Annotated in this window: 56 protein-coding genes and 3 pseudogenes (2 of these 59 cut by a window edge); 34 read left to right on the top strand and 25 right to left on the bottom strand. The window is 40.6% G+C overall.

Features of this window, described 5'->3' with window-relative positions:
* The 22 genes from JOC77_RS03280 to JOC77_RS03385 all read left to right on the top strand — a co-directional run.
* A protein-coding gene (locus tag JOC77_RS03280; RefSeq protein ID WP_204538532.1) for a M3 family metallopeptidase crosses the window boundary here: on the top strand, positions 1–65 show its final stretch. The gene continues 796 nt to the left of window position 1, outside the view; only the last 65 of its 861 coding nucleotides appear in the window; its start codon lies beyond the left edge, outside the window; it ends in the stop codon at positions 63–65.
* A gap of 127 nt (positions 66–192) precedes the next feature.
* A complete protein-coding gene (locus tag JOC77_RS03285; RefSeq protein WP_204538535.1) occupies positions 193–1,083 on the top strand; it encodes a nitrilase-related carbon-nitrogen hydrolase in 891 nt (296 codons plus the stop codon).
* Positions 1,084–1,189: 106 nt separating this feature from the next.
* On the top strand, positions 1,190–2,533 hold the full coding sequence (locus tag JOC77_RS03290) for an NAD(P)-dependent oxidoreductase (RefSeq protein ID WP_377337118.1): 1,344 nt from the start codon (positions 1,190–1,192) through the stop codon (positions 2,531–2,533).
* Between the two features lie 75 nt (positions 2,534–2,608).
* Complete coding sequence (gene preA, locus JOC77_RS03295) at positions 2,609–3,871, top strand: NAD-dependent dihydropyrimidine dehydrogenase subunit PreA (RefSeq protein WP_204538540.1); 1,263 nt, start codon at positions 2,609–2,611, stop codon at positions 3,869–3,871.
* A 34-nt stretch (positions 3,872–3,905) separates the two neighbouring features.
* Positions 3,906–5,324, top strand: coding sequence for a dihydropyrimidinase (gene hydA, locus JOC77_RS03300; protein WP_204538543.1), 1,419 nt, complete (start codon positions 3,906–3,908; stop codon positions 5,322–5,324).
* Between the two features lie 167 nt (positions 5,325–5,491).
* Positions 5,492–6,934, top strand: coding sequence for an NCS1 family transporter (locus JOC77_RS03305; RefSeq protein ID WP_204538546.1), 1,443 nt, complete (start codon positions 5,492–5,494; stop codon positions 6,932–6,934).
* Positions 6,935–6,978: 44 nt separating this feature from the next.
* Positions 6,979–7,191, top strand: a complete 213-nt coding sequence (locus JOC77_RS03310; RefSeq protein WP_204538549.1) for a hypothetical protein — start codon at positions 6,979–6,981, stop codon at positions 7,189–7,191.
* Positions 7,192–7,304: 113 nt separating this feature from the next.
* A complete protein-coding gene (locus JOC77_RS03315; protein ID WP_204538552.1) occupies positions 7,305–8,771 on the top strand; it encodes a CoA-acylating methylmalonate-semialdehyde dehydrogenase in 1,467 nt (488 codons plus the stop codon).
* A gap of 23 nt (positions 8,772–8,794) precedes the next feature.
* Positions 8,795–10,150 (top strand): aspartate aminotransferase family protein, encoded by a 1,356-nt coding sequence (locus JOC77_RS03320; protein WP_204538555.1) that lies wholly within the window; start codon positions 8,795–8,797, stop codon positions 10,148–10,150.
* A 212-nt stretch (positions 10,151–10,362) separates the two neighbouring features.
* Positions 10,363–10,632 (top strand): DUF1292 domain-containing protein, encoded by a 270-nt coding sequence (locus JOC77_RS03325; RefSeq protein WP_204538558.1) that lies wholly within the window; start codon positions 10,363–10,365, stop codon positions 10,630–10,632.
* 189 nt (positions 10,633–10,821) lie between these two features.
* Positions 10,822–11,400 carry a GNAT family N-acetyltransferase gene (locus tag JOC77_RS03330; RefSeq protein ID WP_204538561.1) on the top strand — a complete coding sequence of 193 codons (579 nt, stop codon included), beginning with the start codon at positions 10,822–10,824 and terminating at the stop codon, positions 11,398–11,400.
* Between the two features lie 215 nt (positions 11,401–11,615).
* Positions 11,616–12,425, top strand: a complete 810-nt coding sequence (locus JOC77_RS03335; protein WP_204538563.1) for a uroporphyrinogen-III synthase — start codon at positions 11,616–11,618, stop codon at positions 12,423–12,425.
* 49 nt (positions 12,426–12,474) lie between these two features.
* A complete protein-coding gene (panE, locus tag JOC77_RS03340) occupies positions 12,475–13,395 on the top strand; it encodes a 2-dehydropantoate 2-reductase (protein WP_204539179.1) in 921 nt (306 codons plus the stop codon).
* 138 nt (positions 13,396–13,533) lie between these two features.
* Positions 13,534–14,274, top strand: a complete 741-nt coding sequence (locus JOC77_RS03345) for an oxidoreductase (protein ID WP_338047166.1) — start codon at positions 13,534–13,536, stop codon at positions 14,272–14,274.
* 437 nt (positions 14,275–14,711) lie between these two features.
* Positions 14,712–15,920 (top strand): MFS transporter, encoded by a 1,209-nt coding sequence (locus tag JOC77_RS03350; protein WP_239558567.1) that lies wholly within the window; start codon positions 14,712–14,714, stop codon positions 15,918–15,920.
* Positions 15,921–16,016: 96 nt separating this feature from the next.
* Positions 16,017–16,316 (top strand): hypothetical protein, encoded by a 300-nt coding sequence (locus JOC77_RS03355; protein ID WP_204538566.1) that lies wholly within the window; start codon positions 16,017–16,019, stop codon positions 16,314–16,316.
* 158 nt (positions 16,317–16,474) lie between these two features.
* Entirely contained in the window at positions 16,475–16,900 is a 426-nt protein-coding gene (locus JOC77_RS03360) for an EamA family transporter (protein WP_204538569.1), read from the top strand.
* Between the two features lie 348 nt (positions 16,901–17,248).
* The gene (locus tag JOC77_RS03365; RefSeq protein ID WP_204538572.1) at positions 17,249–18,991 is read left to right on the top strand and encodes an alkaline phosphatase D family protein; all 1,743 of its coding nucleotides are present in this window, start codon (positions 17,249–17,251) and stop codon (positions 18,989–18,991) included.
* 48 nt (positions 18,992–19,039) lie between these two features.
* On the top strand, positions 19,040–19,249 hold the full coding sequence (locus tag JOC77_RS03370; protein WP_204538575.1) for a twin-arginine translocase TatA/TatE family subunit: 210 nt from the start codon (positions 19,040–19,042) through the stop codon (positions 19,247–19,249).
* Positions 19,250–19,381: 132 nt separating this feature from the next.
* Positions 19,382–20,116: a twin-arginine translocase subunit TatC gene (gene tatC, locus JOC77_RS03375; protein ID WP_204538578.1), complete on the top strand. Its 735-nt coding sequence runs from the start codon at positions 19,382–19,384 to the stop codon at positions 20,114–20,116.
* Positions 20,117–20,447: 331 nt separating this feature from the next.
* Positions 20,448–21,464, top strand: coding sequence for a TIR domain-containing protein (locus JOC77_RS03380; protein ID WP_204538581.1), 1,017 nt, complete (start codon positions 20,448–20,450; stop codon positions 21,462–21,464).
* Positions 21,461–21,640 (top strand): hypothetical protein, encoded by a 180-nt coding sequence (locus JOC77_RS03385; RefSeq protein WP_204538584.1) that lies wholly within the window; start codon positions 21,461–21,463, stop codon positions 21,638–21,640. The genes JOC77_RS03380 and JOC77_RS03385 overlap by 4 nt, the downstream gene beginning before the upstream one ends.
* A 221-nt stretch (positions 21,641–21,861) precedes the next feature.
* Here the strand turns inward: JOC77_RS03385 and JOC77_RS03390 are convergent, their stop codons facing one another.
* Entirely contained in the window at positions 21,862–23,373 is a 1,512-nt protein-coding gene (locus JOC77_RS03390; protein WP_204538587.1) for a multicopper oxidase family protein, read from the bottom strand.
* A gap of 257 nt (positions 23,374–23,630) precedes the next feature.
* Here JOC77_RS03390 and JOC77_RS03395 point away from each other — a divergent pair, with 257 nt between their 5' ends.
* Positions 23,631–24,341 carry a DUF421 domain-containing protein gene (locus JOC77_RS03395; protein ID WP_204538590.1) on the top strand — a complete coding sequence of 237 codons (711 nt, stop codon included), beginning with the start codon at positions 23,631–23,633 and terminating at the stop codon, positions 24,339–24,341.
* A gap of 369 nt (positions 24,342–24,710) precedes the next feature.
* On the opposite strand, the gene JOC77_RS21700 is transcribed toward JOC77_RS03395, so the two are convergent.
* Both JOC77_RS21700 and JOC77_RS03400 read right to left on the bottom strand, forming a co-directional pair.
* Positions 24,711–25,001, bottom strand: coding sequence for a hypothetical protein (locus JOC77_RS21700; protein WP_338047167.1), 291 nt, complete (start codon positions 24,999–25,001; stop codon positions 24,711–24,713).
* A complete protein-coding gene (locus tag JOC77_RS03400) occupies positions 24,967–27,105 on the bottom strand; it encodes a TOTE conflict system archaeo-eukaryotic primase domain-containing protein (RefSeq protein ID WP_338047168.1) in 2,139 nt (712 codons plus the stop codon). Before JOC77_RS03400 ends, JOC77_RS21700 begins: the two co-directional genes overlap by 35 nt.
* 73 nt (positions 27,106–27,178) lie before the next feature.
* On the opposite strand from JOC77_RS03400, the gene JOC77_RS03405 reads away from it, so the two are divergent.
* The 5 genes from JOC77_RS03405 (at position 27,179) to JOC77_RS03425 (ending at position 29,883) form a co-directional block, all read left to right on the top strand.
* Positions 27,179–27,343, top strand: a complete 165-nt coding sequence (locus JOC77_RS03405; protein WP_204538593.1) for a hypothetical protein — start codon at positions 27,179–27,181, stop codon at positions 27,341–27,343.
* Positions 27,340–27,882 carry a DUF6155 family protein gene (locus JOC77_RS03410; RefSeq protein ID WP_204538596.1) on the top strand — a complete coding sequence of 181 codons (543 nt, stop codon included), beginning with the start codon at positions 27,340–27,342 and terminating at the stop codon, positions 27,880–27,882. The genes JOC77_RS03405 and JOC77_RS03410 overlap by 4 nt, the downstream gene beginning before the upstream one ends.
* A gap of 38 nt (positions 27,883–27,920) precedes the next feature.
* Entirely contained in the window at positions 27,921–28,538 is a 618-nt protein-coding gene (locus JOC77_RS03415; protein ID WP_204538599.1) for a UPF0175 family protein, read from the top strand.
* Between the two features lie 343 nt (positions 28,539–28,881).
* Positions 28,882–29,325 carry a hypothetical protein gene (locus JOC77_RS03420; protein WP_204538602.1) on the top strand — a complete coding sequence of 148 codons (444 nt, stop codon included), beginning with the start codon at positions 28,882–28,884 and terminating at the stop codon, positions 29,323–29,325.
* Positions 29,326–29,484: 159 nt separating this feature from the next.
* Complete coding sequence (locus JOC77_RS03425) at positions 29,485–29,883, top strand: VOC family protein (RefSeq protein WP_239558568.1); 399 nt, start codon at positions 29,485–29,487, stop codon at positions 29,881–29,883.
* Positions 29,884–30,445: 562 nt separating this feature from the next.
* Here JOC77_RS03425 and JOC77_RS21145 read toward each other — a convergent pair.
* A pseudogene (locus JOC77_RS21145) lies at positions 30,446–30,648 on the bottom strand (YitT family protein); the annotation flags it as partial.
* Between the two features lie 978 nt (positions 30,649–31,626).
* On the opposite strand from JOC77_RS21145, the gene JOC77_RS03430 reads away from it, so the two are divergent.
* The gene (locus tag JOC77_RS03430) at positions 31,627–32,091 is read left to right on the top strand and encodes a M48 family metalloprotease (RefSeq protein ID WP_204538605.1); all 465 of its coding nucleotides are present in this window, start codon (positions 31,627–31,629) and stop codon (positions 32,089–32,091) included.
* Between the two features lie 540 nt (positions 32,092–32,631).
* Here the strand turns inward: JOC77_RS03430 and JOC77_RS03435 are convergent.
* The gene (locus JOC77_RS03435; protein ID WP_204538608.1) at positions 32,632–33,921 is read right to left on the bottom strand and encodes an NCS2 family permease; all 1,290 of its coding nucleotides are present in this window, start codon (positions 33,919–33,921) and stop codon (positions 32,632–32,634) included.
* Positions 33,922–34,046: 125 nt separating this feature from the next.
* Here JOC77_RS03435 and JOC77_RS03440 point away from each other — a divergent pair, with 125 nt between their 5' ends.
* A complete protein-coding gene (locus JOC77_RS03440) occupies positions 34,047–34,916 on the top strand; it encodes a LysR family transcriptional regulator (protein WP_204538611.1) in 870 nt (289 codons plus the stop codon).
* Between the two features lie 73 nt (positions 34,917–34,989).
* On the opposite strand, the gene JOC77_RS03445 is transcribed toward JOC77_RS03440, so the two are convergent.
* A complete protein-coding gene (locus JOC77_RS03445; RefSeq protein WP_204538614.1) occupies positions 34,990–36,228 on the bottom strand; it encodes a threonine synthase in 1,239 nt (412 codons plus the stop codon).
* Between the two features lie 227 nt (positions 36,229–36,455).
* Between JOC77_RS03445 and JOC77_RS21510 the strand changes: the two genes are divergently transcribed.
* Both JOC77_RS21510 and JOC77_RS21150 read left to right on the top strand, forming a co-directional pair.
* Positions 36,456–36,587 (top strand): hypothetical protein, encoded by a 132-nt coding sequence (locus tag JOC77_RS21510; protein WP_275585041.1) that lies wholly within the window; start codon positions 36,456–36,458, stop codon positions 36,585–36,587.
* A pseudogene (locus JOC77_RS21150) lies at positions 36,566–36,643 on the top strand (hypothetical protein); the annotation flags it as partial. The gene JOC77_RS21510 and the pseudogene JOC77_RS21150, both read left to right, overlap by 22 nt.
* A gap of 362 nt (positions 36,644–37,005) precedes the next feature.
* On the opposite strand, the gene JOC77_RS03455 reads toward JOC77_RS21150, so the two are convergent.
* The gene (locus JOC77_RS03455) at positions 37,006–37,143 is read right to left on the bottom strand and encodes a hypothetical protein (RefSeq protein WP_204538618.1); all 138 of its coding nucleotides are present in this window, start codon (positions 37,141–37,143) and stop codon (positions 37,006–37,008) included.
* A gap of 148 nt (positions 37,144–37,291) precedes the next feature.
* Here JOC77_RS03455 and JOC77_RS03460 point away from each other — a divergent pair.
* Positions 37,292–37,441 (top strand): annotated as a pseudogene (locus tag JOC77_RS03460) (YozQ family protein); the annotation flags it as partial.
* A gap of 58 nt (positions 37,442–37,499) precedes the next feature.
* Here the strand turns inward: JOC77_RS03460 and JOC77_RS03465 are convergent.
* The gene (locus JOC77_RS03465) at positions 37,500–38,360 is read right to left on the bottom strand and encodes a manganese catalase (RefSeq protein ID WP_204538624.1); all 861 of its coding nucleotides are present in this window, start codon (positions 38,358–38,360) and stop codon (positions 37,500–37,502) included.
* Positions 38,361–39,065: 705 nt separating this feature from the next.
* Here JOC77_RS03465 and JOC77_RS03470 point away from each other — a divergent pair.
* A complete protein-coding gene (locus tag JOC77_RS03470) occupies positions 39,066–39,716 on the top strand; it encodes a C40 family peptidase (RefSeq protein ID WP_204538627.1) in 651 nt (216 codons plus the stop codon).
* A 45-nt stretch (positions 39,717–39,761) separates the two neighbouring features.
* Here JOC77_RS03470 and pbp4b read toward each other — a convergent pair whose 3' ends face one another.
* From pbp4b to kynU, 17 genes are all read right to left on the bottom strand, one after another.
* Positions 39,762–41,150, bottom strand: coding sequence for a penicillin binding protein PBP4B (gene pbp4b, locus JOC77_RS03475; RefSeq protein ID WP_204538630.1), 1,389 nt, complete (start codon positions 41,148–41,150; stop codon positions 39,762–39,764).
* 453 nt (positions 41,151–41,603) lie between these two features.
* Positions 41,604–42,227 (bottom strand): arylformamidase, encoded by a 624-nt coding sequence (gene kynB, locus JOC77_RS03480; RefSeq protein ID WP_204538633.1) that lies wholly within the window; start codon positions 42,225–42,227, stop codon positions 41,604–41,606.
* A 21-nt stretch (positions 42,228–42,248) separates the two neighbouring features.
* Positions 42,249–43,103: a tryptophan 2,3-dioxygenase gene (kynA, locus tag JOC77_RS03485; protein WP_204538636.1), complete on the bottom strand. Its 855-nt coding sequence runs from the start codon at positions 43,101–43,103 to the stop codon at positions 42,249–42,251.
* Between the two features lie 349 nt (positions 43,104–43,452).
* Complete coding sequence (locus JOC77_RS03490; protein WP_204538639.1) at positions 43,453–44,427, bottom strand: quinone oxidoreductase family protein; 975 nt, start codon at positions 44,425–44,427, stop codon at positions 43,453–43,455.
* A 15-nt stretch (positions 44,428–44,442) separates the two neighbouring features.
* Entirely contained in the window at positions 44,443–45,222 is a 780-nt protein-coding gene (locus JOC77_RS03495; protein ID WP_204538642.1) for an enoyl-CoA hydratase/isomerase family protein, read from the bottom strand.
* Between the two features lie 86 nt (positions 45,223–45,308).
* On the bottom strand, positions 45,309–46,088 hold the full coding sequence (locus tag JOC77_RS03500; protein ID WP_204538645.1) for an SDR family NAD(P)-dependent oxidoreductase: 780 nt from the start codon (positions 46,086–46,088) through the stop codon (positions 45,309–45,311).
* Positions 46,089–46,103: 15 nt separating this feature from the next.
* On the bottom strand, positions 46,104–47,882 hold the full coding sequence (locus tag JOC77_RS03505) for an acyl-CoA dehydrogenase family protein (RefSeq protein ID WP_452435373.1): 1,779 nt from the start codon (positions 47,880–47,882) through the stop codon (positions 46,104–46,106).
* Entirely contained in the window at positions 47,857–48,645 is a 789-nt protein-coding gene (locus JOC77_RS03510; protein WP_204538651.1) for a 2-phosphosulfolactate phosphatase, read from the bottom strand. The genes JOC77_RS03505 and JOC77_RS03510 overlap by 26 nt, the downstream gene beginning before the upstream one ends.
* A gap of 18 nt (positions 48,646–48,663) precedes the next feature.
* Positions 48,664–49,743, bottom strand: coding sequence for a phosphotransferase family protein (locus JOC77_RS03515; RefSeq protein WP_204538654.1), 1,080 nt, complete (start codon positions 49,741–49,743; stop codon positions 48,664–48,666).
* Positions 49,744–49,771: 28 nt separating this feature from the next.
* On the bottom strand, positions 49,772–50,173 hold the full coding sequence (locus JOC77_RS03520) for an acyl-CoA thioesterase (RefSeq protein WP_204538657.1): 402 nt from the start codon (positions 50,171–50,173) through the stop codon (positions 49,772–49,774).
* A 172-nt stretch (positions 50,174–50,345) separates the two neighbouring features.
* Positions 50,346–51,227, bottom strand: a complete 882-nt coding sequence (locus tag JOC77_RS03525) for a 3-hydroxyacyl-CoA dehydrogenase family protein (protein WP_204538660.1) — start codon at positions 51,225–51,227, stop codon at positions 50,346–50,348.
* Between the two features lie 92 nt (positions 51,228–51,319).
* Positions 51,320–51,886, bottom strand: coding sequence for a TetR/AcrR family transcriptional regulator (locus JOC77_RS03530; RefSeq protein WP_204538663.1), 567 nt, complete (start codon positions 51,884–51,886; stop codon positions 51,320–51,322).
* 78 nt (positions 51,887–51,964) lie between these two features.
* A complete protein-coding gene (locus tag JOC77_RS03535; RefSeq protein ID WP_204538666.1) occupies positions 51,965–53,578 on the bottom strand; it encodes a long-chain-fatty-acid--CoA ligase in 1,614 nt (537 codons plus the stop codon).
* A 46-nt stretch (positions 53,579–53,624) separates the two neighbouring features.
* Positions 53,625–54,377 (bottom strand): SDR family NAD(P)-dependent oxidoreductase, encoded by a 753-nt coding sequence (locus tag JOC77_RS03540; protein ID WP_204538669.1) that lies wholly within the window; start codon positions 54,375–54,377, stop codon positions 53,625–53,627.
* 25 nt (positions 54,378–54,402) lie between these two features.
* Positions 54,403–55,176 (bottom strand): glucose 1-dehydrogenase, encoded by a 774-nt coding sequence (locus JOC77_RS03545; protein WP_204538673.1) that lies wholly within the window; start codon positions 55,174–55,176, stop codon positions 54,403–54,405.
* 14 nt (positions 55,177–55,190) lie between these two features.
* Positions 55,191–56,423, bottom strand: coding sequence for an acyl-CoA dehydrogenase family protein (locus JOC77_RS03550; RefSeq protein ID WP_204538675.1), 1,233 nt, complete (start codon positions 56,421–56,423; stop codon positions 55,191–55,193).
* 150 nt (positions 56,424–56,573) lie between these two features.
* Positions 56,574–57,671 carry the 3' portion of a kynureninase gene (gene kynU, locus JOC77_RS03555; RefSeq protein ID WP_204538679.1) on the bottom strand. The gene runs 174 nt beyond the window's last position, so the window shows 1,098 of its 1,272 coding nt (coding positions 175–1,272); the start codon falls outside the window, past its right edge — the gene reads right to left on this strand; the stop codon is at positions 56,574–56,576.

Consider the following 57,671-nt stretch of genomic DNA (forward strand, 5'->3'; position numbering starts at 1 on the left):
AATATAGAAGAATATATCCAGCTTACGGGCGGTTAAGCAGAAAGTCAGAGCGTACTCAAACGTAGAGTACGCTTTTTTTTATGCTTTAAATCATAAACAAGCCTAATTTTGAAAATAAATAACGAAGTTCGTACATACAGTGTTAATAAGGCAGTTTTAAAAGTTTTATATTTTTGCAAGGGGGTTTTGCGAGTGTCAGATTCTGTAAAGATCGGTTTAATTCAAGCTTCACATGATGTGGATGGCAATCAGCCTGTGGAGGTACATAAGAAAAAAGCGATTGAGAAGCATATCGGGCTTGTAGAAGAGGCCGCCGGAAGAGGAGCTCAGATTATTTGTCTGCAGGAGATTTTTTATGGTCCTTATTTTTGTTCGGAACAAAATACGAAATGGTACGATTCCGCTGAAGAAATTCCGAATGGACCGACTACAGGGCTGTTTCAGGAACTGGCTCGTAAGTTGGGAGTCGTCATTGTACTGCCCATTTATGAGAGAGAAGGCATTGCAACTTACTATAACACGGCAGCTGTTATTGATGCGGATGGTTCCTATTTAGGGAAATATCGAAAACAGCATATCCCTCATGTAGCCGTAGGGAAAGACGGCTATGGATTCTGGGAGAAATATTACTTTAAGCCAGGCAATCTTGGATACCCGGTATTTGATACAGCCTTTGCAAAGGTTGGCGTTTATATCTGCTATGACCGTCATTTTCCTGAAGGTGCTAGATTACTAGGATTAAATGGTGCAGAAATCGTATTTAATCCTTCTGCCACGGTAGCTGGTTTATCTGAATATTTATGGAAGCTTGAGCAGCCTGCACACGCAGTGGCGAATGGCTATTACCTTGGAGCCATTAACCGGGTAGGCTACGAAGCTCCCTGGAAAATGGGAGAATTTTATGGACAGTCCTATCTGGTCGATCCAAAAGGAAATTTTGTGGCGTCTGCAAGCCGGGACAAAGATGAAGTGATCATTGGTGAAATGAATAAAAAATTGATCAGGGAAGTCAGGGATACGTGGCAATTTTATCGTGACCGCCGTCCAGAAACCTATGGTGAAATGACATCTTTATTGCCATAGGAAATAAAAGAAATATATGTGAGGGTCCGAAATGCGGCCCATCCATCTGTTTTCTTATTCATTGGCTAAGGAGGTATTCTCGGTGGTTACTATTAAAACACAGCGCATTTCGAGCACCCATCTAGAAAAAAACTTTGAAGAGACAGATCCAGGCTTTACCAATCAAGAAGCTCTCGAAGAATCAAACCGATGTTTATACTGTTATGATGCCCCATGTATAAAAGCATGTCCTACCGGAATAGACATTCCGGCTTTTATCAAGAAAATTTCTTCAGGTAATCTTCTTGGATCGGCAAAGACCATTATGTCTTCAAACCCAGTTGGAGCAAGCTGTGCCCGGGTTTGTCCAACAGAAGAGCTTTGTGAAGGATCCTGTGTATTAAACCACTCGACAAGCCCTATTCCAATAGGAAAGCTGCAGAGATTTGCTACAGATTGGGCAATCAACAATGAACAAATCCTATTTAAGCCGGGCAGCCCGAACGGAAAGACCGCAGCTGTCATAGGCAGCGGACCGGCTGGATTATCAGCGGCAAGAGAACTCGCCAGGTTCGGCTTTCAAGTCACGATATATGAAGCAGCAGAGAAAGCTGGAGGTTTAAATACGTATGGAATCGTTTCTTTTCGTCTCCCGCAGCCGATTTCGTTCTGGGAAGTAGAACAAGTCCAAAAACTCAATGTTCAAATCCTCACCAATACCAAGGTTGGAAAGGATGTATCAGCAGAAGATCTCCTGAATTCCTATGATTATATAGTGTTAGCAGCCGGCATGGCTCATGTACCTGATTTACACATTGAAGGTGAAGAGCTGGAAGGTGTCTTTGATGCCATTGAATTCGTTAAGTCTACAAAAAGCGGAGACTTAACGAGGGATTTTACAGGGAAACGTGTAGCTGTTATAGGTGCAGGTAATACAGCGATTGACGGGGCTACCTGTTCAGTCCGATTAGGTGCCGAAAATGTAAAAATCCTCTACAGAAGATCCGTCGATGAAATGACTGCTTATGATTTTGAATATGAATTTGCCAAGCAGGATGGTGTTGAATTCCGCTGGTTAACGGCTCCTAAGCGCATTATCGGAGATGAAAAGGGGAGGGTGACTGGCATTGAATGCCTGAAAATGGCCCTTGGAGAACCTGGCAGGGATGGCCGCAGAAGTCCGGCTGCTGTAACAGGATCAGAATTTATCCTTCCCGTCGATGCGGTGGTAAAAGCAATCGGACAAACAAGACATCTCTCCTTAATTCAGGCATTAGGACTGCAGCATGAAAATGGAGTAGTCAAAGCCGATAAAGAGACGTATCAAACCTCACATCCTAACATATTCGCCTGCGGAGATATCGTATTTGGAAAAGGTAAAGGAGATGCTATGGTCGTCACTGCTGCCCAACAGGGAAAGCTTGCAGCATATGCTATTCATAAGCAGGCATCAGCTGCCGGAACAGCTTGATCTATTGCAGTCTCACAAACTTAGACAGCAATCAATCCTAGCATGAACGATTTGTAGAAAGGGGACAAGAAAGAAATGGCTGATTTAAGCATTAACCTGGCAGGAATTAAATCTCCTAACCCATTCTGGCTTGCCTCAGCACCTCCGACTAATTCTGGCTATCAAGTGCAGCGTGCCTTTGATGCCGGCTGGGGAGGAGCAGTCTGGAAAACACTGGGCGATCCGATATTAAATGTGTCTTCCCGGTTTGCTGCTGTCAGTTTTAATGGTCAGAGGGTAGCTGGCTTTAATAACATTGAACTCATTACTGACAGGCCCCTTGAAGTGAATTTAAAAGAAATCTATGAAACGAAAAAACGTTTTCCTAATCATGCCATTATTGCCTCTTTAATGGTTGAGCCTAAACAGGAAAAGTGGCATGAAATCGTCAAGCGTGTAGAAGATGTGGGTGTAGACGGCCTTGAGCTTAATTTTGGCTGTCCGCACGGAATGGCGGAAAGAGGGATGGGTTCCGCTTCTGGTCAGGTTCCTTCACTGGTAGAAAAGCAGACATATTGGGTAAAAGAAGCGGCTAGAACCCCTGTGATTGTTAAACTGACACCGAATATCACGGATATTACCGTTACGGCCGAAGCGGCAGTGAACGGCGGGGCAGATGCAATCAGTATGATTAATACAATTAATAGCTTAATGGGGGTTGATCTTGACACCTGGAACACGATTCCGCATGTCGCTGGAAAAGGTGCTCATGGCGGCTACTGCGGTCCGGCTGTAAAGCCCATTGCATTAAATATGGTGGCCGAATGTGCTAGAAACCCGCGGATTTCTGTCCCAATCTCAGGCATTGGCGGAATTTCCAATTGGCAGGATGCGGTCGAATTTATATTGATGGGCGCAACAGGTGTCCAAATTTGTACGGCGGCCATGCACCATGGATTTCGGATCATAGAAGATATGATAGAAGGATTGGATCACTATCTAGAACAAAAAGGGGTTTCCTCTTTAACTGAAATCATTGGAAAATCGGTACCGAGGTATTCGGACTGGGGGAACCTTGATCTGAATTATAATATTGCGGCACAAATTAATACCGACGTATGCATTAACTGCAATAAATGCCATATTGCCTGTGAAGACACGTCTCATCAGTGTATAGATATGCTAACAGGAGAGGATGGCAGAAGCTATCTCAAAGTGAGGGAAGAAGATTGTGTAGGCTGCAACTTATGCGCCATTGTTTGTCCGGTAGATGGCGCCATAACCATGGTCGAAACAGCAGCTAGCCAGCCTCCTATGACATGGAATGACCGCCAGGCTGCTCTTAACACAGCCAAGTAATGGATGTGATGGCAAAAAACAAAGGGGGAGAATGATGAAAAAGCTGATTAAGAACGGAACCATTGTCACAGCAGCAGATACATTTTCAGCAGATTTATTAATAGAAAACGGCATTATTTCAGCAATCGGTACAAATCTGCCTGCTGCTGGTGCAGAGATTATAAACGCGGAAGGCCGCTATGTTTTCCCTGGTGGAATTGATCCGCATACCCACCTCGATATGCCTTTTTGCGGAACTGTAACGAAAGACGATTTTGAAACTGGAACCATTGCCGCCGCATTTGGAGGAACCACTACCATTATTGATTTCTGTCTTACTGCTAAAGGTGAACCATTGAAAACAGCCATTCAAACGTGGCACAAAAAATCGAGGGACAAAGCGGTCATTGACTATGGATTCCATCTCATGATCGGGGAGATCAATGAGAAGGTTTTAAACGAGCTGCCACAGATCATTGAGAAAGAAGGAATTACCTCATTTAAGGTTTTTATGGCTTATAAAAATGTCTTTCAGGCAGATGATGAAACCTTATTCAGGACTCTCCTGGCCGCTAAGGAGCTGGGCGCCCTTGTTATGGTGCATGCAGAGAATGGGGATGTCATTGATTTCCTCACAAAGAAGGCATTAAAGGAGGGAAAAACGGAACCTATTTATCATGCTTTAACAAGGCCGCCTGAGGTAGAAGGAGAAGCTACAGGGCGGGCTGCCCAGCTGGCCGGGCTTGCTGATTCCCAGTTATATGTTGTCCACGTATCATGTGCTGATGCTGTTGAGAAAATCTCTGAAGCGCGGGCTAAGGGCTTTGATATTTGGGGAGAAACGTGTCCTCAGTATTTAGTGCTGGATGAGAGTTATTTAGAGAAACCTGACTTTGAAGGGGCTAAGTATGTATGGTCTCCTCCTCTAAGGGAGAAGTGGAATCAGGAGGTACTTTGGAATGCCCTGAAAACTGGCCAGCTCCAGACTATTGGGTCTGATCAATGCTCATTCGACTTTAAAGGGCAAAAAGATTTGGGTAGAGACGATTTTACTAAAATACCTAACGGCGGCCCTACCATTGAAGACCGGTTCTCTATACTTTTCTCTGAAGGAGTAAAAAAGGGCCGGATTGACCTTAATCAATTTGTTGATATCACATCCACTCGAGCTGCTAAGCTTTTTGGGTTATATCCTAAAAAGGGTACTATTTCCGTTGGATCTGATGCAGACATCGTCATATTTGACCCTGAAATGGAAAGAACTCTTTCTGCTGAAACTCACAATATGGCCGTCGATTACAATGCATTTGAAGGTATGAAAGTGAGAGGGGAACCTGTTTCCGTATTAGTGAGAGGGGAATTTGTCATCCGCGATAAAAAGTTTGTTGGCAGCCCTGGTTCCGGCAAATACCTAAAAAGGGCTAAATATAAACAGAACACTTCTATAGATCAAAACGAAACTCTATCAATCTAGCAGTTTTATCTTCAATCTACTATTCCATATTCTACGGTTTCATTGATCTGAACGCCTCCCATGCCGTCCGACTGTGAGCTGCTTCCTCTAATCATTTTCGAGAGGAAGATCGGTTATTAGAAATAAAGAAAAGATTCTATTATTTTAAACCGAAAGAGGAGAGTTCCATGAAAAAAAGCCACCTGAAATCACCGGATTTATACCCCATTCTTCAAAAAGACAGGACCATTACTTCTTTAGGATTTTCTTTTATGTGGGTAGGAATGGTAGTTGTTCTTGCAACCTTTGCGATCGGAGGGGCAGGGGTGATGACTCTGCCGCTGCCGGTTGTCATTCTTGCAACCGTTATAGGTTGTATCGCGATCGGATTTTTTATCTCATTAATTGCTGATATAGGGATCGAACACGGGCTGTCCTTTCCTGTTTACATGAGAGCTCCTTTTGGGACGATCGGCACACATATCCCTTCCGTAACCCGCGGTGTTACAGCATCGATGTGGTTTGGGATAAACACGTATTTCGGGTCTACAGCCATGAATGGAATATTAGATATTTTATTCGGTTTTGATAATTGGTTTGTCTGCTACCTCATTTTCGCGGTTGTACAGCTTGTTAACACAGCCTTAGGGATAAAGTCCATCGAACGTTTTGCTGATCTGGCTGCTCCAATCATTCTATTAATTTCTATTTGGATGTATCTCTCTTTATCAGATACCGCAGCATCAGAAGGACGTGATGTGTGGAGCTGGGCTCAAGACCCGGTGTCGGGCGGCGCGGCTTTTACAGCCTTTTTGGTAGTTATTTTCAGCAATATGGGTTTCTGGGCCACGCTGGGAGCAGACATCCCCTCCATTTCCCGGTTTATCAAAGCGCCTGTGAATGAAAAAAACTGGTTTAAACGAAATAAAGTTTCACTGTGGGGCAATATGGTGGCCATGCCTTTAACACAGACATTTATGATCATCATCGGAGCTGTTTCATACATCGCCGTGTTGAATTCCGATCCAGTAGCTGCTCTGCAAAAGTCCGCAAGCGGCATCATTCTTGCGATTCTTTTATTAATGATTGTTCTTGCACAATGGTCCACAAATACGGCCGCGAACGTCGTCCCTGCTGCCACGATCTTCTCAAATGTCGGCGGACCAAAGTTTCCGTTTTGGGCCGGCGTTATAACGGCAGGAATCGTTGGTTCCGTTGTTCAGCCTTGGAATTTATTTGACGTTATTATCCCGTTTCTATTAGTGGTAGGAGGAATTTTGTCTGCCATCGTTGGAATTCTTTTTGCTGATTATTATTTACTTCGGAAACGAAGAGTCAATGTGCCCCAATTATATGAAGATTTCGGCCAGTACCGGTACAGCGGCGGAGTGAATCTCGCAGGTTTCCTTGCCTGGATCATAGGAGCAACAGCCTCCTATTTTACTAAGGACTATGGATTTTTAGTTGGTTTCCTAGCTGGTGCCGCCATTTATTATGTTCTGGCAAAATATTGGTGGTTCAAGAAATATCGGCAGGCTGAGATTGAGGATCCGAGCGATGAGAAGTACTTAGGAATTTCTGTAGGCCGTGACTGGGTGATTGATGACTATGAAACTGGAGCAGAAAAATAATAGTTACAACTAAGCGTCTAGAGTCAAATTTGGAGGGGGAGGCAATGTCAGAATATAAAGAGTTTTTAACTGAAAAAGAGCAGATTGATGATCTCATTAGGTCTGGTTACAGAATTCAAAGTGTAATCGAAAACTTAGACGGCGCTTTCGTAAATTTTACTCATAAAGATCAGGGTCATTGTAAATCCCTGCATATTGGCACCGCTAATGCGCGCAAGTATTTCTCCAGTATCCTTATGCAGCAGAACAATGGGTAAAATTAATTGGTAAAAATAACCCAAAGTGTGGGAGAAGTCTGCTCATCCTTTTATTACAGTTTAGCAGGGTTTAATAGTAATAACTTTTTAACCAGAACAAAGGAGATGGAATAATGAGTATAACTGGCAGTGATACCATGATATTAAAAAACTATATTAATGGAGAGTGGAAAAGCTCCAGCAGCCGGCGGAGTCTCGAGGTCCCTAATCCAGCAACAGACGAACTGCTCACTAAGGTACCTGTTTCAACAAAAGAGGATGTGAATTTGGCGGTTTCTGCTGCCAAGGCAGCATTTGCCATATGGAAAAGAGTTCCTGTTCCAAAGCGAGCCCGGCTGCTGTTTAAGTATCATACGCTTCTTACGGATCATCACGCAGAGCTTGCTAAGCTGATTGTAAGAGAAAATGGCAAGGCTTATAAAGAGGCTTATGGAGAAGTCCAGCGCGGCATTGAATGTGTAGAATTTGCAGCCGGAGCGCCTACATTAATGATGGGTGAAACTTTATCCGGAATTGCAGAAGAGATTGATTCAGAAATGTTCCGGTACCCTCTCGGAGTTGTCGGCGGAATTACACCGTTCAATTTTCCGATGATGGTGCCGTTATGGATGTTCCCTCTGGCTGTTGCCTGTGGAAATACCTTTGTATTAAAACCTTCAGAGCGTACGCCGATTCTGGCAAACAGGCTTGCCGAACTGTTCTCTGAAGCTGGTGCACCGCCGGGAGTCCTCAACGTAGTACATGGAGCCCATGATGTTGTAAATGGCCTGCTCGAACACAAGGATATTGCTGCCATTTCGTTTGTCGGTTCACAGGCCGTAGCTAAATTTGTGTATGAAAGGGCCGCTGCAGAAGGCAAAAGAGTTCAAGCACTGTCTGGAGCTAAAAATCATCATATCGTGATGCCGGATGCTGATATGGATAAGGCTGTGCAGCATATTATCAGTTCCACTTTTGGCAGCGCCGGACAAAGATGCATGGCCTGCAGTGCTGTAGTAGTAGTCGGAGAAAATGAACGGTTTATCCAGGCCTTAAAGAAGAAAGCTGACGATCTGATTATTGGAAATGGCATGGATGACGAAGTACTGCTGACCCCGGTAATCCGAAGAGAGCATCGAGAAAAAGTACTTAGCTACATAGAGAAAGGAATCGGTGAGGGCGCCGAGCTTATCAGGGATGGCCGAAGAGAAATTCATGAGCATCCGCATGGAAATTTCCTGGGGCCGACCATTTTTGACAGAGTGACTCCAGAAATGACCATTGCAAAGGATGAAATCTTTGCTCCTGTCTTAAGTTTGCTGCGTGCGAAAGATCTAGATGAAGGACTTGAATTTATCCGCAAGTCCCGGTATGGGAACGGAGCGACCATTTATACAAACAATGCAGGTGCTATACGGCAATTTCGTGAAGAAGCAGACGCTGGGATGCTCGGAATCAATGTGGGAGTCCCGGCAACCATGGCCTTCTTTCCTTTTTCCGGCTGGAAAGATTCATTTTACGGAGATCTGCATGTAAATGGTAAAGACGGGGTAAATTTCTATACCCGCAAAAAAATGATTACTTCCCGTTTTGAATCGTAAGTAAAAGAATAGGAGGATGATGAATGGTTAAAATGAGCAATTCCCAGGATACACTCCTTTCCCATGATGAAAGGTATCTTTGGCACTCAATGAAGCCTTATAACCCGAAAGCAACCCTTGTTGCAGCCAAAGCACAGGGTTCATGGGTGACAGATGCTGATGGAAAACGCTATCTGGATGCCATGGCAGGGCTGTGGTGTGTAAATGTTGGGTATGGCAGAACTGAACTCGCTGAAGCTGCCTATGAGCAGCTGAAGGAAATGGCTTATTTTCCGCTGTCTCAAAGCCATGTACCAGCCATAAGGCTTGCTGAAAAGCTAAATGAATGGCTCGAAGATGAATATGTTATCTTTTTTTCAAACAGCGGATCGGAAGCGAACGAGGCTGCATTTAAAATAGTGCGCCAGTACCATCAGCAAAGGGGAGCCCACTCCCGCTATAAAATTGTATCCCGCTATAGAGGCTACCATGGCAGTTCGATGGGTGCTTTGGCCGCTACAGGGCAGGCTGAGAGAAAGTATAAATATGAGCCGCTTTCACCTGGTTTCCTGCATGTATCACCGCCCGACTCTTATCGGGATGATTGCAATGTGTCTGACCCAAGAGACTTGCTGTCAGTTAAAGAAGTTGACCGGCTGATGACATGGGAGCATAGTGAAACGATCGCTGCGATGATTATGGAACCGATCATTACAGGCGGCGGCGTTCTTGTTCCTCCGGAAGGATATATGAAAGCCGTAAAAGAAGTGTGTGAAAAGCATGGAGCGCTTCTTATTTCAGATGAAGTGATCTGCGGCTTCGGCCGGACAGGCAAACCGTTCGGATTTATGAATTATGGCGTAAAGCCAGATATCATTACGATGGCAAAAGGGATTACAAGTGCATATCTGCCGCTGTCAGCAACGGCTGTCCGCAAAGAAATTTATGAGGCCTTTAAAGGATCAGAAGAATACGATTTTTTTCGTCATGTGAATACTTTTGGGGGTAATCCTGCAGCCTGCGCCTTAGCTCTCAAAAATCTCGAAATTATGGAAAAGGAAAAGCTGTTTGATCGGTCGGAAGAGTTAGGAAGCAAAATGTTAGCCGATCTATCAAGTCTGCTTCTTTCCCATCCGAATGTAGGAGATGTCCGCGGCAAGGGGCTGCTGATCGGCATCGAGCTGGTTAAAGATAAAACAACTAAAGAACCGCTGGAAGTCGGCCTTGTAAACCGAGTCATAGCCGAATGCAAAAATCAAGGTGTATTGATAGGGAAAAATGGCACAACCGTAGCTGGATTTAATAATATATTGACCCTGTCACCTCCTTTAAATATTGAAGAACAAGATTTGGAATTAATTGTTGAAACTCTTGCTGCCGCTCTCAGGTTAATTGAATAAGCCATAAAATAAAACGGCCGCTCGAATAAAAATTTCGGGAGGCCGTTTTATTTTTGTTTGTTCAGCATGTTAATCAGCTCATTTGAAGGTAAGCTGATTATCTGCACGAAGCTTTAAGGTTAAGACATCAGAATTAATTTTCATTTTTTAGCATTAATTCTACTTACATTGGGAAGATAAATATAGTAATTCATTTAGGGAGGAGAATGTTCATGGAAAGAATTGAAGTCGGAGAAACATTTACAATTGCAGCCGATACTGGAGAAGACCAGGAAGTTGAAGTACTGGGAACAATTAATATTGAAGGTACGGAGTATGCGGCTGTTGCCTTTGTGGAAGATATCCGCCAGGAAACGGAGAATGATATTGACGTATTCTTTTTAAAAGTGGACCAGGATGGTGACCTGGCAGCTATTGAATCAGACGAGGAATTCGAGAAAGTGTCCGTTGCCTTTGATGAGATCATGGAAGATAAGTCTTAATAATTTGAATGTATAATCGGGAAAGCTAAGCCCTGGATTCGTGTTGAATCCGGGGCTTTCTGCTGCATATCTGCAGCTTTAGGGCACAAAGAATTTTATCTTTCTATATTAAGGGTATAGTACTCTTGAGGCATTTAGAATTCTTGTTAATAAACAGCAAATGAAACTAACATATAAAGGGGTTTAGCTATGCACTGGTATGAAAAATTAAATCAGTATTTTCCAATTGAAGAAATGAAATCTAAAGAGCATATGGAAACATTACTTAAAGAAAAATCAGATATATATCATAAAGATGAAGGACCTAACCATGTTTTAATGTATGTAGAACTAGACAGCTTTGTTTTTATTGATTATCTCTTTGTATCTAAAGATGCCCGTGGCGAAGGTCTCGGGCGTAAATTACTAGACAAAATGAAAAGAAAGGAAAAGCCTATTATTCTTGAAGTCGAACCAGTCAACTATGAGGATACAGATACAGAAAAAAGACTGCGTTTTTATAAACGTGAAGGTTTTGAACACGCACAGAGAATAGGCTATCGAAGAAGGTCTTTGGCAACAAAACAGATTAATGAGATGGAAATCTTGTACTGGGCTCCAAACAATGAACCTGAAGAAGTCATTTTTGAGGCCATGAAAAAAACGTATGATATGATTCATACTTATAAGGACCAGCACTTTTACGGGAACTCTTATCAGCCGGTTGACGAGGTGCTAACCTATAACGAAAAGGATAACGAAAGGGAAAATATTTTAGAGGATTTGTAGATTCAGGCTTATTTTAAATCAAAAAATAACTTTTGATCCTATACGCGGTATAACATTAGAGCACTCGGCTGCCGAGTGCTCTTTATTTATGGGACTGGATTTTCTAGTGAAAGCAATGAACATGGCGTACCACCTGAGTTGTGTTAAATCCTAAAAAGCCATAAAATTAATAATCATTATAGAATTAAATTCACCAGTGAAACGGGGGAAATACGATGGGTAAAGGGCTGGCTGGAAAAAGAGTCGGTATAGGAGGTTCCCGCAAAACAGAAGAAATCAGTGCCTTGATTCAAAAACAAGGTGGTGAGGCATCTGTGCGGTCTCTTCAGGGAACCGTTTTTTTGGCAGAACGAGAAGTAGAGCCAGAAATGCAGACGTTCATAAACGAAGGAGCAGACTGGATCATTTTCACCACCGGAATAGGAATTGAATCTCTATTTAGCCTTTCTGAAAAACTCAATGTGAAAGAAGCATTTTTACAACGTATTATTGAGGCAAATGTCGCGGCGAGAGGATATAAGTCCTTTGCGGTATTAAAAAAGGCAGGAATTGTACCAGTGGCGGTTGATGATGACGGAACTACAAGAGGACTCATTAGAGCTCTTGAAAATGAGGATTTCCGCGGCAAGAAAGTAGTGATTCAGCTCCATGGAGACCCTGCCCCTGCCTTAACAAAGTTCTTTAAAGATCAAGGATCCATAGTATCAACAATTCTTCCTTATCGGCATATTCCTCCAGAACAGGAATCTGTGAAGAAACTTTGCTCTGAATTAATGGAACATCAATTTGATGCATTTTGTTTTACAACGGCCGTTCAAGTTCGTTCATTATTTACCTATGGAAGAGAATTTGGGATTACTTCTCAGTTACTGAATGCTTTTAATGGGCCAGTAATGGCTGTGGCTGTAGGGAAAGTAACAGCAGAGGCTTTATTTGAAGAAGGTGTAGAGAAATATCTTGTACCTGAGAATGAAAGAATGGGTGCCATGATCGTCGAGCTGTCTCGTTACTATGAAAACGCTTAAACTATGATAAAATTAATAAAGCGATTGGATTAGGGGGAGAAGAATGAATATGCGCATTTTAGTGTTAGGAGCAGGTGGAGTCGGAGGCTATTTTGGAGGCAGATTAGCAGAGAAGGGGGAAGATGTTACTTTTCTTGTTCGAAGCAGCCGTAAACAGCACCTGGAGAAACATGGTTTAGTGATTCATAGCATACACGGTGATATGAGAGTCAAGCCGCAATTAATAACTGCAGCGGAACCAGCTTCTTCTTTTGATTTAATTTTGTTTTCAACAAAAGCATATCACTTAGAGGATGCGATTAATGATGTAAAACCCTTCGTTGGTGAGAACACGGTTGTGCTGCCCCTGTTAAATGGAATGGCACATATACATAGATTACAACAAGAATTAGGCAAAGAAAAGGTTATCGGCGGATTGTGTTTCATCGAAACAACTCTTAATGATGGAGGGGAGATTATTCAAACGAGCCCCATGCATCGCGTGGTTTTTGGAGAAATGGAGGAACGCAGCTCTGACAGAATAAGCAGAATTGCCGAATTGTTAAGCGGCACTAAAGCTTCTTTTGTCTTAAGTGAGCAAATTGAGCAGGATATGTGGCACAAATACCTCTTTATTACTACATTATCAGGCTTGACTACTTTAATGCGCAGTCCAGTCGGTCCTATTCGCGATCTAGAGGGTGGACGGGCTCTTTTCCTCCAATTGCTCGAAGAAACAGCAAACATCATGTCAGCTCATGGTGCTCCTATCCGTGAAGACATTGTGGAAGAACATTTGAATACAATAGTAAAAATGACTTATAACATGAAATCGTCCATGCAGCGGGATATGGAAAAAGGCACAGCCGTCGAAGCAGGACATATACCAGGATTTTTATTGAAATTAGCTGAGCAATACTCTATTAAAGCTCCGCTGCTGACTATTATTTACCAAAATTTATTAGTTTACGAGAGTGTGCAACATTCATAGAGAATTGGAATATATGATATTGGCTCTCATATATATAATTAAGAGCCTTGAATGACCCATTTTTCATTCTTGGCTCTTTTTGTAAGCCGAAAATTCGATAGATTACCTATTTTCCCAAAATGAAAGAGGGCCCGAGAAATGACTGAACAAGAGTTACAAGGTAAGATCATGATTATTACAGGTGCGAACAGCGGTATAGGGTTTGAGGCTGCCAAGGCCCTTTCTAATAAAGGTGCACGAGTTATCTTAGCCGTCCGGAATGAACTAAAAGGAAAGGAATCAGCGGGGCTCATTTTGCGAGAAAATAAAGATGCTTTAGTAGAAGTGATGAGAATCGATCTTTCGGATTTGCAAAGTGTGGGTGAATTTGCTGAAACCTTTTCCAAGCGTTATAACTCTCTGGATATTCTAATCAACAATGCCGGAGTAATGATCCCGCCCTATCTGAAAACAAAAGATGGATTCGAACTGCAGTTCGGCAGCAACCATTTAGGGCATTTTGCCTTAACCGGTCTGCTTCTTCCTCTCTTAAAGCAAACACCGGATTCTCGGGTAGTCACACTCAGCAGCTTAGCGCATAAAGGCGCTGCTATAGATTTTAATAATCTTCAAGGTGAAAACGGATATAAAGCAATGAAGTTCTATGGCCAAAGTAAACTAGCCAACTTATTATTTTCTAAAGAGCTGGATCACAGGCTGAAACAGCATCATATATCTACAAAGAGTATCGCGTGCCATCCGGGCATTACTGCTACTAATTTATTTAAACTGGGGCAAAAGGATGCTCCTTTATTTCTTAAAAAACTTTCAGCCTTATTTCTCCAGCCAGCACATATTGAGCCCTTCCTACCCTGTATGCAGCAACAAATGAACAATTAAAAGGCGGAGAATATATCGGTCCAGATGGAAAAGGCAGCCGAAAAGGATATCCTAAGATCGAAACGCTGGCTGACTCTGTTTATAATCGGGAGACGATGGAAAAGCTTTGGAGCGTATCAGAAGCTTTAACAGGAGTAACTTATCATTTTTCTTAAACGCATTATAGAAAAGACCCAGTGAATGGAGTTTTTAATACCATTCCCGGGTCTTTTTCTATTGTTTTCTGAAAGGAAAAAAACATGAGAAATGAAGTGGGAAAGGTACTTGTTCAAATGATTTCAAGATAAAAAGCCGGCTAATTTGATTTTATTTCTAAAATAGAAATACAGTTTTGAAAAAAGGGGAAATAGATAGAAGATGAGCATTTAATGCTTTTAGCTGTTTAGAATAAAGTCATAGACTATTAGTTCTATTTGTATTTTGAGAGGAGACTGTTCATGCACGAAAGAATGACAGGTGAAGAAAGCAATATATATATTAAAAAGGAACGGATCTGGACGAAAGACTTTGTGTTAATCTGTCTGGCCAATTTTTTTATTTTTCTTGGTTTCCAGATGACACTTCCAACGCTTCCCTTGTATGTTGAACACTTAGGCGGCAGTGATCAGCTCATCGGATTTATAGTCGGAATCTTTACTTTTTCTGCCCTGCTTATACGCCCTTATGCAGGACATGCATTGGAAACAAAGGGCCGAAAACTTGTGTATCTTACAGGTCTTGCTATCTTTGCCTTAGCCGTTGTGACCTTTGGTTTTTTAGAAAGCATTTTTCTCTTATTTGCCATGCGCATAGTCCAGGGGATTGGCTGGGGATTTTCGACCACTGCATCCGGGACCATTGCTACCGATTTAATCCCGGCCAAAAGGCGTGGTGAAGGAATGGGCTATTATGGACTCTCAGGGAATATTGCTCTGGCCTTTGGTCCTTCCCTAGGCCTTCTGCTGGCCGTGGTGGTTCCTTTTAATATGCTGTTTGGGATTTGTGCGTTTTTCGGCCTGGCTGCTCTCCTGTTATCGGCAAAAATTCAATTTAAAAAAACCAATCTGCCAAAGGCCAAAGCCGTGGGGGTCAAATGGGATTTTTGCGAAAAAAGTGCCTTAAAGCCTTCCGTTCTCTTATTTTTCATAACGGTGACTTTTGGAGGAATCGCTTCATTTCTGCCTTTATATACAGCTGAAAAAGGAATTTCAGGAATACAGATCTATTTTTTATTTTATGCTTTGGCTTTAATGGTTACTAGAACCTATGCAGGCATGCTGTATGACAAAAAAGGCCACAGGGCTGTATTTATACCGGGTGCCGTATTAATAGCAGCCGGCATGCTTTTTTTATCCTGGCTTCCTAATTCACTTGTCTTATATAGTGCGGCTGTTTTATACGGCTTAGGTTTTGGGATGGTTCAGCCCGCTTTGCAGGCCTGGTCCATTGAAAAAGCGCCCGCCAATCGAAAAGGAATGGCAACAGCGACCTTCTACTCTTTTTTCGATCTTGGTGTCGGTATAGGAGCAATAGTATTTGGACAGATCGGCCACTTATTTGGGTATCAAAGCATCTATATCGCTGCATCTCTATCCGTGTTTATCTCAATGGCTGTATATGTCTTATTTCTGTTCCAGGAAGGTAAGCAAAGGGCAGTGAGCAGATAACAGTTTCACTTCAAGCGGCTGCCCCTATTAAATAGACCAGCGATGTTTGATCATGAAAGGACTGGGTACTTGTTTATCAAAAGAGGAGGTGGAAAGATGATTACAAGAAATATAGCAGGCACGCTGGCGGTTGGAGCGGCTGTCTACCTGTTTCGAAATCCAAAAGCCTTAGAAAGACTGAAAAGCCAGTTCCAGTCATACATGAGTAAAAAGAATACATCTGCTGTTGAACAAGAAAAAAATGCAAACTTGGAACAAGGATTTGAAACACTGGCTAAGGAAGGTGCCTTATCCAAGTCAAGTACCATACGCACTAACGATACATTTACGAATAGCAAGGATATGAAAATTGGTGAAGACCCTTATCCAAAAATCACTACATCCTCCAGTCAGTAAAAAGAAGCGGCATTTGCTGCTTTTTTTTATTAAACTTCTTAAGAAAAGCTTAATTAGTGTATGATTCACCCTCCTTTTTCATAAAATAACGGAGATATAAAAAAACAGTACCTGCCATATGGCTGCCGGCAATGAAACGAAGCGGAAGGTGAGAGGTTATGTCCTGGCTTATTTATGCCATTCTATCTGCTGTATCAGCTGCTTTTGTTTCTATATTTGGCAAGATGGGTTTAGAAAAGGTGGATGCCAACACTGCAACGGCAGTCAGGTCTGTTATTATGACCCTCTTTTTGTTCAGTGTGGTTGCTTTCCAAGGGAATATAAGCAAGATCCCTGAGATTATCGGTTCCAAGAAAACCTTTATGTTCGTTATACTCTCCGGACTAGCAGGGGCCACTTCATGGCTTTTTTATTTCCTGGCACTTAAAACGGGAAAAGTATCCCAGGTAGCTCCTATTGATAAATTAAGCGTTGTGATTGCTACAGTAGCTGCGATTGCCTTCTTTGGAGAAAGACTCAGCCTTTTAAATGGAATCGGAGTTGTTCTGATTGCGCTGGGTGTTCTTTTCACTGCTTTGCATTGAACGATGCGTGCGTTACAGTTGATAATTCTTTACAAGCTATACTTACCGAAGCCGTTGTTTAAAACGGTTTTTTTGTATTCTCTGTAAAAGGATTCTTATTTCCTTTTCTTTATATTTTGATTTAGTAAAGCTTTCTTTAAGAATAACTAGGTAAAATGGCTGTCTGAATGTGCAAAACGAGCAGGTAATACATAACCATTTGTGCTCCTTCCAGCTTATAAACTACGTTTGTCCTATATGGAAATACCTAGAATGAAATGAATGTCTTTACATTTCTTAACATGCAGTTAAAAAATCACTTATATACTGGAACCGTTCCAAAGATTGATTTTTAGGAGGAGTAAATCAATGAATTTTGAACGGTCTATGGATGAGATCATTAAGAATTGGAGCGAGACTAGTTTAAGCAAGAATATGGATCGCAGAAACTTTATTCAGGGAGCAAGCAAACTTGCGGGACTTTCGCTCGGACTTGCGATGGTGCAGTCAATGGGCGGCGTTGAGGTAAATGCAGCACCGAAATTCAGCGATTATCCCTTTACTCTAGGCGTGGCTTCGGGTGACCCGCTATCAGACAGTGTTGTTTTATGGACAAGGCTTGCGCCAGACCCTCTGAATGGCGGCGGTATGCCTGCAGAAGCTGTTCCAGTCAAATGGGAAATGGCCAAGGATGAGCATTTCCGCAAGGTTGTCCAAGAAGGAAAGGTGATAGCGCGGCCAGAACTTGGACATAGCGTGCATGTGGAAGTGAGTGGTTTAAAATCGAACTCTATTTACTTTTACCGCTTCAAAAGCGGAGGCGAAGTCAGCCAGACAGGAAAAACAAAAACTCTGCCAAAGCTGGGTGAAAGCATTTCCAGTCTTACATTCGCTTTTGCATCCTGCCAGCAATATGAACACGGGTATTTTACTGCTTATAAACATATGGCCAAAGAAGAACTTGATCTTGTTTTCCACCTTGGAGATTACATATATGAATACGGACCAAATGAATATGTTTCACCGACCGGCAATGTCCGCGTCCACAATAGCCCAGAAATCATTACTTTGGCAGACTATCGCAACCGATATGCACTGTACAAATCAGATGTAAATTTAAAGGCCGCACACGCAGCATTTCCATGGATCGTTACGTGGGATGACCATGAAGTGGAGAATAATTATGCCAGCTTGATTCCTGAGAAAGGGCAGTCAGTGGAAGCATTCATCAAACGGCGTGCAGCTGCTTACCAGGCATATTATGAACATATGCCACTAAGGAAATCTTCCTTGCCAAAGGGGGCAGATATGCGTTTGTACCGGAATTTTACATACGGAGACCTTGCATCCTTCTTCGTCCTTGATTCACGTCAATACCGTGATGATCAGGCAAATGGGGACACTAGTTCACCACAGACAGAAGAATCTCTTGATCCAAAACGTACCCTTCTTGGGGAGGAACAAGAACAGTGGGTTACAGAAAACCTTGCCAAGTCGACAACTATTTGGAATGTGCTGCCTCAGCAAATTTTCTTTGCACAGAGAAATTATGGAACCTTAACTGCTCCTAGATACAGCATGGATTCGTGGGACGGATATCCTGCTGCGCGCGAACGTTTGATTGAGATCGTAAAAACAAATAACCTGGATAATCTTATTGTGTTAACAGGGGATGTGCATGCGAGCTGGGCTTCCAATCTGAAGCTGGATTTTGATGATCCGAATTCAAAAACGTTTGGTGTTGAATTTGTAGGAACGAGCATAACGTCTGGCGGAAATGGAGCGGACAAGCGTGCTGATACAGATAAAATAATAAGCCAGAATCCACATATAAAATTTTTCAATGATTACAGAGGCTATGTTCGCTGCCAGGTAACTCCTGAACAATGGCGGGCAGACTACCGGGTTGTTCCGTTTGTCACTGAACCAGGTGGAGATATTTCGACAAGAGCATCATTTGTTTATGACAAGGATCAGGCTGGGCTGAGGAAAGTTTCTTCGACTGTTGTTTCTGAAGGTGTTCAAAAAACAAATGAAGTGGAAGAAGATCGTAACCGCGCCCATAATCGTGCTCATGAAAAACAAAGAAGCCGTAAGAAAGTTTTAAATTAATATCCTTATTTTAAATTAGCGGTAAAAATAGAAAGGGTGAAGGTAAAAATGCTTTCAAATATTGGTATACCAGGACTAATTCTAGTTCTTGTAATTGCTCTTATTATTTTCGGACCTTCTAAGCTTCCTGAAATAGGAAGGGCGTTCGGGCGTACTTTAACAGAGTTTAAAAGAGCGACTAAGGGGCTTGTAACCGATTCAGATACGGATGAGCAAGAGAAAAAGCCTTCGCTTGCAGCTGTTAAAAAGGAAGGCTGAATCAGGTTCCTTACTGAGAAGAGTAGACGGGGGAACCGTCTGCTTCTTTTTTAGGCGGGACAATATTAAAGATGCGTCCGTCCGGAAACATAGGAGGGTTTATAAGGATATAAAAATAGGAGGAATCAACCATTGGGCAGCAAGGAATTGCAGATTTCCCACCATTTAGAAGAGCTGCGGAAGCGGATCATCATAACGTTAGCAGGTTTTACAGCTTTTTTTATTGTAAGTTTTGTATTTGTCGAGGATTTCTATCATCTGCTCGTTAAGGATTTGGATGGCACATTGGCGGTTCTTGGACCTAGTGAGATTTTGTGGGTGTATATGTCGATAGCTGCAGTCAGTTCTGTTGCAGCAACTATCCCTCTAGCCGCTTTTCAGGTATGGCAGTTTGTAGCACCAGCCCTAAAACCTCATGAGAGGAAGGTAACATTCCGTTTTATCCCTGGCTTATTTTTATTATTCATCACAGGAATTTCGTTTGGTTATTTTGTTCTTTTTCCTATTGTAATTGGATTTTTGACTTCTCTTTCATCAGGGCAGTTTGACACCATGTTCACTGCTGAAAAATATTTCCGCTTTATGCTTAATCTGATACTGCCTTTCGGCTTTTTATTTGAAATGCCGCTCGTGGTTATGTTCTTAACAACACTGGGAATTTTAAATCCATCAAGAATGGCAAAGGCACGAAGACTATCTTATTTTGCCCTGGTCATCATTTCAATTCTTATTACACCTCCAGACTTGATTTCAGACATTCTGGTGATTATACCGCTGCTTGTCCTTTATGAAGCAAGCGCTCAGCTATCTTATTTTGTCCATCGTAAAAGATTGATAAGAGAGGATACGGCCGTAAGGATTGTATAGCCTACTGCAAAAAGCGAAAGAATGAGAGATCCATAAAAGTGGGAGTGCTTCTATAAAAAGAGGTGCTCCTTTATCAGTTTTACCGATTTTATAAAAATCTTCATGATCTCTTCATATCAGTGTAAGAACGTACGTTTGCTCACCTGGATTTTAGCAGGTATAATAAATTTAAAAAAATTGTAGTTTTACATTAAGCAAACTGATTACATAGATGCATTTCACGGATTTATCATTAAATAAGAGGGATAAAATGGTATAATTCATTCATAGGAGAAAACCGTTACATAACGTATTTTAGCAGCGGCCAAGCAACATTTCATAGGAGGCATTAATGGAGAATAAACCTTGTGTTTTTATCGGTTCGTCGAGAGAGGCTATGGATTATGTAAACGCTGTTCAAAAAGCGCTTCAATATCATGCCGAAGTAAACCCATGGTACGCAGGAGTTTTTTCACCCGGCAATTATACAATGGAGGATCTCGAAACACAATTAAATCAAAATGATTTTGCTGTTTTTATATGCTCTCCAGATGACATAATCGAAATACGCGGAAAAACGTTTCTCATTACAAGAGATAATACTTTGTTTGAAATGGGGCTGTTCTGGGGAAAGTTAAAAAGAAGCAGAGTCTTTTATTTAATCCCAAATACAGTACCCAAAACGAGAAATGATATAGACATCCAGAACTATCATCTCCTTTCAGATTTAATCGGGTTGAATCCACTCACTTATCAGGCTGCAACCAAAAATCATGATGCTGCCGTAAGTGTATCCTGTCAGCATATCATAAAGAAAATTCAAGAGCTGAAATTCTTTAATGACCCGGAAAAAATGTTGAAAGAAGCACTGAGGAAGCAAAGAGAAAGAGACGAAGTTGCTCTTTTTACACTTAAATTAACCAAGGAACTTATCGTGTATGATCATGAGAAAATTTATGAATATTTATCAGACGCACTAAGAAGCGTTTATGCTCTTCTTCCTTCCTTTAAGATGGATGGTGTTGGTGTTTGGAAGAAGGAAGGTCTCGATGGTTTAAAACATGCTGCCGGGAAAGCGGGAGAAATTACTTTTTATTCTTTTAACGTAAACAATGGTAAAGAAGAAAATGCTCCCGATCGAATTCTAGTGATAGACAGCTTATTAAAAGGTGAAGAATTGGTTCACTTAACGAAAGATCACTTGTTCAAAACTTATTTAATATGCTATCCTATAGGAGAAGAATTGGTAATAACAGTAACCATTTCAGGATCAGACATCCTGACAGATGACCAGCTGGATTCCCATTTTGCTGCGAACTATGATTTAATAAAAACGATTAATTATCTATTTGGAGGTGCTTCTAAATGACCAGAATTATTAATCCTTCCGAACACAGAAACTTTTTTGACAAGGATTTATTCAAACTTGGTAAGCCTGTTGTAGGTGTCAGGGCGGTAGCACCTGTAAAAGGTAAAGAACAGGTCGGAGCGGTGGTTTATAAACGAAAAGCTAAATTCGGCGATCTTTTTGAAAACCGGGCCTAATAAATGAACAAACACTTCAACTCGTTGATTGAAGTGTTTTTTTTATGGAAAATTTATTCTAAGTCTATGTGGCGCTGCCCGCTGCTGTGTATTTGACGACTGGCCATTTCTCCTTCCGTAGAGCGTTCAAAAAAGAACAAATTATTTACACTTGCAAATAATCGTAAGAACTTGTAGATGTATATTACATAATAACGTTAAGGATTGACAGATAACATCTCTCATTCTATAACAATAAACGGTCTCATCATTTCATAATCCTCGTGCTCTAAAATATGACAATGCCATACGTACAATCCCGAAAAAGGTCCAAAATTCATAATTATTCTAGTGATCTGGTTTGGATTGGCGTTAACAGTATCCTTCCAGCCTTGTTCTTGTGGTTCAGGAGGCATCGCTTCTCCTTTATAATGAATCACTCTCTCTTTTTTAAATGTATCTGCATCGAAATCCCTGCGGTCTACTATTTGAAAGTCTATTAAGTGAATATGAATAGGATGAGCATCATCCGTTAAGTTAATGAGATACCAAATCTCTGTCGACCATAATTTTGGATTTTCCGTAATCGGAGCATCCCACCGCTTATTATCCAAGAGCATGAATTCACGGCCATACTGATCCGTATTATCATTTAAGGTTAAATACCGTATTTTGGCAGCTGATTGTTCTTTGATTTTTAGAAATGGGATCGTATCAATACTTAACAGCGGAAGTGTTACTTTAAACTGCATCACGGTATTTGTATGTTCATCCGGTAAACTTCCAGCTGGAAAAGGAGCGGGGGCATCATTAGTCATGGTAATATTCCTGCCTTCAAGATTGGTGAAATCAATAATCACATCCGCTCGTTCTGCCGGTGCCAGTAGGATTTGTTTAACTGCTATCGGGTGCTGTAAGAATCCGCCATCCGTTCCAATTTGATATATATGTTGGCCTGAATCCAGCTGAATCCGAAAGTAACGGGTGTTAGAAGCATTCAGCAGCCTAAATCGATACTTACGCGGCTCCACGTTAAAATAGGGATAGACTTTGCCATTTACTAAGATCGTATCCCCAATAAATTCCGGAACGATTGAAGTATCTAATTCAGGGATAGGTTTCTCCGGATGCTTTGGGTAATAAAGAGTACCGTCTGAATTAAACGATTTATCTTGCAGCATAAGTGGAATATCATATGAACCGCTTGGCAGATTTAACGAACGTTCCCGCTGATCTTTTATTATGAAAAACCCAGCCAGTCCTGCATATATATTAAGCCGCGTAATTCCAAGAGCATGATCATGATACCAGAGAGTGGCAGCTCGATTACAATTATCATAGCGATATATTTGCTTTCTAAAATAGGGGCCGACTTGTTTGTAGCCCTGTGTAAACCAGGCCTCGGGGTAGCCGTCGCTTTCTGATTCCACACATGCGCCGTGAACATGTACCACGGTTCGAACTTCCGGCACATCCTTATGAGCCCCATGGACCGTATAGTCTACAGGGAGAAGATGCTTTTCCGGAAGATTATTGATCCACTTAATAAACACAATCTCACCGCTTTCAACCTCAATGGCAGGTCCGGGGTACATACCTTCATAACCCCATACAGTAGTATCATTCAGCTCACTATGAAGTGACTGCTTAACCTGTGTCATTTTTACTTCGTAATAGCTGCTGTACTTATTTTTTCGTAAAGGTTTCATTATAGGGGAGATAGGCAGTTCATCTAGAAATTTGGCTAGAATCATGTTTCAGCTCCTTTATAACCATCTTCTTGCTATAAGTTATAAACGTGACGAGCTGTTTATGACAATATCACACTGCTTTGACTTTGTGCTGCAGCGGGCGCTAATCAAAAATAGCCAACAGGGAAACATGACTTATTTCCTGTTGGCTTCTTTTTGCTTGGTAAACTTTCCTTATTTTGATGGATAATTTGTTAAATGGGCATCAACACTATTATAAATGAATCATTGTAAATCTGGTTAGAGGAGTGGGCGGGTCAATGCCTTCATATTTAGATGTAGTTGTTAGATCCTTATTATATATAGCAGTATTATTTTTTTTCACTAAGTTAACGGGGAAAAAGCAGCTTTCTCAATTATCCTTTTTTGATTATGTGTCCGGCATTACTATCGGAAGTATTGCCGGAGAAGTAATGATGGGATTGGAGAAACATTATTTTCATGGCGTCATTAGTATCGCTATTTTTAGCTTATTTACACTTTTAGTGGACCGATTATCGGTAAAGAGCAAATGGATTGGAGACATGGTGGAAGGGACGGGAACGGTTTTTATTCAGAATGGAAAGATACTTGAAGAGAATTTAAAAAAAGAAAACATCTCATTAAAAGAACTTTCAGCATTATTAAGAAAAAAGAGTGTATTCAATTTTTCGGATGTTGAATTTGCGGTTCTTGAGCCTCCAGGAGATTTAAGTATATTGCTAAAAAGTGATAAACAACCCCTTACACCAAGTGATATCGGATTAATTACTAAGCCAGTTAAACAGCCCTATACCATTATATCCGATGGAAAAGTATTACCAAAGTCTCTTTCTGAAGCAGGGAAAGATCTGCAATGGCTGGATCAAACACTGAATGAATGGCAGGTTGCTTTAGATCAGGTCTTCTATTTACAGATCAACACCAAAGGAGAAGTTGAAATTGATTTATATGACGATAAGAAAGAACTATCCATGCCAAAACAAAGTTGAGAATGTATAATATCATATAGGGCATTCACTTGATAAGAGTTGGATACATCACTCCAGCGAATTGAGACAGTTAATTCCCTTCATCATATTTCTAAATATGCCTGGATTCGCACAAAACACATGCATTTGTATAAAGAAAATATAAAGGGGCTTAAAATAGCCTAAAAATGACTTCTTTGTTAGAGCAGATAAATCCTTCCAAACAATTTTTTAAAGATAAATTCTGGTCAGGTCGAAACATTATTACAGTGAAAACAAAAGCATTAATATAAGGATTTTTTTCTTAGTAATTATTTGTATTTATAAGTATTGAAAGAGTAAAACAATAAAACTAACAGTCAACAAATTTGTTGACCGTTAGCTAATATTCTAAAATAATTTGATTTGTTCCGACTTAGGCTCAGCAGTTGTTTGTTGGTCCAATAATTGATAACCCATCGATTTATATTCCTTTTTTCTTTTTTCATACATTGCTTTTAAAATAGGTTCTTTATCATCGATATAATCGTACACTTTAACTTTCATCTTATGATCATGTAAACGATGTAGTCTTCCAACGTATTGTTGTAATGTCCCTTTCCATGATAAGGGCATGACTAAAAACAAGCAATCTAATCGGGCGTGATCAAAGCCTTCTCCTACATATTTTCCAGTGGGCAATTATCAATCTTTCCTCAGCATCGGATAGATTAATCAACTTATTAAGATTCTCTTTTTCTTCTCTTTGGCTTAACTTACCGGATAAAACGATAATGTTCTTCGCAAATCCCTTAAATCTTGATTCAAAGTAAACCGCATGTTCCACTCGTTCTGTTAATATTATCGGAACTGATCCACTGTCTAATTCTTTTAGTACATCATTAAAGATTAACTGATTTCGTTTTTCATCATTTATGAGCTCTTTATATATCGAGTGAATATCTTTTTTGCTGATCTCGTTTGTGCTCTTGAAGTTGGTGTGCCGAGGCAGCAAGATATGTTCAAATGGCCTAACTTTAGCTTGATTTTTTGCATTCACCTTATAACGAATGGGTCCTAACTGCATTGTCATAATTGGCTGCAATCCATCTTTTCTGTAAGGAGTGGCAGTTAATCCGTGTACGTATTTGGCATCAGCTTTTTTTAGAACCCTTTCAAAACTGTAGGCCGAAATATGATGACATTCATCTACAATTATTTGTCCATATTGAGTAATCTGGTCTTTGATTTCACCTTTGTAATTAAGACTCTGTATTGTTGCGATATCTATGATATTTGACTGTTTATTTTTCCCCCCGCCAACCTGACCAATATCTTTTTCATCCATATTCAAAAACATAGATAAACTACTTTTCCACTGATCAATTAATTGATTTCGATGAACAATGATTAATGTATTTATATTTCTTTTGGCAATAAGAGCAGCCGCAATTACAGTCTTTCCAAACTCGGTTGTTGCCGACAATATCCCAATGGGGTTTTCTAATAACTTTTGAACGGCTTGTTCTTGTTCGGATCTTAATTTCCCACTGAAAGCTATAGATGTTTTGACTCCTGAATTTGTATTCTCCTCAAAATCATACTCAATAGAGTAATCGTTCATTAAATTAATTAAATCTTCTTTACATCCTCGTGGTAAAACTAAAAATTTCTCTGTTTCTTCAAAACAAGTAATGTTTCTTGGTATGTCATGAGTGGATAACCGTCTTGCCTGGGCTTTGAAAAATTCAGGATTTTTGAATGCTGCTAACTGAATCATTTTATGAATTAATGATGATGGAAGGTTTTCTTTGTCGATATATAAACCGTTTTTTTCAATAACCGTTAGTCTAGAGGGTGTATAAAATTGGTTTCCATTGTTAAGTGGTGGTTCGTTTTCTTTAAGAGTGATTGATAATTCATTTTTACTACTTGATTTTAAAATGTTCTTAACAAGGTCTACTCCTATTTTTGTCACATGCTTTAAGTAGAGCCATTGATCAGGGTAAGGATTATGGTTTTCATCTATAAAAACGCTATTCCCATTCTTTCTTGGACCACCCTGCAAAGGAAGTGCAATTAAATTGCCGAACCCGCCTTTTGGCAATGTATCTTGATTGGGAAATAAACGGTCATATGAATCCATTCCCACCTCATAACGTTTTTCAAGTGTATCTAATAGAAGCACATTGCCTAGTCTGCGAGCTAGGGAAGCGGGAAGTGCTTGATCAAAAAAGATCCATACGTGGCATCCATTGCCTGAACGAGATCGCTCGATGTGAGCTGGAACATTCAAGTCTTTACATGTATTAATAAAAGCACGAACGTCTTTCTCCCAATTTTTTTTATCAAAATCAACAGCTAAAAACCAGCAAGTTTCATCTTGTAAAAGCGGATAGAGACCGATTGTATGTTTCCCTGAAAGATGATCATAGATTATCTTATCGTTAAGAGGGAGTAATGTCCGATGCTGGCAATTGGAACATTTAATTTTGGGTTTTTGACATAAAGCAGGGTGCCATTCGTTGCCACATGCAGGCGAGTATCCTGACTTTCCATTTTTTGATTCCCAGCGTAATGCGTATACATCTGTTCTTCCTTTAAACAGATCTTTATATATATTTAGTCGTTCGTGAATTTTTTGTTTGTTAGTAGAAATGACTTCCTTTTTTACTATTTGAAAAGAAGAGGTTACATCAGGATTAATATTATGATATTTCAATATCTCTTTCAATTTACGGTTTTCGAGTTTTAACTGTTCGCATTCTTTTAATGCAATCTTAAGTTCCTGTTCAAGGTTCAGCATGTTATTCCCTCAAATCGTTTTCTATAATTTATAAAGACCATGCATTTACACTTATATTATACTAAATGGAAACATGAAAGGAAAAAGCAAAAATAAACAAAACAATCTTGGAGAGATATACTTTCTAAAAGTAGCAGAGGAAGCATTAGAACCATATCTATTGACAAGAGAAGAAAAAGAAAATAATCATAATATAGATTTATTGATTATCAGCAGCGAAGGGATGGATGACAGTTGACATTATTAAAATTGAATGAATTAAAAAAAGAACTTAAAGCATTAGACCATAAGGAGTTAATTCAATTAATTACAGAGATATATAAAGTAAATAAAGATGTTCAACATTTTCTATCTAATAAGTTTTTAGGCGAAGAAGCTATAAATGATCTATATAAAAAAACAAAAAAGAAGGTGAAAGATGAATTTTTTCCTGAACGCGGTTTCGGGAAATTACGTTTAGGAGAAGCAAAAAATGCTATTTCGAATTTTAAAAAATTATCATCGGATGAACTTAAAACATTAGATTTAATGATTCTTTATGTTGAATTGGGTACAGAATTTACAAATGCCTATGGTGATATTAATATGAAATTTTATGACAGCATGGTGTCGATGTTCGATAAAGTAGTGATCGAATGTCACAAAAACGAGAAGGTTTTAAACTCTTTTAAATCTAGGCTATATACTATTGTACAAGAATCGGAAGGAATCGGATGGGGCTATCATGAAGTCTTATGTGATATCTATTATTCCTTAGACTTAGAAGAGGATGAATAAAGAAAGATGAAATCAATAGTAATAAGGGAGTAGTTTTAATGGGGAAGAAAAGCAAGGGTCATTTTTGTATAACATGCGGCCGGCATCGGCCAAATGATAAATTTAGCGGGAAAGGCCACAGTCAACACATTTGCAGAGATTGTAAAAAGACCGCAAAAAAGGGACGAAATCAACTGGGGGACACTATATTTGAATCAGATGAAAATTTTGCATATATAGTAGGTTACACGGAAGGTGGAGTACCATATGGCATTACTCACGAAGAGTGGGACGAGATAAAGCAGTTTGAGATTGAAGTAAATGAAGATCGAGTGTTAATTAAAGTTTCAAAAGAGATTGGTGATAAACTTAGGAATAACTACAAGGAAGATTCTCTAGAACTATCCATCCATACATCAATAGCCATTTCGTTATTTCTAACAAGTTCGATTTCTATTCAAGAAGCAGCCTCTTTAGCCGGTCGCAATGTTAATGAGTTTATAAATTTATTACAGACTAATAGAATTCCTTGGAGTCTGGGAGGAGAGGACGGTAATAAAGAATACCAGAAAAGCATTGAGGATCTCTTAATGTTTATAGATCATATTAAACAAGATGAGAATAACTATAGAAGTTACGGTCTGGAAAAATGGAGAACCGATAAAGGTACACTATAAGAATGATATTTTCATTGCTCCAGATCAGAACGGAACTTATATCTTAGATATTGTTTTAAAATGCGGACCAAGGCACCGTTCATTATGTAAGGGAATGTTGTTTTTAAATGAATAGACTACTAATAATATTGTTAATCGGATGATGGCTAACCACCTAGTGATATTCTTCTTAATAGTAACAATTGCATTCTCATTCTTCTTGTATATAGTTAAGGGAATAGGGAATGAGGGTATCTCTGCAGGTTATTTTGTTATTTCGGGATGAACAGCATGCCCAGTAAGACTAACCTAACGGGTTCGGTTTTGACGTAGAAAAAATAAAACGCTCTTGGAGGTGTATGAAGTGGTTAAACGCATTGAAATCATTAATGATTTAGAAACCTTCCAGGGGACATGTTATGTAGAGATAATACCAGGGAAATATTCAGGAAAGGATTGGGTTAAGGGATCTTTATTTTTTACAGATGAAACGTTTACCTTCTTTTCGAAAGCGATTGAAAAACATTATAAAAATTATTCTCTCTGGGGAATAAGTGAGATAAACAGGGACACCTGGAAGTTAATTGTAGCAGAGCTTGAAAATCTCAAGTTGTTTCTAACTAACAATCCTAAGGCAGAAGATTTAAATAACCAAATCGAATTTCTGTATTTAGAAACCACAAAGAAATTTTTTTTAGGAAACCTAAATCAAAATTTAAAAGATTTAGTCCAGGTGCTCGATGATCTCCAATTGTGGATAACAGAGAAGAGCAAGAATAATGAGTATATCTCAATTTTAGGTGTTTAACATTAAACTTTAATAATGAACCCTTACAGATGGTCCTTTTATTTTATGGCATTACATCTCCCATAATTGAAAATGCTGTTCTTGTAGGAAGGGATATTATATAGGCTGAGTGATCACTGCATCTCTATATCAGGAGTTTTTAGGTATGTCGAGAGAATTATGGTTGAACCTGCCAGTGCGTGGACCAGAACGGGCAAAGGCGTTTTATACGCAGCGTTTCGGTTGAATGAGCTGTATGCGAGTCAAGACGGCTCATTCAGCATGATCGTCGGCGACAATCAGGTTGTTTTGATGCTCTTCCCGGTAACCGTGTTCCGCGGTTTTGCTGGTAATGCGGTTACGGATTCGTGGCTGGGCACTGAAGTGTTATTCTCTCTATGGGCAAACTCTAGGGATGAAGTGGATGAGTTCGCCTTGAAAGCCGAACGTGCCGGCGGCACTGTATTCAGCAAGCCGGCTGAACAGAGTGGCTGGATGTACGGCTGCGGTTTTGCTGATCCGGACGGTCATCGGTGGAACACGTTGTATATGGATATGAGCAAGATGCCGCAAGGGTGAAAGCCCGATTCGCCATTTCGTGACGAGTGTTTAAAGAGAAAGTAAAATAAAGTTACTTATCTAACGGGTGCGTTCGTATTATAGGTTAACCAGTTTTTACTGGTTGATCTTTTTTTTAGGACCTATGATTTCAGTAGCCAGAGTAGAACGTACGGGTGCGTGGGAGCGTGATCCCGTGAACTAAACTGTTCGCCCCCTACTTGTAGAAGGATGTTTGAGACTGGTTGGGACATATGATCTCGTATAACTAGTGAAGCTATGGAACTACAGGAAGGATAGTGGTTACTGGTGAGTAGTTTCACACAATTCTTGATGAGGTATTTCCTGAATATAGAGGACCACAAGAAAAAACTGATCTAGAAAAACCTTCTAAATAATAATTGGAGGGTTATTTGTCGTGTAGTTGAATAGTATAACACTTGTGATATTTCTTTTTAATAAAAAAACAATTGACTCCTATTAGCTGGTTTATTTTAAGATCTCTATGTTGCCTACTTCAGTCCTTTTGTTGATTCGCTAATGGGCAGTAAATTGAACAAGAAAAATAAAAAGCATTCTATATTTAATGATTCTTATCTTTATCATAACTTGGCGATGTACTAGAGTGTGTTAATATGCAGTCTAATACTTTTTCAGTAAATGGCATAAAGTAATTAAGTAAAAACCCCCATAAACAAACAGTTAATAAGTTCCAATGCCAATTGGTCCATTTAAAAGCATTGCTATAATTAAGAATACAAGGTAAATTTTTCCGATATGAAAAAAGCACAGAGTGTAATTAATCTTAAACGTCGAAAAGGAAATTGTTAGCTCTAAAATTTCAGAAATCGAGCTAGTCTGGTGATCTTAGAGGCAATTTATTAAAAAATATTTAAGACAGTAATATAATCGTCAGGAAATCAGAAAAAGTCCAATAACAAGAAATCGCACTGTTGGTCACAAGAATAAAGCCGTTCTCTAAATCGAGATTGATCTTTATTTGGATTATATAAATAAGTCATCTAGTAACAATCTATTATCATTAAGCAAACAGTGGAAGACAAGACAATTCTTTCATTTAATGTCGGAAATCCTTTGTTGTTATACATTTTTGTTAATATGGGTGGGGTATAACCATCAGCATTAATAAAAATAATTTCTTGGTTTACATAATACTTATTATAGGAAGATGTTTAAAAAGAAGGGAAACTATCTCAAAACCCAAGATTACTTAAAACAGTGAGAAATTTTTAAAAATGAGATTAAATTTTTTTTGAGTTATTGACTGGTCGTTATTTATCTTTTTCATCATTGATTAGAATATTATTGAGTTTTTTCATTAAAAGTTTTTAAGTGACACGATTTTGTTGATATTTTTTTGTATAACTTGCTTTTGTGTTAATCTGACTGACGTACATATTGAATTTCTATAAAAATCTCCTGGATATTTAAACTGAAAAAAATTATTTTCAAAGTTTACATAATTCCTCCTTATACAATTTCATCTCTTACAGTCATTCATCTCCTTATTGTTATTTACCGCATTTCCTTCAAATAAGTATGAACTTCCCATTTTCTTTCAGCCTGGTATATCTCAGTTGCTATGTTGTCCATACTTTTGGTAACTACCTCCAATTTATTCCTTTTTATTTTCCTATTTCACTGCTATTTAATTGCTGTTTCTTAAATATATATAGCTTAATCTGATTTACCTTTAACTTTTTGTCCATGCCCCGGAGAATTGACAATCAGGAGGGAAAATGTATGAACTGCTTTGGAGGCATATTGGATCCAAGTACATACAACCTGGAAAAACCAATTGGGATACTGGAGGATAAAAATACGATTTTAAAAGCTCATGGAGTTCATTCAGCGGATCAATTGAAGATGCTTGGCATCGACTGCAGATTATTATCCGTTTTTTGCACATCTAAATCAGAAGAATTTGGCGGCTTTATTGTTGTATTTGATTACATGCGCTTTTGTTCAGACAAAGAGTTAATGGAAGCCATAATATGGCACGAAATTGGGCATCTAGCCAATCCTGTAACGCTGAATACCTTCAATATTGAGGCGGAAATTGCCTGTGATCGCATGGCCTTTGAAAATTCCGGCCCGAGTGGGATAATAAAGCTGTTAGTCAAAACAAAGGAAATGGGTAAAAATCTAGGGAATCAGCTGTTAGTAGAACTAACTAACCAGCGGCTTTATGCCTTATCTACTTATTAATACAAAAAAATAGCTAAGAACTCTTAGCTATTTTTTTTCTTCCGTTATAAAGCTATCTGCAGCTTTTGCTGATGTATGCAGCAAGATACTTGGAATTCTATATTATGCAAAGACTTTATTCATTCGCTAATAAAGGAATAAAAGATTAGGAACATAAACAAAATATCATCAAGTCACTTCGAAAGACCGCTTATACTATTCTGCCTTATCCAGCAGCTACCTATCACCTTTTTCATCGTACTTAAATGCATCATTACGAACGGCCCCTTTAGAGTTAAATTAAAAAATTCAATAAGCAAGGGAATGAGCTTATGATGCCAAAAACAAAAGCCAAATGAAAATATACATTCGGCTTTTGTTTGTTCATTAAATTTTGCTCGAAAAGCCCTTTAAGTCTCAGCTAATCAGGTTTATAGGTTAAATCCGCTGGGTGATGAAAAGATGAGATTAACTTATTGAATTGAAGAATCATCGATCCATCCCCCCTTTCTAATGAATATCACTAATTATACTGCGCGTACCAATTTTAGGAAGTCATTTTTATAAGTTAATCCCATTTACAATGAAGTTGGCTAAAAACAACGCAGCGATTATATATAAAGTCATACTAACTTCACGGCCCTTGCCTACTAGCAGTTTAATGATAGGATATGCTATAAATCCTAGTGCAAGGCCATCCACAATGCTATATGTGAGAGGAATAAAGACAATAATTACATAGGCCGGGAAGCTCTCAGATAGATCATCAAGATTAATCCCCTTAATGCTTTGAAGCATAAGAGCACCAATTAGAATTAATACGGGTGAAATGGCACTGTCTGGGATGACCTTAATTAATGGAATCATTAAAAGGGATAGTAAAAACAGAAACCCTGTAACCACACTTGTCAGTCCGGTTCTGCCTCCCGCCGTGATCCCTGCAGTTGCTTCTACGGTCGCCACTGTTGGACTAGACCCGAAAATGCCGCTTGATAGAACCGATACAGAGGTAGCCTGCAGTCCTCTTTTATACTTTTCTGGTCGTCCCGCCAATCGCGTTTGTCCATAAACCAGCCCGATATTCTCAAAAATAACGACCATGGCAAGCGAAAAAGTGGCGAACCAGAATGTTAACGAACCAATTGCCGTAAAGGACAGCGCTCCGAATACATGTGTATATTCACCAAATGAGGGAACACTCCAGTCCAAGTTATTTAAATCAATAAGCCCGAACGCGAAAGCAATAATCGTATTTATGATAATACTGATTAATATATTACCGGGAACATTCCTAATAAAAAGTGTTATCGTAATAATAATTCCAATCAAAGTTGCTAATACTGCGGGATCAGCCAGATTCCCGAGAGATACCAGTGTATCTTTGTTTGAAACAATAACCCCTGTCTTTTGAAGACCAATCAGTGTCAGGAGAATCCCTATTCCCACCGTGAGCCCTTCTTTTAAGGAATCAGGTATAGCCTTTGAAATAGATAATGCCAGCGGTGTGAAAGCAATAATCACAAATATGACGCCGGTAACTGTGACCACTGCCAAGGCTTCCTGCCATGACAATCCGCTTTTCTGAACCAGAGTATAAGCAAACATTACATTAATCCCCATACCTGGTGCCAGTATAAGCGGTGCATTACTCCAGAATCCAACGAGGAAACAGCTCACAACACAAGTTAAGATCGTTCCTATGATAGCTGGTTCATATGGAATGCCTGCGTCTGCCATAATAGCTGAATTGACAGCAACAATATAGACAATCGTTATAAAAGAAATTAGACCAGCCATAACTTCCTTCATTATGGTCGTTCCATGCTGCTCTAATTTAAATATTTTATCCATGCAATAACCCCATAACACTATTTATTTTAATCACTAAAGTATGTTAGCATAATAACGTCTATACGAAAAATATCTAAAAAATATATTTTCCATACTTAAAACATATACAAAAGAGGTGAGCTCTTATGGATATAAGACAATTACGGTATTTTATTGCCATTGTAGAAGAAGGAAATATAACCGCAGCTGCAAAAAGACTTCATATCGCTCAGCCTCCCTTAAGCCAGCAGCTGAAATTAATGGAGGAAGAGCTGGGAGTTATTTTACTAGAAAGACAAGGGAAAAAGTCTGAAGTGACCGATGCAGGCCATGCTCTTTATAAGCATGCACTTCAAATCACTTCTTTATTTACAGAAGGAATAAAAGAAATAAAAGAGATTGGACAAGGAATTCAAGGGCAGATTCATATAGGCGTCAATACTCTTTCTTCCTTCCCTCTTTCTCAATATCTTCTAAAATTCCAGGAAAAGTATTCGAATGTTACTTATAAAATTATCCAAAGTGACTCTCCCCACTTAACTGAATTAATAGAAGAGCGGGAATTGGACCTAGCCATAGTCATGCTCCCTATCTCAGAAGAAATATTCCATTCGGTAAGCATTGAAAAAGACTCTTTCGCTGCGGTTTTTCCAAATAACATGAATATAGAAAATCCAAGTCTAAATATTATGGATATAGCACAGTATCCCCTCATTCTTCCTAGTATTGAAGGACTTGGGATTCATACTATGATTACTAAAGAATTCAACAGGCTGAACCTGGAACCTAATATTATTGGAGAGTGCTCCGATATTGCCCTGCTTCTTCAGCTCGTTTCATCAGGCTTTGGTGTATCCATCGTACCGCAGTCCGTGCTGGCTGTTCATCCTGGTATCTGTGTTCACAGCATAGAGCTGACTGATACTCAGTTAGAATCGGAAGCAGCCGTTATCTGGCTGAAAGACCGCTATTTATCTAAAGCGGCTGAGCAGTTTATAAGACTCCTGGCTGAATAATGATTAGCAGCTGCTTTTTTTTAGTAAAAAAACACCCCTTTTCTTATAACGAAGGGGTGTTTTACTTATATTTTTATTTCAGTACACTGCTTACTGCTATTTTACTTGCCGAGTCACCGCGTTCTAAAACAGGTGGGTCTGTTTCCACCAGCTCAGGATATTTAATTCCCTGCCCGGTGTTCAAACATACTACCGTTTCGCCTTCTTTAATCCAGCCATTCTCCCTAAGTGTTGCAGCGGCTGCAAATGTTGCAGCACCTTCTGGGCAAATGAAGGCACCTTCTATTTGTGCCGTTTCCCTGTGTACCTTTTTTATATCCTCCTCGGTAACAGCGATAGCACATCCATCTGTTTGATATAAAGCATCAAGTACCAGGAAGTCACCGATGGCTTTCGGAACATTGATTCCAAAGGCAGCTGTTTCTGAATTCTCCCAGAAAACTGATTCCGTTTTTCTTTCTTGCCATGCCTTTACAATCGGGGCACAGCCTTCAGCCTGAACTGCTACTAAACGAGGGATTTTATTGCCTTTGATCCAGCCCAGCTCCTGCCATTCCTTAATTGCTTTATAAATCCCGATTAAGCCTACACCGCCTCCTGTCGGATAAAGAATCACATCGGGAATGGAGTCCTCAAACTGTTCAAGAAGTTCGTATCCCATAGTCTTCTTTCCTTCAATCCGGTATGGCTCCTTTAATGTAGAAGCATCATAAAATCCCTGATCCTTCACCAATTCGCCAACAATTTTGCCGGCATCGCTGATTAATCCATTCACTAAGTATAAATGGGCTCCGGAAACAGCTACTTCTTTTCTTGTTATAGGCGGTGCATCTACCGGCATGATGATGTATGAGTCAATCCCAGCTCTGGCAGAATACAAGGACCAGGCTGCGCCGGCATTTCCATTCGTCGGCATTGCGAGCTGCTTAATGCCCAATTCCTTCGCTTTAGAGACACCAACAGCTGCACCTCTTGCTTTAAATGAGCCTGTCGGGACCAATCCTTCATCCTTCATAAATAATTGAGGAATTCCTATTTTAGCGCCAATGTTACTCATAGGAATGATAGGCGTTAAACCCTCACCAAGAGAAACCACATGAGCGGGATTTCGAACTGGAAGCAGCTGATGATACCTCCACAAATCATGTCTCTTGGTGTTGATCACTTCGTTTTTCTTTTTTCCTTTTAATGAATCGAGATCATACTCGACCAGTAAGGGAGAACCGCATATGCACAATTGATTGACTATAGTATCATCATATGTCGATTTACATTTTGGACAGACCAGGTGGCTTATTGAACTAAATGACATGTAAAAACCTCCAATATATGTAATAGCAGCTCCAAGTTTCCTCTTCATATGGAAGGGGTGCAGCTAAATAATAGAAAAATAGGTTCTCATATAGTTTTCGCAATATTCCTTCAGTATAAAGTGGGTAATCTGATAAGTCAACTTGGATATACACTCGAACCTTTACAATTTAAAATTCGCCAAGGAAAAAAGTATGATTATGGAAACATTTAGTTGGAGGAAATAGGATGAGAGAATATAAAAATTGCCAAAGCTCTGGAATGCCGTTATCACGTGACGAAAAAAAGGTGGTACAGAAAAAAACGGAGAAAAAAGCACCAAGTGGTGCAGCCATTGTTTTGAACATGGAAATTTCGTAAAGCCAGACCTTACTGTTCAGGAAATGAAAAAGCTCGTCGAGGAGAAAATAACTTAAAAACCTTTTAAATAGACGCCGCTAGTAGCTTGCTAGCGCGATATGGCTGATAAAATCAGTTTCAAATAAGAGATATAAATTACAAAAAACCACAAAAGATTATTAAAGGATGAATGGTCCGAATACATATGCGCCGTAGTGGACAGCTTTTTATACGTTCTTCTGCAGTCCCGCCACTCTAAGGAAACGGTCGAGCTGGCATAGTAAACCCCTTTACCTTCCCTAAAGAGATTCTAAATTACTCTCTGATTTAGACAGCGGTGATTTTTTATGTGTAATTTTTGTTATATAAATTTTGAGATAGCCGAAGCAGACCCAAAGAAAAAAGCCAGCAAACCTAGCTGACTTTCAAATTTACTTTGCTAGTTTTCAGTGGCTTCTTCTGGATTAGGCTGATTTTTTGTAGGCGCAGTCTCCATTTCTCCTACTTCATAATCCAAGCTTATTTTCTCATACCTTTTGTAATCATCTGGGCGGTCTTCTCCAACTTTTCTTTCCATTCTTCACACCTCCTAGTTAGAGGTTTCCCTCTTGCAGGTAAGGTTATGAAATAAAAACATTGCTAATTAAAAGAACTACATTTGACACATAATAACGGTGAAAGGAGGTTTTTACATGTCTCATAAAAACGCATATAATCACAATTCGACTAAAATTGCAGGAAGATATTACGATCCTTCTGATTACAAAGGGAATACTCAGCTGGAAAATGGATTGGCTACCACTCATGAACAGGTGGGAGACGATTATTTTGAAGGTACAGTGGATCAACTGTTAACATCTAAGGACGATGAATGATCGAATGGCTGTTCAGGCTGCCGTACATTTGGCAGCCCTTTTTCTTGAGATTCAATCTCTAGGCAAGGTTTGGCGGGACATCTTCTTCCTGGCGCATCGCCGCCGGAGGTGTATCATGAATATAAGGCGGAGCGGGTTTTAGTTTTGGTTTGCCTGCAAAGGGAAATGGACATTCAACGTACTGGAATACTCCTTTTCCATCCATTGAGGGTCCTTGCGCCCAGCGGCCTGCTGCACTTTGATTGCCCTGGGAGAAATTAAACAGTACATAAGATACTTCCTGCTTTTCTAATTCGCGCGGGAAAGTGGTTGGGACTACAATATCGCCTTCTTTTGCTTCCAGTTCAGCAATTGCCGCAGCCCACTGGTTCTGGTGCATGGTATCTCTTGCAAGCAAGAACGAAAGCATATCCTTGACGCCTCGGTCAGTTGTTTCTTCGTATAAGCGAGCGACCTGGAGCCGGCCCTGTGCCTCAGATGCGAGATTATAACGAAAATCCGCAAGCAGATTTCCGCTCGCAATCATATAATCAGCATTCCACCTATTTCCCATTGCATCAACTGGCATGGCCCCTAAACCAGATACAATCGTATGCTGAGGATTCATCCCTCCAAGAATAGCTCCTATAACCGGGTTCTGAGCAGCTGTTTCCTGATCACCGACCGGCGCCCCATCTAGCAAACGAGCAATCATCGTACACAGCATTTCGACATGGGCGATTTCCTCTGTTCCGGTGTCCAGCAGCAAATCACGGTATTTTCCATCTCCCCGTGTATTCCAGCCCTGGAATAAGTATTGCATCATTACTGTCATTTCTCCAAACTGGCCACCCAATGCTTCCTGAAGCTTTCTTGCAAATATGGGATCAGGTCTTTCGGGTTTTGCTTGATATTGGAGTTCTTTAATATGATAAAACATGGAATCCCCTTTTCTCTAAAGAATTAAAAGCCTACACATTAGACTATTCATTTTTCTCTAATAGGTGGACCATATTTAGTAAAACTATATAAGGGCCTTCGTGGATCAATGGTTTTTTCTTGTTTTCCATGTACGTTTTGATGACATTTCATAATTAATCGTAAACCATGTGAGAACAGGTTTACCTCGCAGTATGTATGATTCTATTTATCAGTCTGGCTTCCCAAAATTTCTCGCTAGACTTTTCACAAGGAACCTTCATAATCTGGAGCGATGGAATTTATAAATCACTGTTTTGGTTTTAGAAACGGATTTATCATAATTAGCTAGAAAGACCCTATGTATGGTCTTTTTATTTTTTCATGAGATATATTTTTAAGTTTTAGCATGGTTCTATAGAACAACTCTTCACCTTCCATCTCCCACACTGTTAAAATCTATTTATTATATAAAAACTGCCATGAAAAGTAGTGTGAGTAATTTCCTGTTAATCCTCATTTTTCATGGATATCCATATTCTTTTATTATTTTCCTGTTAATTCCAAGGAACCTGGTTATTCTCTAGGTTTCTACTATTTTCCTTGGACTTTTTACCTATTTTTTGTAATGGAAATGTAACGAAATTTGACGTTTCTTGAAACGAAAATTTAGTAGGATATAAACAAAGAAATATAGAAAGAAACTTCAGGGGGAAATGGGAATAATATGAAAAAGTTTTTTGCAACTACAGCTATTGCTTCTGTTCTTATGTTATCGCCACTGCAAGCCTTCGCTAATATCGGAGATGTCACTTTAAAACCAGCACAAACACATACAGATGTTAAACAACTTCAAGCTTTACTAAAAGTAAAATCCTATTTTAACTATACGGGTTCTTATACTACTTATTACGGTTCATATACGACAGACGCTGTTAAAAGATTTCAAAAGGCTAAAGGTCTGACGGCAGATGGTATTTCTGGCTCTTCTACCTATAAAGCACTTGGAGTCTATAATGTTGATATTGCTAGATTAATCAATTATTCCAAGAAGTTTATGGGAGTTCCATATGTTTGGGGCGGAACGTCTCCTTCAGGTTTTGATTGTTCTGGGTTTATCTATTATGTATTCAAAGATCAGGGAATTTATCTTCCTAGAACTTCATCCGCTCTTTATTCATCCATCGGCTTAAGAGTATCAGCTCCAAAAGCTGGAGACCTAGTATTCTTTAATACGTCTGGAAGCGGTGTGTCACACGTTGGAATTTATATCGGAAATAACGAGTTTATCAGTGCTACTTCATCTAAAGGAATCTCCATTGCTTCAATGAGCAACACTTATTGGGCACCTAGATATCTTGGAGCAAAAACTCTATAAAAATAAGCAGCCATTACGGGCTGCTTATTTTTTATGATTCAATATCTACTTCTGGTTCTCCAATAGCGATTCATAAACGCCCGTAACTACACTGCCATACTGGCCTGTATTGAACACGTCTCCCGCTGACTTGTTTGGATTTTCCTTATTATTGATCAGTGGAGAATGCTTTTTATTGGTCAATAATACGATTCCGAGATTCTTCTTTCGGTCAATAACGGTTACTGTACCCGTCCAGCCTGTATGTCCTACGACATTCTCATCTGCATATGGCCCAAACATCCACTCCATCGATTCATTGCCATTCCTTCTCCATCCTAAACCATAGGTAGGGTTCATATCTGAAGGAGCCACAAATTGGTCAATCGTTTTCTTATCAAAAAATTTAACTGCTCCGTATCCGCCATTATTAATCATCACCTGAAGAAGTACCGCTAAATCCCCAGTGTTTGAAAAGAGTCCAGCGTGGCCAGATATACCATCCATAGCATAGTAAGCTTTTTCATCATGAACTTCACCTTGTAAAGTATATGTTCTTATATTTGGAAAACTGATCACTCCATCGCGGGTATTTCCCATTAATTCGGTGGCCGCAAATTCCTTCGTCTTGAACCCGTGATCGAGCGGATTAAAAGTTGTATGCTTTAATCCAAGCGGCTTGTAAATATGTTTGGATATATATTGATCCAGCCGTTCTCCAGTAATTTTCTCAATTATATAGCCAAGCAGCATATAATCGACGTCACTGTAGATATTTTTGGTGCCGGGTTCATATTGCAAAGGTGTTTTTGAGATCATTTTTAAAGTAGTATTTCGGTCCTGTGAATAAAGATCCTTAGAAACCGCAGGATTATGGTACTGCGGATCAGCTGGAAAACCGGCACTATGGTGAAGGATATCAATAATTTTTAGCTTATCCTTCCCTTTAATCACATCAGAAGGCTGGTCTTGAAATTCCGGTATATAATGCTGAACGGTTTGGTTTATATCCAATTTCCCCTTGCTCACAAGCTGCTGGAGGGCAAAGTTTACTGAATACATTTTAGTATTAGAGGCTAAATCAAACATTGTATCTTTTTTCATTTTCTGAGGATTCTTAAGCGGCGTTAACCCACTATATTTTTTTGCATAGCCATAGGCTGTGTTCTTTACTACTTTCCCGTCTTTAATAACGAGGAGGACAGCGCCTGGAAATCCCTCGTCTACTTCTTTCTGAATCATAGCATCTACTTTTTGAAGTTTCTCCGAAGAAAAACCCGCTTCTTCAGGAGTCTTTGCCTTCCTTAATACTGGATATTGCGATTGCTTCTTTTCGTCGTAAGATGACTTGGATGAAGCCGTGTGATTTGTACCGGCAAAAGCAGCAGGGGTAACAGCCGCAAGCAGCGATACAGTTAATAGTGATGTTACAGTACAATTAGCTAACTTATTCATGACTCTTCCTCCCTCTTTCTAGTAACCTATTAGAAAGCTATCGTAAATAGCGAAATCCCAGATCAATATGGATGGTAACATGTCAGTTCGAATAATAAGCATACCTCCTATATCCCAAGTATAGGCAAGCATAAAGCGTAAATTTAAAAGCAAAATCTGTTAAAGGGTAAGCATAAATCACTGAAAGAAAAGCACAAACCTCTCAAAAAACATGAAACCAAATCTTACAATTATTAAGTTGTACTTGACTGTAAAGCTGCATTTTTATAAAAAACGATAACCTTCTTTAATAACAGCTTTTTCCACTCTACATCTTCTTTAATTACTTCTATAAATTAAAAATACCTTTTTCTTAAAATTCTGGAAAATGCCATATCTCCTAATCTAGTTAAGGACTGAATACCTAGCTTTATCCACATTATAAAAACCCCTGATAAACAGGGGTTAAGAAATCTATTTTTTCCTAAGAACTGCCCTGACTGGACTGCCATCTCCCTCAGTAATCGGCAACGGGAGTGCCGCTAATTCATACCTGCCTTCCTCAATTTCGTCTAAAACAAGTCCTTCCAAAATATGAATGCTATTCTTCGACAGCATATGGTGTGCTGGAAGCTCTTTGCTGTCTAACTGGTCTACGGATGGCAGATCAAGGCCAAGCAATCGGACACCATTCTCTGCAAGTAATACAGCTGCCTCTGGTTCCACATATGGGATACTTTCAGGGAAAACACGTTTGTCCTTCCAATGGTCTGTACGGATTATAAGCCTGGTTACACCTTTTATTGATTTTGGGGTCAATTCTTCGATGCCTATCTTAGAAACCCCAGGAAGATAAATCACTTCTGCTTCCCCGATGTATAAGTTAATATCCAAATCTATTACCTTAATGCCCTCGTTATCAAAATGAAAAGGAGCATCTATATGAGTTCCTGTATGGGTGCTCATTTCCAGCTTCCCGACATTAACAGATCCGCTCTCCTCATAGGGCCAGGATACTTCATATGAAAAAGGAGTATCACCTGGCCATACGGCCATTCCTTTGCTTAGCGGCTGGGAAATATCTATCCATTTATTCATGTACTTCCTCCCTCTCATTTATTAAAGCTTGGTCCTCAAGCTCCACAGCTCCGGAAAGAACTGATGATCCAGGACTCTTTTCAAATATGTAACTCCTGAAGAACCGCCCGTTCCCGTTTTATGGCCAATGATTCTTTCAACTGTGGTCATATGGTTAAAGCGCCAGATCTGCTGCTGGCTGCTTATATCCACCAGTTTTTCTGCTAGCTCATATAAATCCCAATAACGGTCCACATTTCGATATACTTCCATCCATGCCGCTTCAACGCTGTCGTTTGCCTGATATGGCTGGGACCAGTCTCTTTGCAAGCACTGGGAATCAATTTTTAAACCATGTGAGGATAAGGCTTGGATGGAAACATCGTATAGGCTTGGCTCGTGAAGAGATTGGTTCAGTTCGGCGAACAGCACGGGTTCATGCTTGTACACAAGTAATGTCCTTTCATTTTTATAGCCAAGATTAAACTCTATTAATCTATTTTGATAGGACTGAAAACCTGATGAACTTCCGAGCTTATCGCGGAACTCTAAATACTCAGCAGGTGTGAGTGTGGATAAAACGCTCCAGGACTGAATTAGCTGCTGCTGAATTCTGGAGACTCTGGCAAGCATTTTAAAAGCAGACTCTAGATCATCTCTTTGGATACTTTCTTTTGCACTCTGTATTTCGTGCAATTCAAGCTTCATCCAAAGCTCGCTTACTTGATGGATGATAATAAACAGCATTTCATCGTGATGACCTGAAAGCCGTATCTGGCTATTTAATATGTTGTCTAATTGAAGATAATCACCATACGATAAATCCTTCTGGAAATCAGTCTGAATTCCCTTTTCCCATACAGTGTCCTTTTTTGAATTGTTTTGATTTTCCTCCACTAACTTCCCCCCTATATGTAAATAAATGAATACGCTTTCTATTTTGGTGGATATGGATAGAATCCGTCAACCGCTGATTTGATGAATGAGCGTGATTTATGTTATAATTCAGTCAATTAAATACAGTACAGCATAAGTCATAATATAAGGGCACAACAATTCATTAAATGCGTTCCCGCGATTTTCATCTCGCGGTGGATAGAACCCCAAAGCACACTTTGTCGCAAATAATTTACATAACGGCGGATATGTATAATGCAAACATTCATAAATGAAAAAGCAAGATTCCTTTTAGAAATCTTGCTCATTTCTACACGCTCGCTGTGTATTTGATATTCTTACTTCTCATTTAAGGAACTAGTATAAGCTTTCCTTTTGTTTTTCTTGACTGCATAAGTGAGTGTACCTTTGGCGCTTCTTCAAGAGGGAACACTTCACCAATTGTTAATGTAAGTTTTCCCTGGGATAGATAGGTAAACAGCTCTTGCATACTTGGGATCAATAAATCTGGTTTTCTCATAATCTGGGGAAGGAAAAATCCAATAATCGACTGATTTCTAGCCATCAAGGATGAAGGATACATTCTGCTTTGTTCACCGCTGGCCACTCCATATATGACGAGCCGGCCAAAAGCAGCCAGACATTTTAGAGTCTTGTAAAAAACGTCGCCGCCAGCCATTTCAAGAGCAACATCGACGCCTTTCCCGCCGGTAGCATCTAATACTTCTTGTTCCCAGCCCTCTTTTGTATAGTTTACTAGAACATCAGCACCCATTTCCCTGGCAAGCTCCAGTTTGTCTTCACTGCTGGCTGTGGCGATTACTTTGCCCGCCCCAAAGAGCTTTGCAAGCTGAACGGCTATCGTTCCCACACCTCCTGCTGCTGCATGTATTAATACGCTTTCCCCAGCCTCAAGCCGGCCCATTGTTTTCAAAATATGATAGGCACTTAATCCCTGTAATGGGAGTGCAGCTGCCAGATTAAAATCCAGCCCTTCCCCAATTGGAACGATCGACCTCTCATCAGCTAGCGCGTACTCTGCGTATCCTCCTGATTCTATTAAGCTTACAACTCTTGTGCCTGGTTTAACGCCAGTCACTTTCTCTCCCACTTCAGCTACAATACCTGCAACTTCCGCCCCTGGAACAAATGGAAGCGGAGTAGGCACTACATACTGGCCTTCTCTTCTTGCGGTGTCGGCGTAGTTGACTCCAACAGCATGAACCTGAATTAAAACTTCACGTCCTTTTGGCACCGGCTTTTCTAGCTCAACTTTTTGTAAAACCTCTGGGCCGCCATATGCGGATAACTGAATCGCTTTCATCTTTTGCCTCCATCATTAATTACCGGTAAATACCGGTTTTCTTTTTTCTTTAAAAGCAGCAATTCCTTCCTGATGGTCATCGGTTGAGATCATAAGAGTCTGCGTGATTCTCTCTTGTTCGAGTATGTCTTCTAGGCTCGCTGTCATAGAATGATCGATCAGCTTTTTCATCATGGCATACGCTCTTCCCGGACCGTTTGCAAGCCTGGAAGCGTATTTTAATGCTTCTTCTTCTAGCGTTTCAGCAGGAACAAGCGCATTCACTACTCCAAGCTCATACATCCGCTGGGCAGATACGGGTTCTCCGCTGAAGAAAAATTGCTTGGCAAGATGCGGGCCGATCAGCCTCGGTAAAAAATACGAGCCTCCGCCATCGGAAATCAGCCCCACTTGAGAGAAGCTTAGTGCAAACTTGCTATCTTCGGCCGCAAGGATGAGGTCACAGGCAAGAGCAAGGTTAAAACCAGCGCCGGCTGCAAAACCGTGGACAGCCGCAATAATAGGTTTTTCCGTTCCTTTGATCGCCAGAATACATTGATTCAGTCCGCCAATATGCTCGTAAACCTCAGTTGGGCCTGCCTGGCCCATGGTTTTTACATCTCCGCCTGCACTGAACGAACGGCCGGCTCCTGAAAGAATGATCACTCTAACTTCAGGATTTTGAGAGGCTTCCTTAAGTGTAAGAGTTAAGTTTGATATCATTTCCGGACTGAACGAGTTCAGGCTTTCGGGCCTGTTCAATTGAATAGTCATGATTCTTTCTGACACCTGTACCAGTAAGTGCTCATTATTCATATCGATCGCTTCCTTTTAATTATTTTTAATTTAATGAGGATCATAAAATAAACAGGTATAGGTGCTCACTGATTATCTGTAAAACCTTATTTGATCAGCCATCCGCCATCGGCCAGAATATCTGTTCCGGTCATATAAGATGCTTCGGGTGAAGCTGCAAAAGCAATGATATTGGCTATTTCATCAGCTTTGCCAACGCGGCCGAGAGCAGTATTCCTGGCGATGGCTGCAGCGAATTTTTCATTTTGAAGTCCATCTTCTGTTAAAGGGGTTTCAACAAATCCGGGTGAAACCGAGTTGACTCTAATCCCGAAAGCCGCCATTTCTAAAGCAAGTGACTTGGTAAAATTAATCACGCCAGCTTTTGCAGAGCTGTAATGGGGAATATGTGCTCCTGCCTGATGGCCTGATAAAGAGGCAACATTTACAATAGATCGATTCTTCCTTTCTAAAACCTCATGCTTAACCCCTGCCGCCATTATTTTTCCAAGCTCTTTTGAGACGAGGAAAACACTTTTTAAATTTACATTTTGTACCTCATTCCATTCCGTTTCGGGAGTATCTAATATTCTTGACTGTGCTGATCCTCCTGCATTATTTATAAGAATATGTAAATCGCCGAAATTGCTATCTACAAACAGGGCTAGCTCTTGAACGGATTTTTCATTTGTAACATCTGCCTGGAAAACGGACGCAGCCTTCCGATTTAGAAGGGAGTTAATTTCATCAGCACTAGCTTCAAGCTTTGAAAGGGTTCTGCCAACAAGGATCACTTCAGCGCCTTCTTTTGCCAGCCTTATTGCGGCCGCTTTTCCAATTCCGCTGCCTGCCCCTGTAATAACCGCTGTTGTATGGGTAAACCTCATTAATTCGTTCCTCCTTTAAGACGAAAATTCCCCATGCTCATTTTGATAATCTGCGATGCTCCTATTGCGAAGAAAATTATTATCCGAAGCTTGAAGCCGGGTACACTCCCTGATAATAAGCTTTTGCAGCTGTCTGGAATGATCATCTGCAGTTAATTGAGATACAAGCGTTCTAGACAGGCGCTCTGCATCCCACATTACCTCTTCCAAGAAGGCTTCAGCCAGCCCGATCTTTACAGCTTCGTTTTCTTTTCCGTTTTTTTCTACCGCCTTAATAGTCCGGTAAACAGCTGACTCTGCAGCGAACAAGCCGATCGCTAAATCAGCCAGCCTCATTAATGTTTCCTGCTCATCTGCGAGATTAGCACCAAATGAATCATAAGCAAGCCCTGAGCATACCAGGAATAAGTTGCGAATCAGATCGATCCTTTCACGCTCGCTGGATAACGGACCAGTATAGGGAGAAGATTCAGGATTTTGGAGCTGAAGCATCGCTTCGTGAACTTTGGTTTTTAGGTTCAAATCGCCTTTAAGAGTTTTTCTAAAAAGATGTGTTGGAATAAGAAGGCGGTTTATTTCATTTGTACCTTCAAAAATTCGGTTAATCCTGGAGTCCCGGTAAACTTGTTCAATGCCGTAATCCTTAATAAATCCTGCCCCGCCAAAAAGCTGTAAAGCTTCATCGGCCACATAATCGAGAGTTTCTGAACCGAACACTTTACAGATGGCACACTCTGCTGCAAATTCACTGAGTCTTTTTGAAACTGTATTCCGGTCGTTGGTTTCGTATAAGTCACCTAGAGCTTCTTCTAATAAACCCGCAGTGCGGTACTGAATCGATTCTGCGGCAAAAATCCGCGCCGCCATTTTGGCCACTTTTTCTTTAGTGGCCGGGAATTCAGCGATTGTTTTTCCAAATTGCTTTCGTTCCCCTGTATATTGAACGGCCTTTTTAAATCCATATTTTGCTGCCCCCATACAGGCTGAGCCTAAATTGAAGCGCCCTAAATTTAAGACATTTAAAGCAATAGCATGTCCTTTTCCGATTTCACCAAGCAGGTTTTCCGCTGGAATAAGACAGTCCTCTAAAATAACGGAACGAGTTGAAGAACCTTTGATTCCCATTTTATTTTCTTCAGGTCCAAGTGTCAGGCCCGGAAATCCCTTTTCCGCAATAAATGCGGTGAAATGATCGCCATCTACTTTGGCATATATAATAAAAGTGTCTGAAAAGGCAGCGTTCGTGATATATAGTTTGGTGCCATTTAAAATATAATGAGTTCCTTCTTCATTCAGACGCGCTGTGGTCTGAGAAGAAAGAGCATCTGATCCTGCATTCGGCTCAGTCAGGCAATAGGCTCCAATATATTCTCCTGATGCCATTTTAGGCAGATATTTTTTCTTTTGCTCTTCCGTTCCAAAATAGGTGATGGGGAGGGTTGCAATACAGGTGTGATTTGAATGCGCCGCTCCATAACCGCCTGAAGGGCCGATCATTTCTCCTACAATGCCCTTGCTGATTTTATCCAGGCCAAGCCCGCCATATGCTTCGGGTATGCTGTGTGCCAGCAGACCAAGCGAACCTGCCTTCCTGAGCTTTTTGACCACTAAATCGAAATTTTGATTTTCAATCTCTTCAGAATAAGGAGCCACTTCCTTTTCAATGAACTGCCGAGCCGTTCTGCCTATCATTTTGTGTTCGTCAGTGAAATCCTCAGGGGTAAATAAGTAAGAAGCATCTGTTTTAGATACTAGGAAACTAGCACCTTTATAAATGGTTTTTGTCAGTTCCAACATGCAAGCCTCCTTGTAGTATGGTTTCGGCTGTTTCCTGCTTGGTAACTTTTCCGCCTGAAAACAGGGGCACAACTAGTGATGTCCCGATTGAAGCTGCTAACTCCAATTCATCCAGCATTCCGTATTTCAGAAGCATTTGTCCGACCTTCGCTTCTGAAAGAATTTCCATGGAACGTCCAACATTTCCTCTATAGAAAAATAAGGCCGCCTTTGCTGCATCTGTTAATTCATGATCCTTAGCGCTGCTTCCTGTTAAACAATCAATAAAATGGCCTGCCCCATAGAAATCTTCTAAACTCAAGCTGCCAGAGTTCCCAGAACAGATGACAAGGATAACTGAATCGTTTGTATAATCATTACGTACTGCCCCTGCAACAGATGGGTTATTCAGAAGGCAGGAAAGGTATACCCTTCTTGCTGAAGAAGCTTTCTTGAGTGCCACAGTTCCATTTGTTGTAGATAAAAATAGAGCTCTGCCTTTCACTGCCTCTTTCAAAATGACCGGACTGGGATATAAGAAACCATCAATCGGTTTTGCACACAATTCACCGGCAATAACAAAGTCTTTTCTATATGCTGATGACATCAGCAGGGCAGCTTCCGGAGTTTCGGCTGTGATAACTTCTATCGCGCCATCCTCGAGAGCCGATGTGATTGTGGTAGTGGCTAATAAAACATCGAAAACTACGGCAACTTTCTTTCCTGCTGCTATTTTTGCTTCATGGATTTCTTCCTTCGTGGCCAGCAGGTGGATTTTCATGTTTCTGCCCCTCTTTTCTTACAACTGTCTATCATCATTGGCAATGTTTGCTCCATGTGTAATGAGACTTTTTACAAAGCTGTCGAAGCGGGCGAATCTTTCATCATTTGTCTGCCCATTTTTATAGCGGTAAAAAATCTGCTGGGCAATGACCGCTAATTTGAAGTAAGCAAAAGTTACATAAAAGTTCATATTCGTGATATCTCTTCCGCTTTTTCTTGCGTATGCCTCCATGAACTCTTTTCTCGACAAAAAACCAGCTTGCACCGTTACAGGCGGTTTTCCTAATCCGGTCTTCAGCAGCTCCGGGTCATCTTTTTCAGTCCAATAACTCATGGCTGCCCCAAGATCCGCCAGCGGGTCTCCTATTGTAGACATTTCCCAGTCAAACAAACCGGCCATTTTCTCCAGATTATGGTCGAACATAGAGTTGTTTAATTTGAAATCATAATGAATAAGGGCAGCTTCATGAACGGAAGGAACTTTCTTAATCAGCCATTGAGTCAGCTTATCTGCTCCTTTAATATCGGAGGTCTTCGCTCTCTCGTAACGGCCGATCCAGCCATGAACCTGCCTTTCCATGAAACCGTCCGGCCTGCTGATTTCTTCTAAGCGTGTACCTTTATAGGGAATCGAATGCAGCTCAGCCAGCTTATTTACCATTTCATGTGAAATCCGGCTGCATAGCTCGGGTGTTGCTGATATTCCTTCGGGAAAAGAAGAATCAATCACTATCCCGTGTTTGCGTTCCATCACAAGAAAAGGGCTTCCTGTTATTTCTTTATCTTCCCAATACAAGAGAGGCTTAGGAGCCGCTGGAAATAATGGATGAACCTCAGAAAGAATTTGATATTCCCGGCTCATATCATGTGCTTTGGGAGCAAGGGGCCCTAGAGGGGGTTTTCTTAAAACCGCTTCCCATTCACCTATTTTCAACTCATATGTTAAGTTTGAATGGCCAGCTGCAAATTGCTGAATTTCTAATTTTCCGGATGGGAGGTCCGCAAACCTTTCACGCAAAAATTGTTCCAATAGCGCTATATTTAGTTCTTCACTTCGTCTTACAGGTATGGTCTGCCGGTCGGCCTGCTTGGGCATAATTTCCCTCCTGTTCATTAATTCTGGTTTATGAATGAATTAAATTGTTTTTTAAGGCTTCCTTTAATAAGTCGGGAAGCACTTCGCTCTGCTGTTTTTCGAAGTCGAAAAATACAACAACTGCTGTCCCTTTTGCTATTAATTCTCTAGTTTGGGAGCAGGTAATTTCATGTTCTATTTGGAAACTTTTCGTGCCGATTTTTGAAACATAGGTTTTTATTGATAGAATTTGATTGAAATATCCCTGATTCATAAAGTCGCACTTGGCAGATGCCAGAATAAAGTTCCAATCCTTCAGTCTCATGCTATAGCCGAGTGATTCAAAAAACTTAATCCGGGCTTCCTCCAGGTATATAAAATAACTTGTATTGTTGATATGCCCCAGAGCATCTGTTTCACAGAACCTCACCGTAACTTCAGTTTCCTGCATAATGATTCCTCCTTTAAACATGGATGAAATACCGGTTTTTTAAAAACTGATTGTATATTTTTTTCTTTTGTACTTGATGCTTCTTCAGCTAATGCTTCATTATAAATAGAGGTGCTCAAAAGTCCGTTAACGGCCTCTTAATAAGCTGCTGCAAGTGCCGTAAAATTTCCTCTTATTTGACTCCATGTTTTTCATAGGTATACCAGCCTTTGCCTGTTTTTTGGCCCAGTTCGCCTTTTTTAACTTTTTCTTCAATACAGGCATAAGGTTTATCCTCAGGGTCGCCGGTTTCTTTATATCTTTGCTCCATTACAAAATAACCGACGTCAATTCCAGACAAATCCATAAGCTCAAATGGGCCGATCGGATGGTTAAGTGCTTTCCGGCAGATGATATCTATATCCTTATAATCCGCTATTCCTTGTTCGTATAAATGCAGAGCCTCCCGCTGCAGAGCACCTAGAATCCGATTCGCGACAAATCCGGATATTTCTTTGTTTAATAAAACGGCTGTACGGTTCATTCTTTTGCAAACCTCCATAACGGCCTCGGCAGTATGCTTGGATGTATTCGCGCTTTTGACAACTTCCACGCAATCCATAACAAGCGGAGGGAAGAAAAAGTGCATATTCACAATCCTTTCAGGACGGTTCGTGACCGGGGCAAGCAAACTATTAACAATGGTTGAACTGTTTGTGGCAAAAATCGTATGAGGAGAGGCATACTCTTCAAGCTTTGAAAATACCTCTCTCTTAATCTCTAATTTTTCCACGACGGCCTCAATGATTAAATCAGCCTTCCCAGCCGCTTCTTCAAGGCTGGTGGTAAAGTATAGCCGGCTAAAGGCATAATCTAAAAGGTCTTCAGAAATTTTCCCCTTTAATACCCATTTGTTCATGAGAGATTGCAGGTTTGTTTGAGCTTGTTCAAGAGCACCTGCTTGTACATCCTGAAGAGTTGTTTCATAGCCTCCCAGAGCACAGAGCATGGCAATCTGGTGTCCCATTTGTCCTGCTCCTATAACAGAAATTGTTCGAATTTCTTGATTCTCCATCTTTACTCCTCCATTTTATACTAACCAGTCAGTATGTTATGCATAGAAGAATCGGGAGAAGTGTAATCCTAGCCTCCTGCTCCCGTTCCTTACTATTTGAATTCAATTCCTTTTAAGATCATTTCCGTAAAAGCTTCTGCAACTTCACGGTCTGTTGCAGCACCTTCAGGGTTATACCACTGGTAGCTCCAATTTGTTACACCCAGAATTCCAAATGCGATGATTGGAACATTCAAGTCTCTGCGGAAATCGCCTTTTTCGATACCTTCTTTTAACAAATATTCGATATTAAAACGAAACTGATCACGTTTTTTTGTGATAAGCTGATAATTCTCTTCATTCAGATGACGGATTTCTCTGAAAAAAACCTTTGCACTGGCACCATGTTCCTTTATATCGTGAATTAACATATATACAATTTCAAAAAGTTTATTTTTGCTGTTTTGCTCGTCATTGTTGATAATGGAAATCTGCCGGGCCACCAGCTCATCGATATAGCCAAGATGGATACTTTTTAGGAGCTCCTCTTTACTCGAGAAGTAGTAATAAAACGTGCCTTTTGTGACTCCAAGTGATTCCACGATGTCTTGGATAGATGTTTCACTAAAGCCCTTTTTATCAAACAGCCTGATTGCTGCAGCCGTTAATTTTTCTTTCATATAAAGTTCCCCGCATTCGTTTGTGTTTATCAGCTAGAATTATACCACATGATTTTACTCCTAAATTTAAAGGGAGACTTATTTAATTTGGGTTTCTTCCCTTAATGCTCTTCTTAATATTTTTCCAACACTGGTTTTAGGCAGTTCGTTACGGAATTCTATAATTCCTGGTATCTTATAGGCAGCAAGATTGCTGCGGCAAAACTCCTTGATTTCAGCTTCATCTGCTGATTTGCCTGCTTTCAGGACCAATATAGCCTTTACGGTTTCACCTCTATATTTGTCTGGTACCCCAATAACCACCGCTTCCTGGACACTTGGATGTTCGTATAGGACCTCTTCAATGTCCCGAGGATAAATATTATAGCCACTCGCTATAATCATATCTTTTTTCCGGTCCACAATAGAGAGATACCCGCTGCTGTCCACACTCCCGATATCACCTGTATACAGCCAGCCGTCCCTTAGTGCATGAGCGGTTTCTTCAGGCATATTCCAGTAGCCCTTCATAACCTGAGGCCCTTTGATAATGACTTCACCAAGCTCTCCTTCAGGCATTTCCTGGGTTCCGGTGCCTAGATCAACTATTTTGTAAAGTGTGTTTGGCAGTCCAATTCCGACTGTGCCTGGCTTCCGCTCAGCGAAATTAGGATTGCAGTGGGTTGTGGGTGATGTTTCCGAAAGACCGTAGCCCTCAAGGATTTTAGAACCAGTTTTCCGTTCAAATTCCCTCAGCAGCTCCACCGGCATCGGTGCGCTTCCGCTATTGCAGACTTCGATACTGTCAATGCCATATTCCTCAGCCCGTGGATGATTAGTTAAAGCCACATACATAGTAGGCACACCCGGGAAAAGGGTCGGCTGCTCTGCTTTAATCGTGTTTAACACTTCTTCTAAATCAAAACGGGGCAGAAGAATCATTTCCGCTCCTGTATAAATGGAAAGGTTCATACAGGAAGTCATGCCGAACACATGAAATAAAGGAATGACCGTTAAACACTTTTCTTTTCCAAAACCAAGGTCAAATTTAAAAAATTCGTGGGATTGAAGGACATTAGCCACTATGTTGCGATGTGTAAGCATAGCCCCTTTAGACCGGCCTGTGGTACCGCCGGTATATTGGAGTACAGCAACATCGTGCTCAGGCTCGATCTGCACTGGACTAAACTGGCCATTTCCTTCAGATAAGAAAGCCTCAAATGTGCTGTCTGTCTGCAGATCCATCTCGGAAGGCTGAAGGCTGACTACTACTACTTTCTTTAGGTGTGTTTCCTTTTGAACGGCCTTAACTCTTGGATAGAAAGCATTTAATACGATGATGGTTTCGGCACCTGAATCTTTAACTAAGTGCAGCAGTTCACGTTCAACACTCATAGGATTGATTTGAGTTACGATAGCGCCGGCTGTAAGGACTCCATAGTAAGCAATTACATATTGAGGGCAATTGGGCAGCATAATGGCCACTCTATCACCTTTTTGAACTCCGCTGTTCTGAAGGGCTGAAGCGAATGCAGCCACTGCATGTTGAAGTTCCTGATACGTCATTTTTCTTCCATAAAAAGAAATGGCATGATGGGATGGATATTTACTGGCAGTTTCTAGAAGCATTTGAGGCAGGGATTTGCTGGGTATGTCGATTTCATGGGAGATGGTACCAGGGTAATGAGCCAGCCAAGGTTTCTTCTCGTTCATTTTAATTACCTCCAAATTTTTTTACTATAATTAAAAATAATCTCTATTAAAAGGTCAGCCCACCGCCATCAACGGATAAAGTGGCTCCTGTAATAAAAGAGGCTTCATCAGATGCTAAAAATAACACAGCTTGGGCCACCTCTTCCGGAGTTCCAATCCTTCCCAGGGCATTAGCGCGGGAAATAATCGGCCACTTCTTTTCGTTATTTTTCCAATGGTCAATAATTTGTGTATCAATCACTCCAGGGGCAATTGCATTCACCCGGATATTAAACTTTCCAAACTCCAGGGCGGCATTCTGAGTGAGAAGGATAACACCTCCTTTAGAAGCATTATAGGCGGAAAGATATTTCTGTCCTTTGAGACCAAGAAGGCTGGAGGTATTGATGATAGAACCGCCTCCAGATTCAATTAGACGGGGTACAGCATGTTTAATTCCCAGCCATACACCTTTTAAATTAATATCAATCACCCGATCCCATTCCTCTTCTTCGAGATCCGTGCCTTTAACTTCAGAATGTCCGATGCCTGCATTATTAAAAAGAATATGTAATCCGCCGTAAGTTCCGGCTGTTCTGTCAATAAGATAGTGAATCTCTTCCGGCGATGTTACATCAGTCTTTGTAAAAAAAGCTTCTCCACCAAGTTCCTGTATCATTCTAACGGTTTCTTCGCCCGAATCACTTTGAATGTCAGAAATAGCGATCCTTGCGCCTTCCTGAGCAAATCTTACTGCCGCTGCCCGGCCTATCCCGCCGCCGCCGCCCGTTATAATGGCCACTTTCCCCTTTAACCTCATGATTCCACCCCTTAAATAAAGATAACTACATGGCGTGTGTGCCTCCATCCACAACCAATACATTTCCAGTTACAAAGTCAGAGGCCTTTGAGGCAAGGAACAGTGCAGCTCCTTTCAAATCATCCTCACTCCCGAATCTGCCCAGAGGCGTTGTTTCAAGAATCGGATTCTTTCCCTGCTCAATGATAGCCCTGGACATTTTAGTAGGGAAAAATCCTGGAGCAATCGCGTTTACATGGATGTTGTGTTTTCCCCACTTCACCGCAAGGTCTTTTGTGAAGGTAATAACAGCACCTTTACTAGTGTTGTAGCCTATCGTATCCATGACCCTGGGATCTACACCGCCAAGTCCGGCCACTGATGCAATGTTGATGATTTTGCCGGACTGTTGTTTGATCATCACATTTCCGGCAGCCTGGCTCATTAAAAAAGTTCCGGTTACATTTACATCGATTACTTTTTTCCAGGCTTCAAGGGGCATTTCGGCAGCAGGGGCTCCCCATGTGGCCCCGCTGTTATTGACAAGAATATCTATCCGTCCAAACGTACTTGTTGTTTCCTCAATTACCTTCTGCACATCCTCGGGGTTTGTAATATCACATTGAAGTGCCAGTGTTTTTGCTCCATTTTCTTCAAGTCGCTTTGCAGTTTCTTCACAGGCCTCAATCTTTCTTGAACAAAGAACCACATTCGCCCCTGCTTCTGAGAGGCCCTCTGCGATTTGTGCGCCCAATCCTCTTCCTCCGCCGGTTACGATAGCGGTCTTTCCCTTTAAATCGAACAATTCCTTAACATTCACATACAGCCCTTCTTTCAGTATATTTTTTCAGGTTGTTTTTCCCTGTATTTACGCAGTTCCAGCTTGGCTACCTGTACCTTATGAACCTCGTCCGGCCCATCAGCAAGCCTCAAGGTTCTCGCATTTGCCCATTGCGCTGCCATGGTAAAGTCCCCCGAAACTCCTGCTCCGCCAAAGCCTTGAATCGCCCTGTCGATTACGCGGAGAGCCATTGATGGCGCTACTACTTTTATCATGGCTATTTCAGTTTTGGCTTCTTTATTCCCGACAGTATCCATCATATAAGCAGCCTTAAGAGTGAGCAGTCTTGCCTGTTCTATTTCAATACGGGATTCAGCAATCCATTCCTGAATAACTCCCTGGCCTGCCAGCGCCTTTCCGAACGCTGTACGGTTTTGTATACGCTTACATAATTCCTCGAGCGCACGCTCTGCTGCACCAATTAATCTCATACAGTGATGAATTCTTCCAGGACCTAAACGCCCCTGAGCAATCGCGAAGCCTTTTCCTTCTGCCCAGATCATGTTTTCTGCCGGAACCTTTACATTTTCGAAGGTAATCTCCGCATGTCCATGCGGTGCATGGTCATAGCCAAAAACGGAAAGCATTCTTTCAATTTTCACCCCAGGAGAATCTAAAGGCACTAGAATCATAGACTGCTGTTCATGACGGCCAGCCTGAGGATTCGATTTCCCCATAACTATTGCTATTTTGCAGCGTGGATCTCCTGCCCCTGAAGACCACCATTTTCGGCCGTTGATTAAGTAATAATCGCCTTCTCTTTCAATGCGGGCGCTGATATTAGTGGCGTCAGAAGAAGCTGTATCAGGCTCTGTCATAGAGAAGCAGGAACGGATTTCACCATCTAACAAAGGCTTAAGCCATTTTTCCTTTTGTTCTAGTGTTCCATACCGCACCAAAACTTCCATATTTCCTGTATCTGGCGCATTGCAGTTAAATACCTCAGGCCCTATGAGAGAGCGTCCCATAATTTCACATAAAGGCGCGTATTCTATATTCTTAAGGCCCGCACCATATTCACTTTCAGGCAAAAATAAATTCCATAATCCCTGTTCTTTTGCTTTACTCTTTAAATCTTCCATAATGGGGGGAACTGTGGTCCATCTTGTTTCCCCAGTTCCCAGTTGTTTTTCATACTTCTGTTCATTTGGATACACATGTTCTTCCATGAATTCAATTAGTTTATGCTGTAATGCTTTCACTTTCGGTGAATAAGAAAAATCCAAATTAAATCCCCCTTTTGCATACTAACCAGTCGGTATGTTTGTGAATATTATAATACCTGTCGAGAGGATTGACAAATTTTAATCTGAAAATTTAAAAAACTTGTTATAAAAAAATACCGGTCATGAACAAACCGGTGTGGTGTTGAGGACTTAAGCTACTACTTCACGCTCGTTTGGGAATTTTTCATAGTGCTTTTCTTTCATAATATCTTTGAGAATCTGGACAACTTTCCAGACCTCCTCGAATGTTGAATACAGAGCAACAGGTGCAAGCCTTATTATATTTGGTGCACGAAAGTCAGGAACAATTCCAAACTCTTTAAGAGATTTGCAGATTCTAGCGGCCTCTTTATGCTCTAAACTTATATGGCCGCCGCGCTGGGCATCTTCACGCGGGCTTCCAATATAGAAATGATAGTCTGATAGTTCAATGTCTATGAGTTCCATTAAATATTGCGTTAACTGAAGCGATTTTTGTCTAATTGCTTCTATTCCTGCTTCATTAAACATTTCTAGAGACCCGAGGATCGGAGCAATGCTCAGCACATGCGGCGTGCCAATCTGGTAAGCTCCTGCATCAGGTGCTTGAGTTAACGTATGTTCCATATCGAATTGTTTATCTTTGCGCGATCCAAACCAACCTGCTAATCCTGCCTTTTTCCCGAAATGTTTTTTATTAACGAATAAACCGCCGACACTTCCGGGGCCGCCGTTTAAATGTTTGTAATTGCACCAATAAGCAAAATCGACATCCCAATCACTAAAGCTGTGTGGAATCGCCCCTACAGAATGGCAGCCATCAAATCCGATAAGAATACCCCTCCGGTGCGCCTCCTCGGTCAGACGCTTCATATCCAAAATCTGTCCGCTTCTGTATAAAATCGTTGGCAGGACAATCAATGCGATGTCGTCTGTCATGGCTTCGATAATATCTTCTTCATTGAGAAACCTGCCGTCCCGGCTTTTTACACACACTAAGTGGGTTTCTGGATTAAAGCCTTTTAACGACAGCTGGCTTTGCAGTGCATAAAGATCAGATGGGAACGTAAGCTCATCTGCGAGGATTTTAGTCTTCTTTCCGGAAGGCTGATAAAAGGTAGCTGCCAGCTGATGAAGATTAACAGTTGTGGAGCCAGTTACCATAACCTCTTCTGCAGACGCCCCGACAAGCGGAGCAAGAAGACTCCCAAGTTTTTCAGAAAAATAATACCAGGGCTGCCTCCCTTTAGTCCATCCTTCAATTCCAAG

This window comes from Peribacillus deserti, from assembly GCF_016909175.1.
GTDB classification, from domain to species: Bacteria; Bacillota; Bacilli; order Bacillales; family DSM-1321; genus Paraperibacillus; species Paraperibacillus deserti.

Coding starts and splice junctions, on each gene's coding strand:
- JOC77_RS03510 (WP_204538651.1), bottom strand. CDS start 48,645: ATGAAAATCCACCTGCTGGCCACGAAGGAAGAAATCCATGAAGCAAAA.
- JOC77_RS03390 (WP_204538587.1), bottom strand. CDS start 23,373: ATGATTCTAGCCAAATTTCTAGATGAACTGCCTATCTCCCCTATAATG.
- JOC77_RS03360 (WP_204538569.1), top strand. CDS start 16,475: ATGTCCTGGCTTATTTATGCCATTCTATCTGCTGTATCAGCTGCTTTT.
- JOC77_RS03355 (WP_204538566.1), top strand. CDS start 16,017: ATGATTACAAGAAATATAGCAGGCACGCTGGCGGTTGGAGCGGCTGTC.
- JOC77_RS03325 (WP_204538558.1), top strand. CDS start 10,363: ATGGAAAGAATTGAAGTCGGAGAAACATTTACAATTGCAGCCGATACT.
- JOC77_RS03515 (WP_204538654.1), bottom strand. CDS start 49,743: ATGCCCAAGCAGGCCGACCGGCAGACCATACCTGTAAGACGAAGTGAA.
- JOC77_RS03495 (WP_204538642.1), bottom strand. CDS start 45,222: ATGAATAATGAGCACTTACTGGTACAGGTGTCAGAAAGAATCATGACT.
- JOC77_RS03435 (WP_204538608.1), bottom strand. CDS start 33,921: ATGGATAAAATATTTAAATTAGAGCAGCATGGAACGACCATAATGAAG.
- JOC77_RS03535 (WP_204538666.1), bottom strand. CDS start 53,578: ATGAACGAGAAGAAACCTTGGCTGGCTCATTACCCTGGTACCATCTCC.
- preA (WP_204538540.1), top strand. CDS start 2,609: ATGGCTGATTTAAGCATTAACCTGGCAGGAATTAAATCTCCTAACCCA.
- hydA (WP_204538543.1), top strand. CDS start 3,906: ATGAAAAAGCTGATTAAGAACGGAACCATTGTCACAGCAGCAGATACA.
- JOC77_RS03370 (WP_204538575.1), top strand. CDS start 19,040: ATGCTTTCAAATATTGGTATACCAGGACTAATTCTAGTTCTTGTAATT.
- JOC77_RS03530 (WP_204538663.1), bottom strand. CDS start 51,886: ATGAAAGAAAAATTAACGGCTGCAGCAATCAGGCTGTTTGATAAAAAG.
- JOC77_RS03540 (WP_204538669.1), bottom strand. CDS start 54,377: ATGAGGTTAAAGGGGAAAGTGGCCATTATAACGGGCGGCGGCGGCGGG.
- JOC77_RS03365 (WP_204538572.1), top strand. CDS start 17,249: ATGAATTTTGAACGGTCTATGGATGAGATCATTAAGAATTGGAGCGAG.
- JOC77_RS03330 (WP_204538561.1), top strand. CDS start 10,822: ATGCACTGGTATGAAAAATTAAATCAGTATTTTCCAATTGAAGAAATG.
- JOC77_RS03415 (WP_204538599.1), top strand. CDS start 27,921: ATGGGGAAGAAAAGCAAGGGTCATTTTTGTATAACATGCGGCCGGCAT.
- JOC77_RS03405 (WP_204538593.1), top strand. CDS start 27,179: ATGAAAGGAAAAAGCAAAAATAAACAAAACAATCTTGGAGAGATATAC.
- JOC77_RS03400 (WP_338047168.1), bottom strand. CDS start 27,105: ATGCTGAACCTTGAACAGGAACTTAAGATTGCATTAAAAGAATGCGAA.
- JOC77_RS03395 (WP_204538590.1), top strand. CDS start 23,631: ATGCCTTCATATTTAGATGTAGTTGTTAGATCCTTATTATATATAGCA.
- JOC77_RS03525 (WP_204538660.1), bottom strand. CDS start 51,227: ATGGAGAATCAAGAAATTCGAACAATTTCTGTTATAGGAGCAGGACAA.
- JOC77_RS03350 (WP_239558567.1), top strand. CDS start 14,712: ATGCACGAAAGAATGACAGGTGAAGAAAGCAATATATATATTAAAAAG.
- pbp4b (WP_204538630.1), bottom strand. CDS start 41,150: ATGAATAAGTTAGCTAATTGTACTGTAACATCACTATTAACTGTATCG.
- JOC77_RS03430 (WP_204538605.1), top strand. CDS start 31,627: ATGAACTGCTTTGGAGGCATATTGGATCCAAGTACATACAACCTGGAA.
- JOC77_RS03320 (WP_204538555.1), top strand. CDS start 8,795: ATGGTTAAAATGAGCAATTCCCAGGATACACTCCTTTCCCATGATGAA.
- JOC77_RS03385 (WP_204538584.1), top strand. CDS start 21,461: ATGACCAGAATTATTAATCCTTCCGAACACAGAAACTTTTTTGACAAG.
- JOC77_RS03520 (WP_204538657.1), bottom strand. CDS start 50,173: ATGCAGGAAACTGAAGTTACGGTGAGGTTCTGTGAAACAGATGCTCTG.
- JOC77_RS03465 (WP_204538624.1), bottom strand. CDS start 38,360: ATGTTTTATCATATTAAAGAACTCCAATATCAAGCAAAACCCGAAAGA.
- JOC77_RS03470 (WP_204538627.1), top strand. CDS start 39,066: ATGAAAAAGTTTTTTGCAACTACAGCTATTGCTTCTGTTCTTATGTTA.
- JOC77_RS03490 (WP_204538639.1), bottom strand. CDS start 44,427: ATGAAAGCGATTCAGTTATCCGCATATGGCGGCCCAGAGGTTTTACAA.
- JOC77_RS03315 (WP_204538552.1), top strand. CDS start 7,305: ATGAGTATAACTGGCAGTGATACCATGATATTAAAAAACTATATTAAT.
- JOC77_RS03345 (WP_338047166.1), top strand. CDS start 13,534: ATGACTGAACAAGAGTTACAAGGTAAGATCATGATTATTACAGGTGCG.
- JOC77_RS03445 (WP_204538614.1), bottom strand. CDS start 36,228: ATGTCATTTAGTTCAATAAGCCACCTGGTCTGTCCAAAATGTAAATCG.
- kynB (WP_204538633.1), bottom strand. CDS start 42,227: ATGAATAAATGGATAGATATTTCCCAGCCGCTAAGCAAAGGAATGGCC.
- JOC77_RS03455 (WP_204538618.1), bottom strand. CDS start 37,143: ATGGAAAGAAAAGTTGGAGAAGACCGCCCAGATGATTACAAAAGGTAT.
- JOC77_RS03310 (WP_204538549.1), top strand. CDS start 6,979: ATGTCAGAATATAAAGAGTTTTTAACTGAAAAAGAGCAGATTGATGAT.
- JOC77_RS03440 (WP_204538611.1), top strand. CDS start 34,047: ATGGATATAAGACAATTACGGTATTTTATTGCCATTGTAGAAGAAGGA.
- JOC77_RS21510 (WP_275585041.1), top strand. CDS start 36,456: ATGAGAGAATATAAAAATTGCCAAAGCTCTGGAATGCCGTTATCACGT.
- JOC77_RS03335 (WP_204538563.1), top strand. CDS start 11,616: ATGGGTAAAGGGCTGGCTGGAAAAAGAGTCGGTATAGGAGGTTCCCGC.
- JOC77_RS03305 (WP_204538546.1), top strand. CDS start 5,492: ATGAAAAAAAGCCACCTGAAATCACCGGATTTATACCCCATTCTTCAA.
- JOC77_RS03380 (WP_204538581.1), top strand. CDS start 20,448: ATGGAGAATAAACCTTGTGTTTTTATCGGTTCGTCGAGAGAGGCTATG.
- JOC77_RS03425 (WP_239558568.1), top strand. CDS start 29,485: ATGGTTGAACCTGCCAGTGCGTGGACCAGAACGGGCAAAGGCGTTTTA.
- panE (WP_204539179.1), top strand. CDS start 12,475: ATGCGCATTTTAGTGTTAGGAGCAGGTGGAGTCGGAGGCTATTTTGGA.
- JOC77_RS03500 (WP_204538645.1), bottom strand. CDS start 46,088: ATGAGGTTTACCCATACAACAGCGGTTATTACAGGGGCAGGCAGCGGA.